The organism is Candidatus Eremiobacterota bacterium (genome assembly GCA_031082125.1).
Lineage (GTDB): Bacteria > Vulcanimicrobiota > CADAWZ01 > CADAWZ01 > Ess09-12 > Ess09-12.
Window position 1 is genome coordinate 115,343 of record JAVHLM010000017.1, and the last position, 43,317, is coordinate 158,659.

40 protein-coding genes (1 of these 40 running past the window's edge) are annotated in these 43,317 nt (G+C 55.5%); 8 read left to right on the top strand and 32 right to left on the bottom strand.

Going from position 1 to position 43,317, the window contains the following annotated elements; genetic code table 11:
* Window positions 1-3,441, bottom strand: the 5' portion of a protein-coding gene (locus RDV48_18515; protein MDQ7824798.1) for a translocation/assembly module TamB domain-containing protein. The gene continues 1,839 nt to the left of window position 1, outside the view; the window shows 3,441 of its 5,280 coding nt (coding positions 1-3,441); the start codon lies at window positions 3,439-3,441; its stop codon lies beyond the left edge, outside the window.
* A gap of 169 nt (window positions 3,442-3,610) precedes the next feature.
* On the opposite strand from RDV48_18515, the gene RDV48_18520 reads away from it, so the two are divergent.
* Window positions 3,611-5,209, top strand: coding sequence for a hypothetical protein (locus tag RDV48_18520; protein MDQ7824799.1), 1,599 nt, complete (start codon window positions 3,611-3,613; stop codon window positions 5,207-5,209).
* On the opposite strand, the gene RDV48_18525 is transcribed toward RDV48_18520, so the two are convergent.
* The 27 genes from RDV48_18525 to RDV48_18655 all read right to left on the bottom strand — a co-directional run bounded on the left by RDV48_18525 (window position 5,194) and on the right by RDV48_18655 (window position 33,713).
* Complete coding sequence (locus RDV48_18525) at window positions 5,194-6,120, bottom strand: CPBP family intramembrane glutamic endopeptidase (protein MDQ7824800.1); 927 nt, start codon at window positions 6,118-6,120, stop codon at window positions 5,194-5,196. The two genes, RDV48_18520 and RDV48_18525, sit on opposite strands and share 16 nt — an antisense overlap.
* Window positions 6,117-6,854, bottom strand: coding sequence for a class I SAM-dependent methyltransferase (locus RDV48_18530; GenBank protein ID MDQ7824801.1), 738 nt, complete (start codon window positions 6,852-6,854; stop codon window positions 6,117-6,119). The genes RDV48_18525 and RDV48_18530 overlap by 4 nt, the downstream gene beginning before the upstream one ends.
* Before the next feature lie 10 nt (window positions 6,855-6,864).
* Window positions 6,865-7,896 (bottom strand): radical SAM protein, encoded by a 1,032-nt coding sequence (locus RDV48_18535; GenBank protein MDQ7824802.1) that lies wholly within the window; start codon window positions 7,894-7,896, stop codon window positions 6,865-6,867.
* A 30-nt stretch (window positions 7,897-7,926) separates the two neighbouring features.
* On the bottom strand, window positions 7,927-8,901 hold the full coding sequence (locus RDV48_18540) for a radical SAM protein (protein MDQ7824803.1): 975 nt from the start codon (window positions 8,899-8,901) through the stop codon (window positions 7,927-7,929).
* 60 nt (window positions 8,902-8,961) lie between these two features.
* Window positions 8,962-9,945, bottom strand: coding sequence for a radical SAM protein (locus RDV48_18545; protein ID MDQ7824804.1), 984 nt, complete (start codon window positions 9,943-9,945; stop codon window positions 8,962-8,964).
* Window positions 9,946-10,338: 393 nt separating this feature from the next.
* Window positions 10,339-12,069 carry a hypothetical protein gene (locus tag RDV48_18550; protein ID MDQ7824805.1) on the bottom strand — a complete coding sequence of 577 codons (1,731 nt, stop codon included), beginning with the start codon at window positions 12,067-12,069 and terminating at the stop codon, window positions 10,339-10,341.
* A 468-nt stretch (window positions 12,070-12,537) separates the two neighbouring features.
* Window positions 12,538-13,509: a rod shape-determining protein gene (locus RDV48_18555; GenBank protein ID MDQ7824806.1), complete on the bottom strand. Its 972-nt coding sequence runs from the start codon at window positions 13,507-13,509 to the stop codon at window positions 12,538-12,540.
* Window positions 13,510-14,763 (bottom strand): UDP-N-acetylglucosamine 1-carboxyvinyltransferase, encoded by a 1,254-nt coding sequence (murA, locus tag RDV48_18560; GenBank protein MDQ7824807.1) that lies wholly within the window; start codon window positions 14,761-14,763, stop codon window positions 13,510-13,512.
* Window positions 14,764-14,843: 80 nt separating this feature from the next.
* The gene (gene atpC / locus RDV48_18565; protein ID MDQ7824808.1) at window positions 14,844-15,263 is read right to left on the bottom strand and encodes an ATP synthase F1 subunit epsilon; all 420 of its coding nucleotides are present in this window, start codon (window positions 15,261-15,263) and stop codon (window positions 14,844-14,846) included.
* 13 nt (window positions 15,264-15,276) lie between these two features.
* Window positions 15,277-16,701, bottom strand: a complete 1,425-nt coding sequence (gene atpD / locus RDV48_18570; GenBank protein ID MDQ7824809.1) for a F0F1 ATP synthase subunit beta — start codon at window positions 16,699-16,701, stop codon at window positions 15,277-15,279.
* 56 nt (window positions 16,702-16,757) lie between these two features.
* Window positions 16,758-17,615, bottom strand: a complete 858-nt coding sequence (gene atpG / locus RDV48_18575) for an ATP synthase F1 subunit gamma (GenBank protein MDQ7824810.1) — start codon at window positions 17,613-17,615, stop codon at window positions 16,758-16,760.
* Window positions 17,616-17,648: 33 nt separating this feature from the next.
* Entirely contained in the window at window positions 17,649-19,175 is a 1,527-nt protein-coding gene (gene atpA, locus RDV48_18580; protein MDQ7824811.1) for a F0F1 ATP synthase subunit alpha, read from the bottom strand.
* Window positions 19,176-19,225: 50 nt separating this feature from the next.
* Entirely contained in the window at window positions 19,226-19,774 is a 549-nt protein-coding gene (gene atpH / locus RDV48_18585) for an ATP synthase F1 subunit delta (GenBank protein ID MDQ7824812.1), read from the bottom strand.
* Window positions 19,764-20,255, bottom strand: a complete 492-nt coding sequence (atpF, locus tag RDV48_18590; protein MDQ7824813.1) for a F0F1 ATP synthase subunit B — start codon at window positions 20,253-20,255, stop codon at window positions 19,764-19,766. Before atpF ends, atpH begins: the two co-directional genes overlap by 11 nt.
* Window positions 20,256-20,371: 116 nt before the next feature.
* Window positions 20,372-20,611: an ATP synthase F0 subunit C gene (gene atpE, locus RDV48_18595; protein ID MDQ7824814.1), complete on the bottom strand. Its 240-nt coding sequence runs from the start codon at window positions 20,609-20,611 to the stop codon at window positions 20,372-20,374.
* A gap of 328 nt (window positions 20,612-20,939) precedes the next feature.
* Window positions 20,940-21,731, bottom strand: a complete 792-nt coding sequence (gene atpB, locus RDV48_18600; protein MDQ7824815.1) for a F0F1 ATP synthase subunit A — start codon at window positions 21,729-21,731, stop codon at window positions 20,940-20,942.
* A 14-nt stretch (window positions 21,732-21,745) separates the two neighbouring features.
* The gene (locus RDV48_18605; GenBank protein ID MDQ7824816.1) at window positions 21,746-22,117 is read right to left on the bottom strand and encodes a hypothetical protein; all 372 of its coding nucleotides are present in this window, start codon (window positions 22,115-22,117) and stop codon (window positions 21,746-21,748) included.
* Window positions 22,117-22,344: an AtpZ/AtpI family protein gene (locus RDV48_18610; protein MDQ7824817.1), complete on the bottom strand. Its 228-nt coding sequence runs from the start codon at window positions 22,342-22,344 to the stop codon at window positions 22,117-22,119. Before RDV48_18610 ends, RDV48_18605 begins: the two co-directional genes overlap by 1 nt.
* On the bottom strand, window positions 22,341-23,507 hold the full coding sequence (wecB, locus tag RDV48_18615; protein ID MDQ7824818.1) for a UDP-N-acetylglucosamine 2-epimerase (non-hydrolyzing): 1,167 nt from the start codon (window positions 23,505-23,507) through the stop codon (window positions 22,341-22,343). The genes RDV48_18610 and wecB overlap by 4 nt, the downstream gene beginning before the upstream one ends.
* A gap of 46 nt (window positions 23,508-23,553) precedes the next feature.
* Entirely contained in the window at window positions 23,554-24,534 is a 981-nt protein-coding gene (locus RDV48_18620; GenBank protein MDQ7824819.1) for an MraY family glycosyltransferase, read from the bottom strand.
* Between the two features lie 30 nt (window positions 24,535-24,564).
* Complete coding sequence (locus tag RDV48_18625; protein ID MDQ7824820.1) at window positions 24,565-25,107, bottom strand: GGDEF domain-containing protein; 543 nt, start codon at window positions 25,105-25,107, stop codon at window positions 24,565-24,567.
* A gap of 44 nt (window positions 25,108-25,151) precedes the next feature.
* On the bottom strand, window positions 25,152-26,336 hold the full coding sequence (locus tag RDV48_18630) for a serine/threonine-protein kinase (protein MDQ7824821.1): 1,185 nt from the start codon (window positions 26,334-26,336) through the stop codon (window positions 25,152-25,154).
* A 105-nt stretch (window positions 26,337-26,441) separates the two neighbouring features.
* Entirely contained in the window at window positions 26,442-27,911 is a 1,470-nt protein-coding gene (locus tag RDV48_18635) for an MlaD family protein (protein ID MDQ7824822.1), read from the bottom strand.
* Window positions 27,912-27,934: 23 nt separating this feature from the next.
* Window positions 27,935-28,708 (bottom strand): ABC transporter ATP-binding protein, encoded by a 774-nt coding sequence (locus tag RDV48_18640; GenBank protein ID MDQ7824823.1) that lies wholly within the window; start codon window positions 28,706-28,708, stop codon window positions 27,935-27,937.
* A gap of 19 nt (window positions 28,709-28,727) precedes the next feature.
* Complete coding sequence (locus tag RDV48_18645; GenBank protein MDQ7824824.1) at window positions 28,728-29,453, bottom strand: ABC transporter permease; 726 nt, start codon at window positions 29,451-29,453, stop codon at window positions 28,728-28,730.
* 105 nt (window positions 29,454-29,558) lie between these two features.
* Complete coding sequence (locus RDV48_18650; GenBank protein ID MDQ7824825.1) at window positions 29,559-32,288, bottom strand: CHAT domain-containing protein; 2,730 nt, start codon at window positions 32,286-32,288, stop codon at window positions 29,559-29,561.
* Between the two features lie 147 nt (window positions 32,289-32,435).
* Window positions 32,436-33,713 (bottom strand): extracellular solute-binding protein, encoded by a 1,278-nt coding sequence (locus tag RDV48_18655; protein ID MDQ7824826.1) that lies wholly within the window; start codon window positions 33,711-33,713, stop codon window positions 32,436-32,438.
* 401 nt (window positions 33,714-34,114) lie between these two features.
* Here RDV48_18655 and RDV48_18660 point away from each other — a divergent pair, with 401 nt between their 5' ends.
* Window positions 34,115-34,456 (top strand): histidine triad nucleotide-binding protein, encoded by a 342-nt coding sequence (locus RDV48_18660; protein MDQ7824827.1) that lies wholly within the window; start codon window positions 34,115-34,117, stop codon window positions 34,454-34,456.
* Window positions 34,457-34,542: 86 nt separating this feature from the next.
* On the opposite strand, the gene RDV48_18665 is transcribed toward RDV48_18660, so the two are convergent.
* The gene (locus RDV48_18665; protein ID MDQ7824828.1) at window positions 34,543-36,366 is read right to left on the bottom strand and encodes a hypothetical protein; all 1,824 of its coding nucleotides are present in this window, start codon (window positions 36,364-36,366) and stop codon (window positions 34,543-34,545) included.
* A gap of 172 nt (window positions 36,367-36,538) precedes the next feature.
* Between RDV48_18665 and RDV48_18670 the strand changes: the two genes are divergently transcribed.
* Entirely contained in the window at window positions 36,539-37,696 is a 1,158-nt protein-coding gene (locus RDV48_18670; protein ID MDQ7824829.1) for an acyl-CoA dehydrogenase family protein, read from the top strand.
* A 2-nt stretch (window positions 37,697-37,698) separates the two neighbouring features.
* Here the strand turns inward: RDV48_18670 and RDV48_18675 are convergent, their stop codons facing one another.
* Window positions 37,699-38,271, bottom strand: a complete 573-nt coding sequence (locus RDV48_18675) for a BsuPI-related putative proteinase inhibitor (protein ID MDQ7824830.1) — start codon at window positions 38,269-38,271, stop codon at window positions 37,699-37,701.
* A gap of 94 nt (window positions 38,272-38,365) precedes the next feature.
* On the opposite strand from RDV48_18675, the gene RDV48_18680 reads away from it, so the two are divergent.
* The 4 genes from RDV48_18680 to RDV48_18695 all read left to right on the top strand — a co-directional run bounded on the left by RDV48_18680 (window position 38,366) and on the right by RDV48_18695 (window position 42,015).
* The gene (locus RDV48_18680; protein ID MDQ7824831.1) at window positions 38,366-39,400 is read left to right on the top strand and encodes a hypothetical protein; all 1,035 of its coding nucleotides are present in this window, start codon (window positions 38,366-38,368) and stop codon (window positions 39,398-39,400) included.
* Window positions 39,401-39,512: 112 nt separating this feature from the next.
* Window positions 39,513-40,121 (top strand): hypothetical protein, encoded by a 609-nt coding sequence (locus RDV48_18685; GenBank protein MDQ7824832.1) that lies wholly within the window; start codon window positions 39,513-39,515, stop codon window positions 40,119-40,121.
* Window positions 40,122-40,155: 34 nt separating this feature from the next.
* On the top strand, window positions 40,156-40,779 hold the full coding sequence (locus tag RDV48_18690; protein MDQ7824833.1) for a hypothetical protein: 624 nt from the start codon (window positions 40,156-40,158) through the stop codon (window positions 40,777-40,779).
* Window positions 40,780-42,015, top strand: a complete 1,236-nt coding sequence (locus RDV48_18695; protein ID MDQ7824834.1) for a radical SAM protein — start codon at window positions 40,780-40,782, stop codon at window positions 42,013-42,015. It begins immediately after the preceding gene.
* A 10-nt stretch (window positions 42,016-42,025) separates the two neighbouring features.
* Here RDV48_18695 and RDV48_18700 read toward each other — a convergent pair whose 3' ends face one another.
* Together RDV48_18700 and RDV48_18705 are read right to left on the bottom strand one after the other, a co-directional pair.
* Window positions 42,026-42,520: a hypothetical protein gene (locus RDV48_18700; protein MDQ7824835.1), complete on the bottom strand. Its 495-nt coding sequence runs from the start codon at window positions 42,518-42,520 to the stop codon at window positions 42,026-42,028.
* Window positions 42,521-42,558: 38 nt separating this feature from the next.
* Window positions 42,559-43,041, bottom strand: coding sequence for a hypothetical protein (locus RDV48_18705; GenBank protein MDQ7824836.1), 483 nt, complete (start codon window positions 43,039-43,041; stop codon window positions 42,559-42,561).
* A 65-nt stretch (window positions 43,042-43,106) separates the two neighbouring features.
* On the opposite strand from RDV48_18705, the gene RDV48_18710 reads away from it, so the two are divergent.
* The coding region (locus tag RDV48_18710; protein ID MDQ7824837.1) for a hypothetical protein at window positions 43,107-43,317 on the top strand (211 nt) is incomplete at its 3' end.

A 43,317-nucleotide genomic window follows, 5' to 3' on the forward strand; every position in this document is an offset into this window, starting at 1 on the left:
GAGCTTCCCCTTGAGATCAGGAAAGGCCTTGCCTGAGGCAAGGGGGAGGAGAAAATCAAGGCGGGCATTCTGGAACTGCGTCTCCACGTCAAAACGGGGCGTATGGAGAGAGGCACCGTACCATGCCTCTCTTTTCATGGGGACCACTCCCGAGGGAAATGTAAGGGTCCCTTTCAGGTCATAACGCTCATCGCCCTGAGAAAGTGAGATGTCTGCGAGGCCCAGGACTCCGTGATTCCAGGAAAGGGTGCCCTGGGCTTTTTCAAAGCTCTCGCGGCCCAGCACCAGATCGTTCATCGAGAAGGAGGCCTTCACCGAGGGCTCATTCCGTGTGCCGCCCACCTCCATGGTCATATCCACGGTGCCCCGGGGTGCTTCGGAAAGCCTGCTCAATGCCGTTATCTGGGAGAGGGGGAAACGGGAGGCGCTGAAGGTCATGGCGAGCCTTCCATCCTGCGAGATGGTGCCTTTTCCCGTAATCTCGCCCTCGCTGAAGAGAGCCCTCAGGTTCTCCACATTGAGGCTCTTTCCCTCGGTGCGGACATCGGCCGTCACCTCCTCGACGGGCTGTCCGTTGAAAGCTGCCCTGGAAATGGTCACCTTCCCTGTCACGAGAAGGTTCTTCAGGGGCCCCTTCACCTTGAGGTCGCCGTTCATCTCGCCCTTCACCGCCATGTTCTTCCATGGCGAGAAGGCTATCATCTTTGCAAGATCACCATGGCTAGAGACAAGGGCAAGATCAAGCACGGGCTCCCTGCCATGGGTAACGGTGCCCTTGCCCTCGAGAGAGCTTTTCCCCACGTGAAGGGCCATCGAGTGGATGGCCGTCAGCGAGGGCACCATCGTGAACCGGGAAGCGAAATCCAGCACCTCGTTATTCCATACCCCCTCGCTCACTTTCACCTCTCCCGTGAAGGAGGGAGAGTTCCCGCTGCCTGTGAGCTCTCCCTTTACCCCCGCAATGCCCTGCAGGGAAGACCATTGGGGGCTCGCCGCATGGGCCGCCATGGCGATTCCCCAGGGAGCGAGGTTCAGATTCCTTGCAAGGTAAGCGATATCAAGCCCCGTGCCTTCCATCTGAAGCTTCCAGGAGCGCTTCCCAAGGTTCACTGTCCCTTCCGCCGAGAGGCTTCCCGCGGCGCCACGGGCATAGGTGCTCCCCAGGGAAAGAAGAGGCCCGGAGAAGAAAGCATCTGAATAAAGCGATGAGAGGGGAAACCCGAGGACCTGGGCACCCAGAAAAGAGAAATGGCTTCCCAGAGAGAGCCTCCTGCGGTCCCCCACGACAAGTACATGGCCCTTTTCCACAAAGCCCTCAAAAGCCTTTCCTTTCCCCGAAGGAAGCATGACAGCGGGAAGGTCTATATTTTTGAAGGAGAGCAGGGAAATAAGGCCTCCCGCCTCCCGGGGCGCGACCCACCCTGAGGCACTGGCCCTCCCTTTCTCAATCAGAGCATCGCCCTTGATAAGGTAGCCCACCTCGGTGCTTCCCACCAGGGACGCGGTAAGGGAACCCTCACCTTTCAGGGGAACCTTCAGGGCGGCAAGAGAGGCAAACTTTATGCGGGGTGCAAGGAATTTCAGCTGTATGAAGGGAGAAGGCGCCAGCATCACGCCGCCGCTGAAGGAGAGGGGCACTCCTTCCAGGGAGGCCGAGCCCGCCATGAGGCGCACAAAGGCGCCATCGCTCTCAAAAGGCACATAAAAATTGGAAAGGCGAAGGCCCCCCGCCTGAAGCTGCCCCCCGGCGACAGTGCCGTAAACGGCGGGTCTCCCCATGGGCCCGCGGATCTTCATAAGGCCAGAGAGCCGGCCTCCCTGCAGGGCGGGCAGGAGGGGACCCAGAGCGGCAAGAGGATAGTCCGAGACTCCCACGGTGAGATCGAGTTCCTTCTTTCCCATGTCCACAAGGCCCGAGGCCTTGACAAGGCCCGTGCCCGTCCTCAGGTACCCCTGGCTCAGGAAAAGGCTGTCACCGCTCATGATAAAATCGGCAGTGCTCTCCCCCAGGGACCTTGGTCCCCATGAGAGATTGCGCAGCGTCGCGCTTCCCATTATCATGGGCCTGATAAAGCTTCCCAGCAGGCTCACATGGTAATCGGCTTCGCCCCACAGCGGGCCGCCCTTGTTCACTTCATAGCGGAAAGGTGAGCGGATTCCCTTCAAATCAACAAGGAGTGTCCTGCTCCCCGGAAAAATCCAGCCCTGCCCTGAGATCGGGCTCCCGTTCACGAGGGACTCAAACTTCTTTATCCTGATCCCGGGCCTCGTATAGAGAGCCTCGACAAGAAGGTTCTTTACCTTCATGGTGCCCAGGCTGCCCTCCTTCATCTCTATGCGCCCTTCCACGCGGGGATCGGAAGGTGCTCCCTCAATATGGGCGTCACAGGCAATCCTGCCTGAGATGCTGTCAATACTGCTCCCCTTTGCCGCCTTCCCCAGAAGCTTCCCCTCGAATCCTTTCACCGAAACAGTGAGGTCAAGCACAGGATTATGGAGATTCATCACTTCGCCCTTGAGAGAAAAAGGCGCACCTTCAAGCCTGCCGCTCATTTCATCTACCGCGATGAAGTCATCGGAAAACCTCGCCCGTCCTTTTACGCCCTGGAAGGAAAACCCCCGGGGCGCCACCTTCCCCTCAAGACCCTCTGCACTGAGAGCCCCTTCTATATAGAGAGCCTTGGGAAGACCGTCAAGAGTGCGGGCTCTTCCCCTCATCATGCAGGTGGCGTCGGCACTGCCCCTGGTGATGACAGGGCCCTCTTTCCCTGCAAGGTAGGAAATCCAGGGAGCCGCCTCGATGCTCCGGGCCTCACCGTCAAAAGAAAGAGAAGGGGCGGCCAGGCTCAGCTTCCCCTTCCCCCCGAGCCTCCCTTGTCCCTCCCTTGCGTCAACCTTGAGGGTGAAATAGGAGGCCCGCTCCGGCTGAACCGATAGAGCGATTTCAGTAAATGTCCTTTCAAAAAGGGCGCCCTTCCCCTCATCACTGAAAAGCACCTTCCCGCCGCTGAGGGCAATACTGCCATGGAAGGCCGAGAGGGCTTTCTCAAAGGCGCCGGGTGAGACTTTCCCCAGTTTATGGAAATTCCAGGCTCCCTTTTTATCGCGGGAGACAAAACAAAGGGGATCGCTGAGGGTAACCGAGGTGAGGGCTCCCGCTTTTTCCCTCAGAAAGATGAGCTTCAGGGGATTGAAGCGCAGGATGAGCTCCCCGGCACGGCATATCGGTGTGCCGTCCTTTGCCCTGAACTCCACATCGGTGAGCCGAACGCACCCCCAGGCAAGGGTTGCCCTGCCCCATGTGATATCAAGGGAAGCCTTGCGGCACTCTGCCTTGAGAGATGAGCTAATGAGCACATCCCTGAAGGCAAGAATCATGATGGCCGATCCCGCCACGATAAGCAGGAGAATGAACAGAAGAGCCCTTACGCGTACTGTCATGGAATACTATAGTCTTCCCTTGAAGAGAATATTCCCTTCACTCATGAAAAGTGAGTGTTATCCACCGGGCAGGAAGAATCCTCCCTGAGAGCCCTGAAAGGCGCCGGGGGCTCCATCGACCCTCCCCGCGGCAAAAGGAAGTACCTCCTCTCCGGGGAATGTACCTCCCATGAAAAGCTTCTTCAGAAACCCTGCCGTCACGGTGGTCCTTGGCGCCCTTGCCCTTCTTCTTGTATCGGCAGCCATCCTCGCGGGACACTCTTACTCCCGCCTGGTGACAATGGAGAATATCTCTCTTCCCTCGGGGAAAGGGGAGACCCTGAGGGTGCGCAGGCTTAAGCCTGCCTCCTTCTCTCCCCGAAGAGGGGTAGTGGTAGCTCATGGGATGAGCTCATGCAAGGAATTCATGGACCCCCTCTCGCTGGAGCTCGCAAGGGCGGGGTATTTGGTGGTGGTGCCTGATTTTCCCGGCGACGATATCAAGAAGAATATCGCCATTATCGTGGTCTGCATCGATTACCTCTCGTCCATTACCGGGAAGAACAACGTGGCACTCGCGGGGCACTCCCTCGGCGCCGTCGAGGGAGTAGATACGGCCCTCTTTGAGCGGCAGGTGAAAGGCGTTGTGGCCATAGGCCTCTATATCGGCGGAGACCTGGCCCTGAACCCGGGAAACCTCCTCCTCATCACGGGCCTTTACGACTCGTTTCAGACGCCCGGGGAGATGTGCCAGGCCATCAGTGCCTTCACCGACGGAGCCGTCGGGGAGCCGGGGATCACCTGGGGTGATTTTTCCCGCAGGACGGCGAAAAAGCTCGAGATATCCCCCTTTTCCCAGCACTCTTCCGAGATTCTCGACCCTCACCTTGTCAGGGAGACTTTGAGCTGGCTGGACTCAAGCTTCCTGGGTGCGCCACGGGCCCTGAGCCCTTTCTATTTCACCTGGCACTTCACCGCTTCGGCCCTGGCCTTCCTGAGCCTCTTTCTCCTCCTCCTCTTCATTCCTCTCGCCCTTGAAGGGGACGCTCCGTGGGACTGCCGCCGCCGCAGGGCAAGAATGGTGATATACTTCCTGGCAGGCGCCGGTGTATGGGTCCTGTCCTTCAAGGGGGTTCTGGGAGGAGCATGGGCCCTCGGGGGGTGCCTCTTGGCAGGCAGCGCCTTTGCCGTCCTGGAGGTGCTTTATAAAGCCACGGCCTCACCCCACGAGGGTGCAGCGGCCCTCTGGCGGTGGCTTTGCAGGAAAGGGCTGGGGATTGCCATCCTGTGCCTCTCCCTCTTTCTCTCCGTGGCGCTCTTTGAATACCGTCGGGTCTTTTTGAGCGCAGGCACCCTCGCCGCCTTTCCTTTTTTTTTCTATTTCTCCTTTATCGAGTATCCCCTTGTCACGATCCAGGCGGCGGCACACCGTGCCGCCGCAGAGTGCCCGCCCCTCCTTTACGGGCTTGGAGCCTTCAATATCCTTGTCATGGTCCTCTTTGCCACAAGAGCTTCATCGGTATATGACATAGTGACAATATGGCTCCCCCGGGTGCTCCGCATAAGGAGGCATGACGGGAACTCACGGGTAAAGGCATTGATCCTTGCCGCCCTCCTCGTGGCACTCTTCATCATAGCGGGCAGGACATTGAATGAGCCCTTCGCGAGCTTCTCTATCATAAAGATTTTTCTCGTTGACATAGTGAAATATGTCGCCCTCCCCATTGCTCTTTCCGTGGGCATTCTCTCCCTCATCATGAAGAACCGGGGGGCTCAGGTGATGAAGTAGAGCTTGCACTGAATGGCGAAAATTATGGCGCCATGCATGACAAGGCCCGCGCCGATTCCTCCCGTTTCGACGGTGGCCTTGCCCCATATCCACCCTAAAAACGTGAAGAGGACAAGCTTTCCAATGGAGCCCAGGGGCTGACTTATGTCAAAATGAATGGCGCCGAAGAGGAAAGCCTGGAATATGATCCCGTCGGCACCGAGACTCCTGGTGAAGACCGGGAGGAAAATGCCCCGGAAAAAGCTCTCCTCCATGAAGGCGCCGATAAGAGAGAAAAGCACAAGGGAAATGAAGAGCGGGGCCAGGCCGGTCATGCCATAGAAGGGAGCCTTCAATACAGGGAGAGGGGGAGGAAAGAGAAAGGCAATGACGGCAAAGCCGGCAAGGGCATAGAAAAGCACTGCCACGAAATAGGCCGTGATCTTTTTCCACGTGGCCATGTGAGCCCCCACGAGGTCCGTCTCTCGGGACCAGTCGCCGGCCTTCAGGTACGAGGCGAAATACCCCGGCGGGTAGGTGAAAAAGAGGAGGGCCATGCATGCCAGGGGAATCACCTGGTAAAGGCGGTGAAGGGTAAAATAATCCATGTGAAGGAGGGCTATAGGGAAGGGGGAGCCGGGATAGAGGAGAGAGAGCTTGGGATGGAATGAGCGGTAAAGAAGCTCGGCGCCCAGGAAGCCCAGCAGAAATGCCATGATGAAAAGGAAGATCTCGCGGTAAGGCCGAAGGCGCGCCACAGAGGTGAAAAGCCAGAGGAAACAGAGGGTAAGGAAGAGGCCCCTCACGTAGCCGCGAAAGGTGACGAAGTAAAAGACTCCCCCCTCAAGGGGCTTCAGGGCTCCTGACAGAAGCAAGATGAGGGCGATGAGTGCCGCGGCCGTCACTGCGAGCTCGCGGCCGTAAGCCTTCACGGCTTTTCTGCGAGGATTGTCATCCTCCGGCACCCGAGGACGTACGGCGTTTTATCATAGGAGCCATAGACCTCAAGGATCCTGAATCCCGCATCGAGGAGGATTCTTTTCAATTCGGGATAGGAATAATACCGTATCGAGGCTATATAATCGCGCTTTTCTATTGCATCGCCCACCACATGGAGATAGGTATCAAACCTGTCGGTGAGGACATCAAACTCCCTGCGCAGAAGATAGTAACGGTCCTTTTTCTTGAACCATTTCCTGAGCTGCCTGTCAAATCCCATGAGCAGGCTTTCCTTGCTTGCAAGGTCAATCAGGAAGCGCCCGCCGCTTTTCAGAGCCTTGAAGACTCCCTTGATGACCTCGATGTTCTCGGCATCATCAAAGTAGCCGAAGGAATGATTGAAATTCAGCACAAAATCAAATTTTTGCTCAAAGGGGATCTTTCTCATGTCGCCCTTGACAAATTCCGCGTCAAGCTGCTCCTTTTTCGCTTTCGTTTTGCAGTAATAGAAGAGGCCGTCATTATACTCGAGGCCCGTGACCTTGTAGCCGAGCCTTGTCATTGCATAGGACAGTCTTCCTGCGCCGCAGGCCAGGTCAAGCACCTCCGCCCCGGGAGGACAGGAGAGAAAAGACTTTACAAAAAGGATATGCTGCACTGTCTCTGCATCATCGGGCTCTTCCAGCTCGAAATAATTGTCATCGAAATACTCGTCATACCACGCCATGCGTTCCTCCCTATTCTGTCGCCATGAGTCGGTAAATGCAGTAGGGATTGCTGTATCTGTTCCCTGTCACATAGTAGGCAAAGGCTGAGCAGCCGCACTTGCACTGCTCAAGATACTTGCAGCTTCTGCAGAATCCCTCCACCTTGGAATAATCAAACTGCCTGTTGTAGCAGAAGCTGTTCCTATTGTACCAGATTTCTTTCAGGGAGGTCTCATTGATGTTCCCTTCGACAAAGGCCTTTCCTTCGATATATTCAGGCAGCTGGCACAGGCATCCTTTCACCGTTCCGTCGGCCTCAATCGCCACCAGGGTGATGCCGGCCTTGCAGCCTTTCCATCTATTCCCGCGCATTGTCTCTTCCATGGCCGTGTAATATCCTATGTTATCAGAGACGTGAAGATCGATAATTTTATCTTTTCTCACCTCAATGAGAAACTTCACAAGATAACGGAGATCGCGGGGGCTCAGCACCTGCTCGGCCTGCTCCTTCATTCTCCCCGAGGCAAAGGTGAGCTGCACCTGCCAGGAGGGAATTTCATGGTCTATCACGAGTCTGTAGAGATCTTCCAGCTGATGAAAATTGAATTTCGAGAGCGAGGTGATCGCACATCCATGCACGTCATGCTTTTCAAGCTCTTTGAAGGCTTCCATGACATCGCGGTACGCATTTCTGCTCTGCCGTATATGGTTATGGACCTCCTCGAGCCCGTCAAGGCTTATGGAAAAGCTCTCAAAATACTGGGCGATATCCTTTATCTGATCCTTGACAAAGGTCCCGTTTGAGACAATACCGCTTCTTATCCCATAGTCCTTTATCCGGGCCGCAAGCTGTGGCCAGTCCTTCCTGAGAAGCGGCTCACCGCCGGAAAAGGTGATTTCTTTCATCCCTATATCTCTGCATTCATCAATAATGGAGAGCATCTTCTCCGTTCCCATTTCAGCCGGCCGGCCGGTTGCCGCAGAGGAGGCACAATGAAGGCACCGCATGTTGCACTTCATCGTGATCTCGAGGATACACTTGACGGGAGGCTTCACTTCCATTTCAGCTCTGCTCTTTTCTGATGGTGATTCTTACACTTCCATGCACTCGTACTTATTGAAATGACTTACACAGTAGAGGCATGGATCATGTTCGGAAGAGGTGAGATTCCCCTCCATCACCCAGTCTATCTTGCTGCGACAGAATTTGTTAATCTTGTTTGAAAGCTCCTTCAGCGCGAACTGCAGCGGCGTCGTATTCAGATCGTCAACGATGTCGGAGTCTGCTCCCGCTGCCCCGCGGTAATTCGAGAGATCAGGGCAGAATCTTAAATGTCCGTGACAGTCGATGCCTATCATCGACATCGCCTGGGGGCGGCATACGGATAACGGATAGCGTGTTTTGGTCCCCGCCAATGTCACTGCCATCCGTTTATGTGCTTCCCTTATCGAGTCTATCTGCTTTTCAACCTCATCTATCTGCGCCGGCGAGAGCATGTACTGCGCATTCTCCAGTGTCGGCTTCATTATCGTGTAATTCAACTCGAGAGCACCGGCCTCATCGGCAAGCTTCGCAATCTGCTCCAGCTCATTGATATTGAACGTGCCGACCACTACCTGCACGCTGAAAGGGATGCCATGCATCCGCGCAAGCCTGAAGGCCTCTTTTACCTTTGCGAAGGAGCCCTCGCCCCGTATCGCATCATTGGTCTCAGCAGTGGCGCCATCTATGCTGAATGCAAAGCCCCTGAATCTTTGCGAAGCGCCCTGTACAATGAGCTTATAAGCTTCCTTGAAATTCTGTCCGTTTGAGGTAATGGTATAATCAATATCATGCCGCTCCATCACGGCAATCAGGCCTTCCCAGTCGCTGTGAAGCGTCGGTTCACCGCCCGTGATGGCCACAATTCTTGTCTTGTACGGCTCTGTCTGCTCAAGAATATGGTCCAGCAGGCGGAGGTCAATATCGACAGGGCCTGTCCCCCCCATATCGTTGATATTTTTATTGCAGTGCCTGCAGTTCAGGTTGCATCTATTGGTCGCCTCAACAACGATTATCTCGGGCATTTTTCTCTCTCCTTCATAATGTATTTATGCTCAGAGGGCATCACCATAATGGAGGTGATTTTACATCTCCATGCAGTCGTTTTTATTGAAATGCCTGACACAGTACAGGCATGGATTGGCATCGGTTGACGAGATTGTGCCCTCTGTCACCCAGTCAATCTTGTTATGGCGGAATCTGTTGATCCTGTTCGAAAGATCCTTCAGCGCCGCCGAGAGCGGCTTCATATTCAGATTGGCGATGATGTCCGTGTCATCATGAATCGCGCCGCGGTAATTCGTGAGATCGACGCATAACCTCAAGAGCCCGTTGTAGTCAATGCTTATCATCGACATCGACAGGGGGCGGCACACGAAAAATGGATCGGGCGATTTATACCCCGTCGTCATGCCGATTTTCACGCGGGCATTCTTGTGGGCTTCCTTTATGGCGACCACCTGCTCTTCCACCTCATCGGACTCCACGAGAGAGAGCAGGAGCTCCACATTATCCGGTGACGGCCTCATCAATATGTAATTCAGCTCGTCAGCACCAAGCTCTTCTGCAAGCGCTGCAAGCTGAGCCAGTTCATGCTTGTTGTGCCTGCCGACCACTGCCTGCATCCCGAAGGGTATGCCCTTCTCTTTGGCAATCCTCATTGCCCCTACGACATAGTTAAAAGCTCCCTCGCCCCTTACCGCGTCATTTACTTGAGCGGTAGCGCCCTCTATGCTGAACGTGATTCCCTTGAATTTTTTTGAGGCATTTTTTACCAGTACCTTGTGAGCCTCCTCGAAGTTTATGCCATTTGTGGTAAAGACATAATCAACATCATGTTTTTCCAGCACGGCAATCAGGCCTTCCCAGTCGCTGTGAAGCGTCGGCTCTCCGCCGGTGAGGGACACGATCCTTGTTCTGAACGGCTCAGCCTGCGTGAGTATCTTGTCCAGCAGGTGGAGATCTATATCGACAATATCAGCGCCCCCCATGGTGTTAATCTTTTTCATGCAGTGCACACAATCCAGATTGCATTTATTGGTCGCCTCAATGACAATTATCTCGGGCATTTTAGATAATCTCCTTCATAATGTATTTTATACAGAAGAGCATGCCATGAAAGGTGCTGCTCGCCGGCGAAGCCTCACTGTGTTCAGAACCAGCCGGGCCGGCTGATCTCACCTTCTGACGATCATCGCTCCCCTCCGAACAGGATTCCACCATGATGACCGTATCCCCCATGTAATTTCTGCATTCCACGACATGGTTCCTGTAAATTCATGAGATACTGACACCTAAAATAATAATTTTGATAACAGAGCCATATATGCATGATGTCAGTAATAATCTTGAGCAAATAGAGAGAGAAAAATGATCCGCGCAGTATCCCGGTGAAATGAAAGAGCCTGGGGCTCCCCGCCTCCAGGCTCACTTCTTTTGTTTCGGATTCCTTGGATCCTGCCCTACACGGCCTTCTGTACGTCCGCGGCCTGCTTTGCTGTTTCTTCTTTGTTCTCTGTCTTCGTGCCGGGGAGCGCCACGTCTCCCTGGACCGTGTTCACTGCTGCTGGCAGGTTCATTACCGGCGCGCCTTCCTTGATCTTCGCCGAGAAGATGCCGCTCTTTCCTCCATCGGTGGCTCTGATGTCGCCAATCCTGTGGATTTCGCCGTTCTGGTCGATTGCGGCGAGCGGCGGAGGCTTCACCTTCATCGTCGCATCGCCCATGTTCTTGCCCACCTTCACAGGGCTCGGATCGCCGTCTCTCTGGAGCTTCACATCCATACCGGGCTCATAGACCTGCGCCTTGACATTGAATTTCTTGCCCGTATCAAGCCCGGCCCTCTTCATCTTGGCTTCGATGCCCGAGGTATTGACCGCGGCCTTGCCGCCACCGACGCCACCGGCTCCGCCGACACTGGACACTCCGCCGGGCGCTGCGCCCGCGAGTCCCTGAGTCGCGGCCTGCTGCTGAGCAACGGGAGCTGCGCCGAACACCGAGGCTCCACCGGTATCTCCACCTGCCGGTTTGCCAACATTGCCAAGCTCCTGAGCAAGGGGGCTGCCCTCTCTTGTCGCGCCGAGGTTAATCGGCTGCTGTTCCTGCCCCACTGCCGCTCCATCCTGAGTCTCGCCCTTCTGGTCCATCTGGGCAATCGTCTCATCGAGGGAGGATTCAAGAGCCGCCGCGAGCTGCGGGTTATTCTTCACATCTTCGAGTGACAGCTCTTTATCGACTTCCTTCGGCTCCGTCATGATCTTGAAGGGCTTCGGCTGCTCTTCCTCGCCTCCGCCGGCCTGATCAGCCTGCTGGGCAGTCGCCGCACCGGGCTTTTCTCCGGTCTGACCTGTCTGGGCTGCCTGCTGGGTCTGCTGGGTCTGAGCTCCCTTGGCCGCTCCGCCCTTGTCCGCAGCTCCTGCCGCCGGTGCTCCCTGTGCTCCCTGCTGGTCGCCGCCAATTCCGAGCTGCTGGCCTCTCTTCTCGCTCACTTCAATCTGTATGCCGTTATTCCCGGCAATCTCCACCGCCTTTTTAATCTTGTCATCGCATTCTTTCTGGCAGGCCTGGGGATCCTCGGGATTCGAGAAGGAGCCGTCAGCGGCTTTCTTGCCCTTCTTCAGCTTCGAGGAGAAGTCTTTAATGATATTGTCTACTTCGTTGATGTCTCCGCCGATGGTCGGATTATCCTGATCGGCCTTCGCGACGGTCTCGAGCACCTTCTTGATTGCCTTCGCCTCGCCGAGGCACTGCTGCGTGTAGGGCTTGCACTTGTCGGCGCCGCTCACGTCGCTCATTCCGCACATCTGGCCTGATGCCATGGCCTCATCTTTTGGTATCTCGTCGTTCTCATCATAGCAGTCGCTGCAGTCATCCGACATCTCTGTCTGGTCTGAAGCCGCTGCCGCCGAGCCTGTCGCCTGGGCATTGCCCATCTGATCGGCGGTGCTTGTTGAGTTCACCCCGTCCGTGGTGCCTGTGCCGATTGCGGCGTCATCCCAGGGCGTGCCCCCGGTCTTTCCCTGGAGCTCCGCGGGGTTCTCCATGACGTACTTCAGAAGCTGTTCATCGCTTGCACCATCCTGCGCCATCTTCTTCAGGGTCTCCGACCCGCTAGAATCTATCATCGTGCGCAGCATGCTGGCCTGCATCTGAGGGCTCTGATTATAACCTTGACCTATCCCGCCAATATTCATTGTGTCATCCTCCCGTTCATTTTGATTTCCTTACTCACTATATCCCTTCGTTTTAAGGGCTGGTAAATACCCATGATGTTAAAATTTTGTTAACTTTTTTTTAATCATATTGTGACTTTTTTTACGAAATTGTCATAAGTATGACGGGGGGGCAGGCGATCTGATCGTTGACACGGGCCATTCCTCCACTTCCTGGGAAGTTTTCCTCTGATGGCAACAGTCATCCATCACTATTATAGCTTAGAACGCTCTCCATGGCAAGGGGAAACGTCATGGTATCCATGGGCCTGCAGGCCATGCCTTTGACAAAAACCTGGCCATGGAACAGGGCATGGACAGAAAGGATTTTTTGCTATGAATTTTCCCGGCCATGGCATGCTTCCATGATAAAGAGATGCATGAAACAGTCCGAAAGATACAGCGGGCGGGAAAAAACTTCTCCGAAAGAGCAGGGGCTGCCGGGTGCGGTCACATCCGGTAGGAGACGGCTTTCCCCGTGCCTATGGCAACACAGGAAACGGGGTCATCAGCGATACGGACAGGCATGCCTGTCGCCCGCGAGATGAGCCTGTCGATTCCCCTGAGAAGGGCACCGCCTCCCGTGAGGAGGATTCCCCCGTCTATGATATCGGCGGCAAGCTCAGGCGGTGTTCGTTCCAGGACCCTTTTGACGGCCTCAACGATACCGCTCACAGGCTCCTCGATGGCCTCCATGAGCTCGTCAGAGGTGATGGTGATGGTCTTGGGGAGGCCGTTGATGAGGTCGCGGCCCCGCATCTCCATTGAAAGGGGCTCGTCGAGAGGACAGGCGGCGCCTATCTGGATCTTGATATCCTCGGCGGTGCGCTCACCTATCATGAGATTATAGTTTTTCCTTATATAGCGCATGATGGCTTCATCCATTTTGTTGCCTGCCAACCTGATGGATTCGCTCACCACGATGCCGCCCAGGGAGATAATGGCCACGTCGGTGGTTCCTCCGCCTATGTCAACGACCATGTTTCCTCCCGGCTCATCGACATTGAGGCCCGCGCCGATGGCGGCAGCCATGGGTTCCTCGATGAGGCTCGCTCTCTTCGCCCCTGCCGAAAGGGCCGCTTCAATGACGGCTCTTTTTTCGACGCTTGTCACTTCCGCCGGGACACAGATCATGACATGGGGCCTGAAAAGGCGCCACCCCTTCCCGCAGACCCTGTTGATGAAATACTTGAGCATGGCCTCAGTCACTTCGTAATCGGCGATGACGCCGTCACGGAGGGGCCTTATGGCCACTATGTTGGAAGGGGTTTTGCCCAGCATCTGGCGGGCCTGCTCCCCCACGGCAAGGATCTTGTCGGTCGACTTGTCTATGGCAACGACAGAGGGCTCAGAGAGCACTATTCCCCGCCCCTTGACAAAGACCAGCACGCTTGCCGTACCGAGATCTATCCCGAGATACATTCAGCCTATCCTCCTGATATCGGCTCCGAGGCTTACAAGGGCCTCTTCAATGCGCTCATAGCCCCTGTCTATGAATTCAAGGCCAGACACCTGCGATTCTCCCTCTGAGATGAGGGCCGCCACGACAAGTGCCCCTCCCGCGCGGATGTCAGGGGCTTTCACCGGAGCGCCCGAGAGCTTTTCAACGCCCCTTATGACACAGGTCCTGTCAGAGACCCACATATCGGCGCCGAGCCTTCTCATCTCGTCAACATACATATAGCGCCTGTCAAAGATGGTCTCGACGATGATGCTCGTCCCCCTTGCCAGGGTAAGCATGGCAGCCATGATCGGCTGGAGATCAGTGGGAAAGCCCGGATGGGGTGACGAGCTTACCTCAAGGGCGAATGCGGGCCTGCGCCCCTTGACCCGTACCCAGTCCCTGCCGGTAGCGACCTCCTGGTTCGCCATGGTGAGCTTGGCCGTAAGAGCCTCGATAAAATCGGGGTTTGTTTTCCTTATGGTGACATCGCCGCCGGTAAGGGCGCCGGCGATGAGATAGGTCCCCGTGAGGATCCTGTCGGGAATGATCTCATAGTCAATGCCATGGAGCTCCGAGACTCCCTCGATTTCAATGTTGGGGCTCCCCATGCCTGAGATGCGGGCGCCCATCCTGTTGAGAAAACTGGCAAGATCGACCACTTCCGGCTCACGGGCAGCATTCTCAAGGATCGTCCTTCCTTCGGCGAGGGTTGCTGCCATCATGCAGTTCTTTGTAGCACCGACGCTGGTTTTCGGGAAAAAGATCCTGTTTCCTCTGAGGGAATGGGCCTTTACCCTGATATAGCCGTGATCCGACGAAACCTCGGCGCCAAGGCTCCTGAAGCCGTCGAGATGGAGGTTCACCGGCCGGGAGCCCAGGTTGCAGCCGCCGGGGAGGGGCACCTCGGCCTCCTGGTAACGGGCAAGGAGGGGGCCCGCGATATCGAAAGAGGCGTTCATCATGCCCACGAGCTCATAGGGAGCCCGAACTGTGGTGATATTATCGCCGTTGATAACCATCTTCCCGCTCCCGTTGAACTCCACGCGCGCCCCTATAGAGCGGAGGATCTCGCTCATGACGCCCACGTCGGTGATATTGGGAACACGGGAAAGGCACACGTCACCCTTTGCAAGGAGAGCTGCTGCCATGATGGGCAGGGCCGCGTTCTTTGCCCCTGCAGCGACTAACTCGCCTTCAAGGCTTCTTCCCCCGGTAATATGCAGATGAGCCACCTTGAACCTCCATAAAAGGAAAACCTACGCTTCACCGCCTGCGCCCCGGCACTCTCGCGGGTGTCTCAGGTCACTTCTCTCTATTCCTTGATTTCGACACCTGCCACCTTGAGGCAGGCCATGGCCCTCATTTTTCTGAGTCTGTGCTCATCAAACTCCGAGAGCTCCGTGGTGCAGCCCTTAAGAAAGGCTCTCTCCTCGCTGAGCTGTTGTTCCGCCTCGTCTACCTCAATCTCTTCACGGCTCAGGGCAAAGCTTGTCACTACCAGGACCTTGTTCTTCTTCACCGTCACGAAGCCTTCGCCGGTGGCAAGAGAGGTGTCGCTCCCGTCAATGCGCAGGCGTGTCTCTCCCGGCCGGAGCATCGCCACGAGAGGGGCATGATTCTTCAGGATGCCCATTTCCCCCTCCCATCCGGGGAGAAGAAGGTACTCCACGTCGCCCTTGAACTTCACTTTTTCCCTTGAGACTATCTCGCAGTAAAACAGGTTTTGAGGCACACCGCCACTCCTCTCAGTGAGTCCCCGTGGGAACTCCCATCTTTTCTGCCGCGGAAAGCGCATCTGTAAGAGGCCCCACCATATAGAAGGCCTGCTCGGGGAGGTGATCGAGGTTTCCTGACACAAGCTCCTTGAAGCCTTTGACAGTGTCCTTGACAGGCACGTATTTTCCCGCCTTGGAGGTAAAGGCCTCGGCAACGAACATGGGCTGCGAGAGGAACTTCTGGATGCGCCTCGCGCGGGCCACGATAATCTTGTCCTCCTCGGAAAGCTCATCGACACCGAGTATGGCGATGATGTCCTGAAGGTCCTTGTAGCGCTGGAGTATCTCCTGAACCTTCCGGGCCACCTGGTAATGCTCGTCACCGATAAAGCGGGGCTCCAGGACCCGCGAAGTTGACGCGAGGGGATCGACGGCAGGGAAAATGCCCTGCTCGACTATCTGCCTCGACAGCACCGTGCTCGCGTCAAGATGGGAAAAGGTTGTCGCCACGGCGGGATCGGTGATATCATCGGCCGGGACGTAGATGGCCTGTGCCGAGGTGATGGAGCCTTTTTTCGTCGAGGTGATGCGCTCTTCAAGCAACCCCACCTCGGTGGAGAGCGTGGGCTGGTAGCCCACGGCAGAGGGCATCCTCCCAAGGAGGGCAGAGACCTCCGAGCCGGCGAGCACGAACCTGAAGATATTGTCGATGAAGAGGAGCACATCCTGGCCCTCCTCGTCCCTGAAATATTCCGCCATCGTGACGCCTACGAGGCCGATACGGAAGCGCACGCCGGGAGGCTCATCCATCTGTCCGAACACAAGGGCCGTCTTGTCGATAACACCCGAGTGCTTCATCTCAAGCCAGAGATCGTTTCCCTCCCGGGTGCGCTCGCCGACGCCGGCGAAGACGGAATAGCCTCCATGCTCAGTGGCAATATTCCTGATCATCTCCTGGATAAGGACCGTCTTTCCCACGCCGGCCCCGCCGAAGAGCCCCGTTTTCCCCCCCTTGGCATAAGGCTCAAGGAGATCAATGACCTTGAGGCCTGTCTCGAGCATCTCATGGGTAGGCACCTGCTCCTCCAGGGAGGGAGCAGGGCGGTGAATGGGATAGCGCTTGTCGCTTTTCACGGGCCCCCGCTTATCGATGGGCTTTCCCAGCACGTTGAAGATTCTCCCCAGCGTGGCGGGGCCTACGGGGATTGTAATGGGCCCGCCGGTGCCCTTGACCTTCATGCCCCGGTAAAGGCCGTCGGTGCTCCCCAGGGCAAGGCAGCGCACCTGGCTGTTGCCGAGCTCACTCTCCACCTCGAGGCAGAGCTCCCTCTCACGGCCGAAAAGCTCACCCTCTCTTTCCACGATAAGAGCGTCAAAAAGCTGGGGAAGGCTTTCGGGCTCAAACTCGACGTCAACGACAGACCCGATTACCTGTACTATAGTTCCTTCTTTCATGGTTCCTCCCTCGTTCTCTTCACATCCTGCGCACCGCGTCCCTGCCGATGAGACCCCTACTCCTTCCCCATGAGGGCAGCTCCCGTGGCCACCTCCAGGATCTCCGTGGTGATGGACTCCTGGCGGGCCCTGAAGTAGTTGAGCCTGAGCTCTTCCACGAGCTTCTCTGCATTGTCCGTCGCGTTGGACATGGCGTTGATGCGCGCCGCAAGCTCAGAGGTCCTCGCGTCAAGCAGGATCCTCATGATATTCTCCTTGATGTACATGGGTATCAGGAGCTGCAGGGCCTTCGCCGGCTCCGGCTCGAAAAGGGCCCCTCCCTTCGGGCCGCCCCCGGCGGAAATCTCGAAGGGGAAGAGCTTCTCCTGGACCAGGTGCTGCGTGAGCATTGACACAGCCTTGGTATAAACGCAGTAGAGCTCGTCAAAGGCCCCTTTCCGGTATTCTTGAGCGAAGAAGACGGCAAGCTCATCGGCGAACTTCACCTCGGGCTCCCAGGCCAGATAATGCTTGCGTATCACGCAGAACCTCCGGGAAAAATAGCGGTATCCCTTGGTGCCCACTATGTAGAAAAAAGCCTCCCTGTCCCTGGAAAAGGCCCTCAGAAGCCTCTCCGCCTTGCGCATCACATTGAGATTATAGGCACCACAGAGGCCCTTGTCGCCTGTCACCAGAAGAATGGCAGACTTTTTAGCGGGCGTTCTTATCTCCATGAGGGGATAAGAAAAGTCTCCGGCCTGGGAGAGGGCCTCCTGCAGGACTTCAGCGAGCCTCTCCGTGTATGGCCTCCTCGAGCGCAGGAGCCTGTCCACCTTTTTGATTCGTGCCGAAGCCACCATTTTCATGGCCCTCGTGATCTGCTGGATGTTCTGAACACCCTTGATCCTGTCCTGAATGTCCCTTACGTTGGCCATTATGCCTCTCCTTGCCTCCGCCGGGCGGCCGCCTCAGCAGGCGGCTTTTTCCTCTTTCCCGAATATGGTCTTGAATTCCGCAATGCTCTTGTCAAGAGGGTCTGACACATCCTTGTCCAGCTTCTTCTTCTCGTTGAGCATGACTTCTATCTGGGGATAGCTGCTCTTGATGAAACGGATGAACTGATCTTCAAAGTCCGCGAGCCTCGAAAGCTCGATATCGTCAAGGTGCCCGTTCACGGCCGTGTAGAGCATCACCACCTGGTATGCCACCGGCATGGGAACATACTGCTTCTGCTTGAGGACCTCCATGATCCGGGCGCCTCTCTCAAGCTGGGCGCGACTTGCCTTGTCCAGCTCGTCGGCGCTGAACTTGGCGAATACGGCGAGCTCCCTGTACTGGGCAAGATCGAGGCGCAGCGGCCCCGCCACCTGCTTCATTGCTTTTATCTGGGCCGCGCCGCCCACCCTCGAGACCGAGAGGCCCACATCCACTGCGGGGCGGGTCCCCTGGTAAAACAGGTTGGTCTCAAGGTAAATCTGCCCGTCGGTGATGGAAATGACATTGGTGGGAATATAGGCCGACATGTCGCCAAGCTGCGTCTCGATTATGGGGATGGCGGTCAGTGAGCCGCCTCCAAGCTCGTCGGAAAGCTTTGCCGCCCGCTCAAGGAGCCGCGAGTGAAGATAGAAGACATCGCCGGGATAGGCTTCCCTGCCCGGCGGGCGGCGCAGCAGAAGGGAAAGCTCCCTGTACGCCTTGGCGTGCTTGGTGAGGTCGTCATAGACGATAAAGACATCCTTGCCCTCGTACATGAACTCCTCGCCCATGGCGCACCCGGCATAGGGGGCGATATAAAGGAGCGAGGGCGCCTGGTTTGCCATGGCCGCGACGATAATGGTATTTTTCAGCGCGTTATATTTTTCCAGCATCTCCACCACCGCGGCAACGCTGTTGGTTTTCTGCCCGATGGCCACATAGATGCATATCACGTCCTGGTCGCGCTGGTTGATTATCGCATCGATGGCAATGGCGGTCTTTCCCGTCTGCCTGTCGCCCACGCAGAGCTCTCGCTGCCCTCTCCCGATGGGCACAAGGGCGTCGATGGCCTTGATGCCTGTCTGAAGAGGGGTATCAACGGGCTTGCGCTCCACCACGTTGGGAGCCACCGCTTCGGTAGGCCTCGTTTTGGTGTATGGTATGGGGCCCTTGCCGTCTATGGGGTTCCCCAGGGGATCGACCACCCTGCCGAGAAGGCCCCTGCCCACGGGGACCTCGATGATCTTCCCCGTGCGCTTCACCATGTCTCCTTCCTTGATTTCCTCGTCACCGCCAAGCACCACGCAGCCGATGGTATCCTTCTCAAGGTTGAACACAATCCCTCTCGTGCCGCTCTTGAACTCCAGGAGCTCCCCGGCCTTGGCGCCCGGGAGGCCGTAAATGGTCGCGATATTGTCACCCACCTGGATGACGGTACCGTAATCAATCTGCTCAAGCTGTGGCTCGTACGTCTCTATCTCCCGCTTGAGCACACTGGTTATCTCTTCAGGTCGAAGCACGCCTTTCGCCTCCCTTATCTCGTACTTTGTTGCATGCCGGGCAGGTTCCCTCAGGTGAACTGCACGTGCAGCATTCTCTCGTGAAGAGCCTCAAGCTGCCCTGCCAGGCTCCAGTCTATAATGGTGCCCTCAAGCCTCACCACCACTCCCCCTATGAGCCCGGGCTCGACCCTGGTTTCAAGAAGGACCTTTCTCCTGGTATACTTTGAAAGAGCTGCGGTGAGGGACTTTTTAAGCGAAGCGGTGAGGGGGACTGCGACCGTGACCTGCACCGCAACGGAGCCCTCGTAATTCTGCACCATTTCATCATATTTTTTTTCAATGCTCTCAAGGTATCCCTCTCTCCTCTTGTCAATGAGCAGATACAGAAAGTTGAGCACCTGGGGAGGTAAGGACTCTGAAAATACCTTTTTCAGCATGTCCTTTTTCACCTCGCAGGGAATCTGGGGATGCTCCAGGGCTCTGGAGAGAAAGGAGCTTGCCAGGATGGTGTTCATGACACTTTTAAGGTGCGTTCCCCATACCTTCACCGCACCTTTTTCAAGAGCCGTCTGGAAAAGCGCCTGGGCATAGCGTTCTGCGATTGAATCACTTAACATCTCCGGTCTCCACCTTCTTGACAAAATCCTCCATGAGGCGCTGATGAGTTGCCTTATCAAGGGAGCTTGCAAGGACCTTGCCCGCCATGGTCACGGCGAGATCGGCCACATAGGTGCTGATGCTCTGGAGCGCCCTCTCGCGCTCGAGCTTTATCTCCTCCTCGCCGCGTTCCTTTTCGTGCTGCGCCTCCTTTTTGGCCTCGTTCACGATGTCGTTCTTAATTGACTCGCCCGATTCGGTGGCCTTCCTGATAATATCCTGGGCCGTCTTCTGGGCATCCCGCAGCTTTGCCTCATAGTCCTGCCTGAGGCCTGCGGCTTGAGCCTTGAGGGCCTCTGCATCCTTGATCTCCTTCTCAATCTGTGTCTTCCTGGCGTTAAGCATTTTTATCACGGGCCTGTAAAGAAAGTGCGTGATCACTGCCAGGAAAATGAGAAAGTTGACTATCTGAATGACTATTGTCGGTATGCTGAGCTCCATTGGTATTCTCAACTCCCTCTCTGTTTTCACTGGCGCCGCCGACCGGCGCCTTCACTTCCGGAAAATCTCCGCTTCAGGCCCTCCCGGCTGCAACAGCCACGGGGGGCCAAAATCCCCTATACTATCTTGATGAAGGGGTTAATAAAGAGGAGCACGAGGGAGACGAGAAGCGCATAGAGCACAAGCGATTCCATAAAGGCAAGACCTATCAGAAGCGTGGGGAGAATCTTGCTCTGCGCCTCGGGGTTTCTCCCGATGGCCTCCATTGCGCGTGCCACGGCGTTACCCTGGCCAAGGCCCGGGCCAATGGTGGCTATCCCTATTCCCAGGGCAGCGGCAAGCGCAGAGAAAACCACAAGCCATCCCTTTGCACCAACCTCATCCTTTTCCTTGTCAGCGGCCAGCGGGCTGCCTGGCTCAACCTTGCCGGCATCGGCGGGCGGTGGGCTTCCCGACTCAACCTTGCCGGTGTCAGCGGGCGACGGGCTGCCTGGCTCATTCCTGCCGGTGTCTGTGGGCGGCGGGGTTCCCGACTCTTCATGCTGGGCCATAAGAGCCGGCATGCCCTCGCCGCTTCCCGGTGACGCAAAGGCCACAGAAGAGGTGATGACCGCACACCATACCATTGTCATCAGAATCAGTGTCGCAAGACTCCTTTTTTTCACAATGCATCCTCCTTTATGTTTAATGTTCTTCTTCTACGGCGCTCGAAATATATGAGAGCGTAAGGACTGAAAAGATAAAAGCCTGTATGAGGCCGGTGAGCATTCCCAGAAAGAGCACGAAAAGGGGTAGAATGTCGGCAACAGGGGCCACCAGGGCGGAGAGGCCCATGATAATAACGACAAAACCCAGCAGTGACGAAGCCACCGTATGCTCGCCAAGTATATTACCCATGAGGCGCACAGAGAGGGAGAGGACCCTCGCGAGCTCCTCCACGATGTTCAGAAGCACGAAAAGCACGAAGAGGGGCGGGATCATGAAGAGCAGGTAGCGCGGCAGGGATTTTATCAGGATGGGAATGGGATGAATCCAGTGCAGCACATACTTCCACCCATGCTCCCTGAAGCCGAAGTACTGGAAGGCGAAAAAGGAAATGAGAGCCAGGGCCGCCGTGGTGCTGATATCCCTCGTGGGAGGCATGGTGAGGGGGAAACCCTTCGGGGTGATGAGGGAGGGGAGGAGCCCCAGCCAGTTGCAGGAGAGCACAAAGAGAAAAATGCTCAGTATGTAGGGAAGGTACTTCTTCCCCTTGCTCCCCATCATTGAGGTGCAGAGATCCTCAAAGTAGGCCACCATGAGCTCAATGAGGCTCTGGAGGCGTGTGGGCACGATCCTGAAGCGCCTTCCCGCGATGAGGCCCATGGCGAGATAGAAGATTATAATGAGGCCCGTCACTATGACGGTGTCACCGTGCACTCTGCAGCCGAAGAGGGTGATTCCATAATAGTGAAAAGCTTCCGATGCAGCTTCCATTGCTTCTTCCTTTTTTAGACTGGCTTGAGTGCCTTCATTTTACTCAAGACGAGCTCACCGTAAACCTGGATGGCAAGGGCACAGGTGATGCCGCAGAAAATGCCGAAAGGATTCGCCCCTGCCCACAGTCCCCCGCCAATAAGCACCATGGCGGAGAGTGACCGGAGCACAAGGGCTCCCGTCGCAGCAAAAGTGCCCTTGCCCGAAAGAACCTGCGCCAAGATGGCTTTTTTCAGCAGGCAGAAAGAGATCGTCGCGGTGCCAAGGCCAAGGATAAAGCCAAATCCTGCACCCCTGTGCAGGAAGAGCAGCACGATGGCTGCAAGGGCACAGGCAATGAAAGGACGAAGCACCGCCGGTCCTGCCTTCCATGATCCTTTCATCATCAGGTATCATCCTTTATAGACTTCATCAATCCCTTGTAGAGGCTCCACCCCCCTGCAGCCATTCCCAGCACGAGGAACAGGAGCGCTCCCCATGGAGCGGTATGAAATATGCGATCACACCAAAGGCCGAAGAAAAGCCCCGCAAGAATACTGCAGATCATGGTGAATCCGAGGCCGGTAACCCATCCCAGATATTGGTAGGGTGATCGCTCCTTCTTTTCGCTCATACGGGCATTGGTGCCTCTGCGAAATCATCGGGCCTGTTCGCCGCGATTCCGGTATAATGCAGGAGCGCGTCAACTGTCCGGCGGGCTGCTTTTCCATCACCGTATGGATTGGCAGCCCTGCTCATTCTGCGGTATTCGCTGCTGTCGGTGAGCAACCGCTCTGTCTCTTTAAAAACCGATTCCATACTCGTCCCTACAAGTTTCGCTGTCCCTGCCCTTATTCCTTCTGGTCGCTCCGTATTCTCCCTCAGCACCAGCACAGGCTTTCCCACGGAAGGTGCCTCTTCCTGGAGCCCCCCCGAATCGGTGAGCACCATGGAGCTTTCCTTCATGAGGCGCACCATGACAGGATAGTCAAGGGGTTCCATCAAAAAAACCCTGGGGACCCCTGCGAGTTCCTTGAACACCACCTCTCTCACCAGGGGGTTCTTGTGGACAGAGAAAGCGATTTCCACGTCCTCAAACTGCCCGACAATCTTTCTGAGCGCCCTGCAGGTCTCGGCCATGGGCTCGCCGAGGTTTTCCCTCCTGTGGGTCTCGACGAAGAGGATCCTGTTCCCCTCTCGGTGCAGGTCTTTCACCATGGGGGGAAGCTCAATGCCGGGAAGCGAGAGGATATGGAAAAGAGCATCGACGACGGTGTTTCCCGTCAGATAGATCCTTTCATCGGCGATGCCGTTCCGGTGCAGGTTCTGCCGGGCCTCGGCGGTAGGCGCGAAATGGATGTCACCCAGGCAGGAGATAAGGCGCCTGTTCATCTCTTCTGGATAAGGGCTGTATTTATTCTCGGTTCTCAGTCCCGCCTCCACGTGGCCGACGGGTATCTTATGGTAAAAGGCTGCCAGTGCTGCCACAAAGGCTGTCGTGGTGTCGCCCTGGACGAGGACTGCGTCAGGCCTGTGCTTTTCCATCACCTTCTCAAGCCCCGTGAGGGCCCTTATGGTAATCCCTGAAAGGGTCTGCTTCTCCTGCATGATGTTGAGATCCTCATCGGTCCTGAGACTGAAAAGCGTGAGGACCTGGTCAAGCATCTCCCTGTGCTGTGCCGTGACCACCACAATGGAATGAACCTCCTCTCTCCCGATGAGCTCAAGTACGACGGGCGCCATCTTGATTGCCTCTGGACGGGTGCCAAAAATACTCATTACTTTAATCTTTTTCATCTGTCTCTCCCCGGCATGATTTTTCCTGCCCGGGCCTCCTCTTCGGTTATTTCACGTAATGGAAAAGAGCGAGCCCGAGTATGCCCAGAAGGGCATTGATTGCATAGATGATAAGCACTACCTGGCGCTGCGAGAGCCCCAGGTTCATAAGACGGTGGTGGATGTGCCCCTTGTCAGCCTTGAATATGGGCTGCCTGTTCTTCGCCCTCCGAAGAATTGCCCAGAGCGTATCCATGATGGGAAGGCCCATGATGAGCACCGGTACAAAGAGGGCAAGGGTCGCAGTGCTCTTGAGAGCGCCGATTACCGAGCAGCTCGCAAAAAGAATCCCTATGAGAAGGCTCCCGGCGTCTCCCATGAAAAGCTGGGCGGGATTGAAATTATAACGAAGGAATCCGAGCGCCGCCCCTGCAAGGCTCGCCATCACCATGGCGATGAGGAACTGCCCCTTTATCAGTGATACGGCGAGGAAAATGAGGGCCGAGATGGTGGTCACCCCCGCAAGAAGGCCGTCAAGACCGTCAAGGAGGTTGAGGGCATTCATGATGCCCACGATCCAGACAAGGGTTACCACGATGCTGAGCCACTTGGGCAGGTAATAGATGCCGGCGCCGAAAGGGTTGCTGATGAAGGTCACGGCCACTCCGAATTGCACGATAATAAGGACGATGACGATCTGGCAGAGAAGCTTCACCTTGGGAGGCATGTTCACTATATCGTCTATAAGGCCCACGAGCATGGTGAGGGTCCCTCCGAGAAAAAGAGAGAAGAATACGGACATCTCCCTGCCGGTGAGCGTATGGCCCGAGAAGGGATAGATTACCGCGGCGATAAGGAGGCTTGCAAAGACGCTCAGGTAAATTGCCACGCCTCCGCAGTAAGGGATTGGGGTCCTGTGCATCTTCCGCTCGCTGGGCTTATCGACTATTTCCAGATCCTGGGCAATGACTTTCACGACAGGCGTGAGAATAAGCGCCAAAAGCAGCGATATGAAAAAGAGCACAAGCAGAAAGACGATTACCGACACAGGAACGCTCCTTGCTCCGACGATCGATCCCTATTTCCCACCGGAAGGCTCCTCCTCGTAGAGTGCCTCCGGATAGATCTTTACCATGTTGCCTCCCTCTTCCCGTGCCATCAGAAGCGCCCTCTGCACCACGCTGAGAAGCTCTTCGGGACTTTTCCCATGGCGGGGAAAGGCTACAATGCCCACGTTCACCGCAACCTTGAGCTCGGGAGCCTCGGGGCTGCCCTTGAAGACGAAAGCCTCAACGAGCTTCCTCATCCTCTCGGCGAGGACAAGGGCGCCTTCTTCGGGCGTCTCGGGGAGAATGACGGCAAAGCAGTCGCCGCCAAGACGGCCCGCAATGTCAATCCTTCTTATCGAGTCCCTCACGAACTTGCCTATCTGCCTCAATATGGAATAGCTGAATCCCGAGCGCAGATCGATATCCTTCACAAAATAGTTGAAATCGACCTCCAGAAAAATCAGTGTCATGTCACGCTTGTAGCGGAGGTTTCTTATCACTTCCTCCTCGAGGCGGAACTTGAAATAATCTTCCTGATAGAGCCCCGTGAGCTTGTCTCTGTTGAAGTACATCTCAATTCCTCGTTCCTTTGAAAAATCCCCACGAGCCCGCTCGTCTACATAATCTGCCAGTTGGCATTCTTGAATTCCTCGTAATCGCTCACGAACCTCTCCACAAGGGCCCTCGCTTTCCCCTCTTCTCCCCTCTTGGGGTCAAGGCTCCCCAGGAGCTGCGGGTCAAGAATCCCTTGTTTCTCGTAGAATTCCAGGGTGCGCTCGAGGTCATTCTTCTTGATGATAAGCTCAAAACAGGTGGGGCATGCGAGGGTGATGACCAGATAGTCAAGGTGCTTGGGGAGAAACCTCGTATGGCATTCATTTCCATAGCGGGTGATAATGTCATAAAGAAGGCTGTCAAGCACCTCGGACTTGAATTTCTGCACGGCCGTCACAAAGGCGAATTCCCCATTTTCCTCGTGATCGACGGGATTATAGCCGAGAATCTCTATAAGGGACTGCTGGAACTGCAAGGCGCTCTGGAGGCGCTCTTCGGGGTTCCACATGAGCGCATGGGTGATAAGTTCTTCAAGGCGCTCCGAGACCGTGACGCCGAAGTCGGCAAAGGCGGCAAAGACAAAGTCATCGGGACGCTTCCCGGAGAGAAGCTCATGCATGGCAGCGCCCAGCGCGTAAATATCGGAACGGAGTTCGGGCTTCCCTGCCTGCTGCTCGGGAGGCGCATACCCCGGCGTGCCGATCCAGTACCCCTCCTGGGGATTGGTGACACGGGCAATGCCGAAATCAATGAGGAGAATCCTTGAGTCCCTGGTGCGCTGAAGGAGGTTTGACGGCTTTATGTCGCGGTGGGCAAAGGGGGTGTCAAGACCGTGAATATATTTCAATGCCTCGCAGACCTCGATGGCGATCCTGAGCACCCGATCCTCGGGGAGGCCCGGCGTTCCCTCGGCGTGAAGAATAGTCGAGAGATCCTTCCCTTCTATATACTCCATCACGAAATAGAAGGAATTCCTCTCCAGAAAGTGGTCTGTCACCTGGGGTATGTTGGGGTGCCGCAGGTGGCCCAGAACCTGGATCTCCGAAAGGAACCTGTCGATGGCCGATGAGCGCTCGCCCGAATCGGTGAAGCTGTCAAGCATCTGCTTCACCGCGCATATCCTGTTGCCCATCTTGGCATCTTCCGCCTGGTACACGGCCCCCATGCCGCCAGACTTGATGAGCTTCACTATCTTGTAACGGCTGTCGAGAACCTCCCCCGGAGAAAGCCATTTATCCTCAAGCACCGAATTCCTCCAACACTAGTCCTCTTCAAGAGAAGGCCCCTCGGGGCTTTTCTCCCTTTCCGGGTTCTCCAGATTGAGAATTCTCCCCCCGGCAGAAAACCCCTTTTAAAATCTTTTTCCCACACCGATCACACCGTATTTGGCGTCAAAGGCATCGCGGACACCGCCAGTGATGTAAAAGCCTTCGTCGATGAGCACCTTGCCAAGGACGTCCACTTTCACCTTGTTGGGGTCATAGGCATCCAGGTTGAGCTCGAAATTCCTGCCCAGGAAGGCATCGGTGCCAAGCCCCGCCGCCGAGCGGACTATGCCTATGCGGGGGCGGAAGCTTTTATAGGTCTGGCCATACTGGAGGTTGAAATAATTCGCGTTCCCGATGTCCTCGACGCCGACCTTCATAGTGTGGCGGGCCTTGGGGAGAAGGAAGAGGTTCGCGTTCCCGCAGGAGCGCCCCGTGGTGGTGTTCCACTGCATATCGGTGTCGAGCTGGAGCAGCTTCAGCTTTTCACCCTCTCCTATTCCAAGGGTGGCCCGGACGCGCTTTATGAGGTCCTTGGCGCCCTCGACGGTCTGCCGCGCTTCCCTGATAGTGGCCTTCACATCCTCCTTCAACTTGGGATCATTGGTGATGGACCGCACATCTTCGGCAATGCCTTCTATCTCCTCGGAGGCATTCGCGATATTATCGAGGGTCTTGAGGATATTCCCGCCGAACTTCTCGTTGGTCACAAGATCCTTGACCGCTTTCATGGAGACGTTCAGGTTGTGTGAGGTCTCGTTGAGGTTCTTCACTATCTGGTTGATGCTCCCCTCGTTGGTGACGGCCATCCTTTTGAGCGTTGCGGTGAAGCCTCTCACGTCACCGCCGACGCTCCTTATCTCAGTGTCCACGTTTTTCAGAACCACGCCGGCCTGATCGACAATGCCGACAGTCCGCGAGGCGAGCTGATCGATGACCGTGTCGATGCGGGCACTTGCTTTCTTGATGTTGCCGGTGATAGCCTTGAAATTTGAGACCGTATCCTTGATGTCACGCTGCACCTTTGAGTCACCCACAATGCCGTTGAAGTTGTCAACAGCCTTCTGAAGCTCAGTGAGGGTGGACTGCCCCTGGACAATTAGATCGTCAAGCGTGACAGGCGACTGGCCCACCACATAGGGCTCATCCCAGGGCTTGGGGCTCTTGTCATTGCAGGGCTTGAACTTGTCACCCTGGCGGGGGAGAATCTCAAGCCACTTGTCACCCATGAAGGTGCTGGAGATCGTAAAGAGCGAAGTCGTGGAAAGGATTTCATTCCTGTCCCTTATATAGATTTTCACGCGGACCTTGTCAAGAAACTCCTTCTTTTCACCCTCGCCTGCAATGATGCTGATGCTCGTGACCCTCCCGATGTCCACACCGGCTTTTCTTACCGGGGCGCCCACCTGGAGTCCCGATACGTTGTTGAAGACCACGTAGTAGGGGACACCGACCTCCCTGTTCTTCCAGTAGCTCAATTGCGACATCACGAGCCCGAACATCACCAGGGCAAGCACTACAATCATGCCGACTTTCGCAGCTGGACTTACTTCCATGATAAAACCCCCTTTACAAATCCTTACATCTTGATGGGACCGTCGGGACTTCCCTCGATAAACTGCCTCGTGACGGGATTGGCGGAGTTCCTGAAGGTCTCGACCGTTCCCATCTCGACGAATTCCCCCTCGTGGAGGAGCACTATCTTGTCGCCTATTGAATAGGCACTTGTGAGATCGTGGGTCACCACGATGGATGTCACGTTGAGGCTCCGCTTCAGACTGTTCACCAGCTCGTTGATGACGCTTGACATGATGGGATCAAGACCCGAAGTGGGCTCATCATAAAGCACAAGTTCGGGGTTGGTGACGACTGCCCTCGCGATGCTGGCCCTTTTCTGCATGCCGCCTGAGAGCTGCGAGGGAAACATGTTCTCCGTCCCGGCAAGATCGACTATGGCAAGCTTCTCAGCCACCTCGCGCCTTATCTCCTCCTCGGCGAGCTTGGTATGCTCCCGGAGGCCGAAGGCCACGTTCTCCAGGATGGTGAGGGAGTCAAAAAGAGCTGGAGACTGGAAGACCATGCCCAGCTTTTTTCTGATCTTGTTGAGATTGCGGATGGGAAGGTTCAGAATCTCCTCTCCATTGATGTAAATCTCGCCATCCTGAGGCTTGAGAAGCCCTATGATGCACTTGATAAGAGTGCTCTTGCCCATGCCTGAGATACCCATCACCACGAGCGTCTCTCCCTTGTTGAGCGTCACGTTCACGTAGTTGAGGATAGTCCTTGTTCCCCGCTTCACGAGCAGATCCTTGATGACAAGAAAGGGAAGCTGCTCCTTCACATCCTGCGCCATATTCCACCTGTTTTTTCGGCTATATCGGCGGGAAAAGCCAAGCCGAGAGAAAATAATTTGTAATAAAAATCACTATCATGGAAAAGACCACCGATCCCGTCGTCGCTATGCCCACTCCCGCGGCTCCCCCCTTCGTGGTGAGGCCCTGGTAGCAGCTTATCATAGCCACCTCGGCGGCAAAAAAGAGGGACTTGTGAATCCCCCCCCAGAAATCGTTCATGTTCACCATCATGCGGATACTGTCATAGAACATCGTGGGCGTGATGCCTGCAAGAAGGCTTGCCACGACTGATCCCCCCAGCACCCCGGCAATATTCGCAAAAAGGGTGAGGATGGGTAACATGGTGAGGCAGGCTATGAAGCGGGGAACCACAAGGTACTTTACGGGGCTTGTAGCCATCGCCTCAAGAGCGTCTATCTGCTCGGTAACCTTCATCGAACCTATCTCTGCCGTAATTGCTGACCCCGCTCTTCCTGCAACGACTATCGCCGTGAGCATGGGGGCAAACTCCCTCGCCATCGATATCCCCACGCCGCCGCCCACGAACTTGGCAAGGCCGTAGCGGACGGCTAAATTGGCAAGCTGAAGCGATATGACGGCGCCGGCAAAGCAGGTGGTAATGGCCACGATAAAAATGGAGTTCACCCCGAGAATCGCCATCTGCTGTACCGTGAGCCTGAGGCGGATATCGAGTCTCAGGATCCAGAACAGAGTCTCGATGAAGAGGGTCATCACACCCCCCACGTACTCCAAAAACCTTATAATACCAATGCCTATGTCTTCTAGAAAGCTCATCATAAGAGAGTAACAGTTCTACACTCCATGGGCATTTCCTCCTCCCCGGAAAAGTCAGTACCCGTAAAGCACAAAGGATTCACTGAAGAAGGGGAGCGGGAGAGATTTCCTGGTCTCCTGCCGCGCTCTCCTGAGGGCCTCATGAGGATTGCGCAAAGCCGCGAGCTCACGGTAAAAAGCGAGCATGAAGTCCCGCCTCGCACGGTCCGGAAGCTCCCAGAAGGAGAAGAGGAGAAGAGGCGTTCCCCCCGAGAGGAAACTTCCATAAAGGGCGCCCATTTCACTTCCCCCATAGGCTCCCCCCGTGACCACCTTCCCCCTGTCCAGGACCGCCAGGGTGGAGAGCAAGGGGCACGCGGCCAGCTCTTCCAGGGTGGCAAGATAAGAAGGGAAGCAGAGCGAAGAGTCAAGGGGCGAGAGGGAGGAGACCCGGGCAGGCACCGAAAGGTGTACTATGGAGGAGCGGGACGCCACGTCAGCAAGCTCCCGGAAGCTTTTTCCCCCCCGGGGAGACTCCTTCACGGCAAAAAGTCCTCTTAAGCCATCCCGGAAGGCATCCGTCGGGTCGCAGAGAAAAAGGCTGTCGTACGAGCCATAGATCCTCCTGAGCGACAGGGGGGCAAGGAGCGTCGCCGAGGGAAGGGATGAGATGGTGAATCTGTCGCCAAGCCTGGTGCCCCTTCTGTCGCAGAGAAGCGAAAAGGGGAGGGCGGAAAGGGCACCGTGGGCGATGATGAGGAGATGCCTTTTCCCTTCCAGGTGCTGCCTTGCAGGATCGATGAGGCGGGAATAGAGATCTGTCGCCACGCCGCTCCAGAGATGGGAATGGCCGGCGACTCTGCTGCTGAGCACCGCCACCTTCGCCGCCACGTCGCCTCCCTTTGTCTCAAGCTCATAGGAGCAGAAAAGATCCCTCGCCACGACAAACAGGACCAGGGAGCCTTCGCTCCCCCCGGGCCCCGTCACCGCCATATAAGAGAGAATCACTGTCTCTTCGTCTATGAGGCCTTCAAGCTCAGGAATAGTGACAGGTTTGCCGCTCACGAAATAGTGATAGGCGCCCGCCATGCCTGCGCTAAGGGCGGCAAGCCTTCCCTCCTCGCTTTTCTTCGCCGCGGCAAGGGCTTCAATGTCGCCGGCGCTCGCGGGAAGGGGCCACTCCCAGTGGCGCTCCAGAGCCTTCTCTATCCCGTAAAGACGGCAGAGGGACCTGTTCAGCTCCGGGGATGACTGAAACGATGACTCGGGGAACAGGGAAAAACTGCGCCACCATTCCATAAGGTGGCCATTCTTGACACGCTCAGAGGCAATAAAGGCTCCCTGGGAGTCATTGTCTCTCAGTGCCGCCCCAGCAAGCCCCTGTCCCGCCCTCTCCAGAAGTAATGATCGCTCCTTGAGAGACACCGTGCCCTGGAATGCAGGGAAGGAGATCCTCTCAAGTGATGCGTCATAATTCCCGCCTGCTTCCTTCCATTTCCTCAAGCCCATGGATGTTTCGCCAAGAACCAGGGCGGCCCGCGCCAGCAGGAAATCATAGGGCCCGCCCCTCTCACAGACTTCCATGGAGAGCTCCCGGGCTTTCCTTGCATCCTTGAGAAGAAGGCATCTCTCGCTTTGCGCCACCCTGAGGGAGTCAATATAAAGCTCCGGGCAGAGGGGAAGGGTTTTGCAGAGCTTCTCCGACTCCTCAATGAGGGTGCCTGCCTCGGCAGCATGGTCCGGGGAGAGGAGGGCGTCGATCCTTGCAAGCCTCACGGCGAGAATTCTCCGCGCTTTGAGGTTGCCGCGGGACAAGGCATGCCTTATGTCCCTCTCGGGGGCCTCGGTGACCGTCACCTCAAGGGGGAGCGCTTCAGGGGCAAGCTCGCCGCTCACCGTGGAAAGCCACTGGCGGAGACGATCCAGAGGGGAGAGCTCAACGGCGCTCTCGGCGCCGAGGTAAAAGGGCCTGGCATCGCTGCCGAGGCCCGCAGCAATCCTCCCCTGAAGGAGAAGGATAAGATAGTCATATTCATCGTTCAGCTCCAGGAGCCACCACGTGAAATAGAGGGCTTTTCTCCTGTCGAAGGCTCCCATGCCACAGATAAGCTCCGCGGCAGCCGATGGCTCTATCCCTGAGAGCTTCATGAGCTCCTTATGAAAGAAACGATAACAGGGAAGGGAGGCAATGCGGCAGGCCTCGTCAAAACGGCCCTCTCTTATGAGGATTTTCAGCCTCATGAGATGCGCCTTTCTCATTACATTGGCAATATAAAATGAAGTTCCACCTTTAAGCTCACCTTGTTCCAGTGCCCGCGCTATTTCAGGAGAGGACAGGCTTTTTTCTTCGATGGCGACAAGATTTTGAAGGGCTTTTCTCACGTCACCGCAAGCCAGGGAGAGCTCAGAAAGCCCAAGGAGCGCATCAAGGTTCACTTCAATTGCTCCCTTTCCGTCAATCACCTGGCGGTACAAGCGGAGAGCCTCATCGGGCCGGGAATCGAGGCGGTAACAGGTGGCAGACCAGAAAGAAAGGAGGACCTTCATCTCCATCATTTCAGCAGCGCTTAAAGCCCCCGCGGCCTCAAGATCGCTTATGGTGGCAAGGCTCTTTTCAAAGACTGCGGCAGCCTCCTGGAAACGCTCCTGCGATCTGAAGGCAAGACCGTAGTCATTGTTCGCCTCTATCCTCTCTATCAGGGCGGCGGGAGAGGGATGAGAAGCCGCCTCTGCCATGGCGGGGACGACAGGGAAAAGATATGCCGCGAAGAGCAGTGCCAGAAGAACCATTATTTTTTTCCTCATGGTGACGGCTTTGTCTCCTTGTATCCTGAAGTGACGGGGACAGGTTCTTTTTCCCTGACGGCGAGCGTTCCTGAATGAAAAGATGCTATAAAAAAGGGAGAACTGTCCGGGACAATTCTCCCTTTTATACCCTCTTTCAGTGAATCCCTACCTCATCGAGGAAACATTCCCTTTGCCTGCCTCCTGGCGGATCATGATATTTGCCCTTCCGGCGGCCTTGTTGAGGGCGTCCTGAACGGTGACCCTGCCGGAAAGCGCTTCCAGGATCTTCTCGCCCAGATCACCCATAATCACTTCGTAATTGCGCATGCCGGGCTTGGCGCTTCCCTTTTCCAGCAGGGCGATGAAGGTGCGGATCCCCTTGTTCTTTTCAAGATAGCTGAAATATTCCGGCGAGAGGGTGACCTGCTTGTTCGCCGGGAGATAATGGGTGGCAAGGGACCACTTGGAGGCCTGGGGAAACTCCGTGAGCCAGTAAGTGAAATTCCACATTTTTTCGACGCGCTCGGGGCTCCCCTTGAAAATGGCGATGCTGGTCACCACGATGTCGCCCACGTTCTGGTTTTTGATAGGCCACTTCACCACGCCGAAATTGACGCCTTTCTTTTTGGCCTCTAGATATTCTCTCGTCGAGCCCACCAGCATGGCGACCTTGCTCAGGTCGTCGGGGCGGGAAGGGGCGATGCGGTGCTTGTGAATGATATCCACCCAGAACTGCAGGGCCTTCTGTCCGAACTCACTGTTGTAAGCCACTTTGAGCTCCTCGGGCTTGCAGATATCCCCTCCGGCCTGCCAGAGAAAGATCTGGTAAAGATAGGCGAGCTCCTTCGGCGAGGCCGCCATGGGAAGGTAAAAGCCCCACACTCCCTTGGCGGGATCAGTGAGCTTCTGCCCCATTGCCACAAGGTCGCCCCACGTGACGGGAGGCCTTGTAATCTGCTTGTCCTTGAACATCTCGGGGTTGTACATCAGAGCGTGGTTCACGGCAAAGTAAGGCATTGTCCAGAGCTTCTCACCGACATTACAGCTTTTCCAGAGCGGCTTGAAGGTGTCCATCTTGGCTACAACCCTTATTGATGCAGCTATTTTGAGCATCTGATCTTCTACAGAGACTATCCTGTCGCTCTTTACAAGGTCTTCCTGCCACGATGCATCGACAAGAGCGATATCGGGAGTCTCCTTCCCCTCGAGAAGAGCGGTGTACAGGTCATTAGGTGATTTAAAATTTTTCACTACCACGGTGTACTGAGGTTTTTCCTTGTTGTGCTCCGCGACAAGCTCTGTCATCAGCGTGTGATGCTCCGGCGGGAGGGAGTACCAGAAGGTGAACTTATTGTCCTCTCCCCCCTTTGCCACAGCGGGCCCGGCAGAGAAAAAGATACCCAGAAAGCCTATTATCATCATAATGGCGATTAATTTTTTCATGGTGACCTCTCCCCTTCGCTTATTGGAATTCATACATTGTGCTCCATGCCGCTCTGGCGGCTTTCCGCATGTTCAGAACCCACGGGAGCAGAGAACAAAATTTCGTTAATTATACCAGAAAAACAGGAAAATAGCAAGCAGAGGATAAAAATCCCGGGGCAGAAAGATTCCTTCCCTTTATTTCGCCGCCACTTTATTTTTCCCTCCCCTTGGAGCATCCCAGATCCTCCCTCTCTCCCAGTATCCCCTGAAAAAGCATGCACCTTAAGAAATAGCTGAATAATTAATTTTTTATTCCCCCGGGGGCAACAGCTCTCAAGCCACCCTCCTGGAGGATATTCACGCCCTCGGAAGAACCAGCATAAAAAGATCGGCTCTTACCGGCAAAGGAGGCCTTTACTATGAAATGTATATTCTGCAGCATCATCAAGGGGGAGATCCCCTCGAAGCGCCTTTATGAAGATGACAAGATCGTGTGCTTCCACGATATAAGCCCCCAGGCTCCCGTCCATATCCTCATCGTGCCCAGGAAGCACTTCCCCGACCTGCTGGCAATGTCGGCTGAGGAAGGGGAATACGCGGCCCACCTGATAAAAGCAATCCCCCTTCTTGCGAAAAAGGCCGGCCTGGAGAGCGAGGGATTCCGCCTGGTGAGCAACTGCAAGGAAAAGGCGGGCCAGAGCGTCTTCCACCTGCATTTCCATCTCATGGGGGGGCGATCATTTACCTGGCCGCCCGGGTAGCATAAAAAAGGGATTCCGCCTGGTGGGCAACTGCAGGCATATGGCGGGCCAGAGCGTCTTCCGCCTGCACTTCCATAACATGGCGGTCATTTAACTGGCCGCCCGGGTAGCAGGAAAAGCGTTTCCCCGGGAGTCGAGGCGAGAGGGGGGCCAAGCACCTCCTCAAGAAGGGCGATTGCCTCGTCATAATCAAGCTTCCCCCCGGGGTTTTCCATGGCCTGGAAGAACCTCCTGTGCGCTATCACATACTTGAATCCCTTCAGAGAGAGCTTCCCGGCATCGCACCTGAGTTCCTCAACAGGCACATAGTGCTCTTTTTCCAGGGTAAAGAAGCGGCAGAGAAGGGCATTCTCCTCTATAAAACGCTTGTAGCGACCTGGGTACCTCATCACATCAAACTCGCCAGGGCCGCCGAGCATGGCCTTCCCATGATAAATCTGGTATAAAACCGCGTCATGACAGTAGCCTATCGGCACATTGACAAGGGCAATGGCTCCTTCGCGGGAAATCATGGAATAAAAGGCGGGAGCACAAGGTCTTGACACCTGCACAGGAAGGTACCCTTTCAGAGTGAGTTCTCCTCCGTAGAGCAGCAGAATCAGCGACACAATGCCCCATTTTGCCCCCAGGGGGAGACCTTCCCTTTTCATGAAGCGCGAGAGAGCATAGCCCGTCATGATCACCATTGACAGCACCATGACGCTTTCCATGCGGTAGGGGTAATAGAGCCTTGAAAAGAAAGGGAGATACTTGTAGAAAAGAAGGTAGGGAAGCGGCACAGGACTCCCCAGGGCGGTGACATAGAAGGTGTCTCCCACCTTCATATAGGGACCGAGGGAGATGAGGAAAAAGAAGAGAAAGACCGCTCCCCAGAAACGAGGAGCGCCCTTCATGAACAGAAGGGCCGCAAAGGGGAGGAAAAAAATCGCAAGGACCATGGTGGGAGGCGAGGAAAAGTGCGTCATTGAGAAGGGATTCCTCAGGGATTCCGAGAGAGCCAGGATATATTTGATATTCCCCTCGAAGGCTCCGTTCATCACCGAGTCCCCGGGAGGAAAATCAGTGAAAAAGCGGATACCCGTATCGCTGTCTGAGTGCTTATAGGCGCTCCAGTAAGGGAGAATCACAGGGACAAGCATGAGAGCGGAAAGACACGCCAGGGCGGCGGCTTTTTTCAGAACTCCCCTCTCCTTTGAGGCAAGGAGCCAGCATAAATAAAGGAAAGTGACCATGACAAGGAAAAAGCCGTAAAACCAGTAGAAAAGACAGGAAATGACAAAGGAGAGGGCGGCCAGGAAGAGATCCCTGCGGGTGGCGGTGCCCCTGAAAAAGCGCAGGGCGCACAGCAGGTAAAGCATCATGGGAAATATCATTGACTGGGCGACTCTTCCATGGGAGATCTCGAAGAGCACATAAGGGTTGAGGGCTCCCACAAGCCCGCATATGAAAGAAACGGCGGGGCTGAAGAGAAGAGTGCGGCCCAGGGCATACCCTGAGAGCGCATTGGCAATGATGACCGCCATGCACATGACGTTGAAATAAGCCCACCGGTGAAAAAGAAGCTGGAAAGGGAGAGAGAGAAAAGCATCGGCCATGTTCCCGAGAAGAAGAAGAAGATTGCAGCCATAGGGGTAATAATCAAGGGCGGTGTAAAAAGGGGAGATTCCGGAAGATAAGGCCTTGTGCACGTACCACTGGACCCAGAGGTTTCCCTCGAGATCCTGCATGAGACCAAGCTCACCCACCACATGGGTCCTTATCACAGGGAGAACCGGAGCAATCACTCCCAGCGCACAGACAAGGTAACCTGAGAGGACAAGGAGCAGAATGCCCTTTCCCTCAAGGAAAAAGGCCGATTTCCCCCGGGGACGTGAAAGAGGGCTTTTCTCCACTCTCCCATAGTTTTTCACGGGAGGGCACCTTTCCTTCTTCGCCATGAATCCCCGGACCTCTCGTCACATAAACCCTGCATCATTCCATTCAATGCTCCCCTCCATTTTTTCCCGCTGACAGGATTTTCAGCAGTTTTAGGGAAACAAAGAAAAAAAAATAACCACCCAGAGAGAAAAAGGAGGACTCCACTTGAATTACCATCTTACGGAAGAACAACAGAGAATCCAGCAGGCATTCAGGAAAGTTGCCCAGGAAGTGGCTGCGCCTCTCGCATTGGAGCTCGATGAAAAGGAGGAGTTTCCCTGGAAGGTCATAGAGGCGATGCGCAAAGAGAACCTCATGGGCCTGTTCCTCCCCAGGGAATATGACGGCCTGGGAGGAAGCGTCATGGAGCTCTGCCTCGCCGTCGAGGAGCTCTCGCGGGTCTCGTCGGGAATCGCCATCAGCTTCGCTGCCAACGCCCTGGGAAGCTTCCCCATACTTCTCCATGGAAACGAGGAACAGAAGAAAAAATATCTCACCCCCGTGGCACGGGGTGAAAAAATGGCTGCCTTCGGCCTCACTGAGCCAGAAGCAGGTTCTGATGCCACAGGAATACAGACCACTGCAACAAAAAAGGGGGATTTTTATCTGCTGAGGGGGAACAAGCAGTGGATCACCAATGGCAAGGAAGCGGAGACCTACACCATCTTTGCCTCAACGGACCGATCCAGGGGAGGCCGCGGAATATCGGCCTTCATAGTGGAAAAGGGCTGGGAGGGCTTCACCTTCGGGAGAAAAGAGGAAAAGCTGGGAATACGGTGCTCAACAACCATGAACCTCATCTTCGATGACTGCCCCGTGCCGAAAGAGAACCTCCTCGGCAGGGAGGGACTGGGATTCGTCGTCGCCATGAAGACCCTCGACAAGGCAAGGCCCGGTGTTGCCGCCCAGGGTCTTGGCATTGCCCAGGGTGGGCTTGACGTGCTCCTTGACTATCTTGCGGGCCTGCAGAAGGAACGGGGAGCCCTCCCTGACATCCCCGAGCTCCACAACGAGCTTGGCACCATTGCCACTCTTGTCGAAGCGACAAGGGCCCTCATATATGCCGTAGCCCGATCGGTGGACTCCGGGGACAGGCATGCCTCACGGGACGCCGCCATGGCGAAGCTCTTCGCCTCTGATGTCTCAGTGGAAGTGGCAAACAGGGTGGTGAGCCTCATGGGACTCCTTTCGATCCGCTATGGCCATCCCGCCGAAAGGCTCTTCAGGGATGCGAAGATCACCCAGATATATGAAGGAACCAACGAGATACAGAAAGGGGTTATCGCCCTCGAGATGATCAAGGGCCTCAGAAAGAGGGAGTAACGCTACTTGGTGGCAGTCTCCCCTCTCAGGAAAAGCTTGATCTTGAAATTTTTGGTATCAATGGAGCCCGTGATCCGATATTTTCCTGGGACCACGGGCTTTCCTTCAAAATCGCTCTGATCCCAGATACCGGTGAAGACCTTTTCCCTGCCCCCCTCAATCTTTACGGTGTGGGGCGTATTGACCTGCCCCACCTTTGCCGAGTATTTCCACACATCAAAGGGAATTTTCACAAAGAAAAGATCCTGCTCCCTCTGCACCAGGAAGTCCGCCTCAAGGTTCGTGGGAAACTCAAGATAGACCGGCTTGTCGCTCAGGTTCTTGACGCCGAGCCTGAGCTTTACGTCGTCACCGGCATAATAGACCTCTTTTTCCATCTTCAGCGAAAAGGAGAGATTCCTGACCTTCCTGTCCACCCTCGTGGTGAGCACCGAGCTCTTCACGACAAAATAGCGCAGAGCTCCCATGAATGCGAGGAGAATCACCACGATGAGGATGACAAAGAGGGCTATCTCCTTCCTGGGATCTCTCTCGACCTTTTTGCGGAAACGGAAACGGAAAAAAATCGTTATCACCCTCCCGGGCGGAATTTGCCCCTTGACTATTCAACGAAAATGGATTATATCCTTTACAGGGAGAAGTTTTACCGCTCTCTTCAAGGAGTGATGCATGATGGACATTCACCGCATGGTCAGGGCGGCGCTCATGGCAGCTCTGATGCTCTTGATTACTGCAGGGGGGGCTCAGGCCCTGACCGCAATGGTGATAAGAATAGAAGGCACCAGGATCATACTGAACAAGGGCTCCAATGATTCCCTTGCTCCCGGGCAGGAGTTCTACGTGCACCGCATAGGGAATCCCGTGGGAAAGATAAAGACCGTGCTTGTTGACTCTTTCTCCTCAGAGGCCTCCGTGGTCACCCTTGAGCGTGACCAGACCGTCAGGGTGGGAGATGTGGTCACCACGGAGCCTTTCTCCGTGCCCTATACCCCCCCTCCTCCCGCTCTGAAAAACAATGATACCTGGAAATCGGGAGCCCCCTCGACAGGCGGCGGAGAGTCGCAGGCTTACCTGGACAGGCTGCAGTCCCAGATAAAGGTGGTATCCTTCAAAAGCGGCCCCAAGGGGCAGATGAGAGTGGGCATCGGCGAGGTATCGCTTGCCGTGAACGCGCTGGGCTATCTTTCATATGCCTCCTATGCCGATCCCTGGATGCTTGTCACGGTAGGGTCGGGCCTTTTGAATCAGTACAACACTTCCAAGAAGCTGGGAACGGAATCGGTGGTGACGGTGGCCGTTACTTATTACGATGAAGCTCTCATCGCTTCCCAGGCAAGGTTTTTTGCCTCCAAGGAGGGAATTACCGATGAAGGGCAGATCGCTGAGATAAAAAACGGCCTTGTCCAGCAGATGGGAACCGATACGTCGGCAGTCTTCCACGTCAAGATAATGAACAAGGGGAAGACGGTGCTGCAGCTTGCCCCCTTCAAATGGCACATGTATCTCGTCAATTCCGCCGGGCAGAAAGTCACGGCCTCACGGTACGAGGATTCCCTCGACAAGGGCGTGGGGCCCAACAGCGAAACCCAGGGCTATGTGTACTTTCCCAGGACCGACGAGACAGGATCACAGAACTTTTCGGGAGGATCGGTGAAGATCAAGCTCGAATCGATCCTTGGAGGTCACAAGGAACTTGCCTGGTAGGAGAATTTTCTCCCCATGGCAGTGAGCGGTACTCTTGAAAAAGAGCGGGCTATCATATATAATAGGAGTACCCCCTGAAAAGGGCTTACTTTTGTTTGCACTGAGGTACATTATGGCACACCGTATTCCAGGCAGTCCTCTCACGGTAAAGGCGCGCCTTCACAGACCCGGAGAAGGGAAGAGGAATATACTCCAGGAGATGAGGGACTTCGTCATGCACGGCCTTGTCATGCGGCAGCTTTCCCTGTGGGAGCCCTCGAAAGGCCATGATAGCGCTCCCCTTGTGAAGCTGATGCCCAGCGCTCTTTCAAGCAGGGAGCCCTCACCTGGCGAGAAAATCATCTCCCTTTTCAGCGATCCCCTGGAATATTCATTTACGCAGAGGAGGATGACGGGCTTCATGGCGAAAACCGTGGCATGCCTCCTCCTCTTCGGAAGCATCCTGACCCCGGGCTCCCCCGGGGAAAAAGCGCAGCAAGGCAAAGAAAGCCAGGCCGCCATGAAGCACCAGGCAGAGATCTCTGACTGCCCCCTCAGCTTCCGCTTTGCAGAAAAAGCCTATGCGGCCGTTGACTGCGTTTCAACGAGCGATTCTCATACCTTTGAGCTTGTGAAGAGTCTGAACCATACCAACAGCAGCTATACCCATCAGAATTCGACTCCTCACACAAACTCCCATACGAACAGCAATCCCGGTCCAATGCCCGGTCCCCCCCCCTAATCGGGCACCGACCCATCAGGAAAGGAGCTTTCTCATGAGCTACAAATTTAAGGTCACCCTTCAGAAAAAGGACAGATCCTTCAAGGGCTGCAAAGATTCCCCGGCTCTTGCCTGCATTGAGCGCTTTAAGGCACTCCTCGGCCGGCAGGAGCTGAGAGCCTACTTCATTGAAGAGCGCCAGGAGCAGCCCGTCTTCATAAAGCTCCATTCCACAGTGAGGGAGCCCGGCATTCTTGAGAGGCTTCTTACAAGACTCATGCCGGGATACGAGTTCAGCTTTTTTGAGCGCCCGCTCTGCGGCACACTCCGCCGGGCTTTTGCCACGTCCATGGTGGGCCTTTTTGCCATTGCGAGCTTTATGGGCCTCTCGGCAAAACAGGTGCAGGCCTCGGTGGAAAAAAGCGAGAATCTCCCCGACGTCCAGAAACTCCCCAGGACGCTCCAGAAGACCATGGAGTTTCTCCCTACGGACTGCCCGCCCATAGTGCGCCTTACCAATTGCATTACCACCTCCCAGACCTTTCCCGCCCCTCAGTCGCTTCAGCATGAGTTTGCCCAGTATTCGACTCATACCAACAGTCACTCCAATACCACCTTTTCTCACACCAATACTCCTGCATACCATGTAAACCTTACGCCTGGAGACTCAATCTTCTAAATGGTACTTGAGCTGAGAGGGCCTGTCGTCATATCACTTGAGGTCACTACGCTCTGCAACAGCAACTGCCCCGGGTGCAGCAATGTATTTCCTCATGAGCACTCCGAGAAGCTCCTCACTGCCCCGCAGTGGGATTCGCTCATCAGGAAGCTCTCACCTTATGTGCAGGAGTTCAGGATCACCGGCGGCGAGCCTATTCTCCGGAGCGACCTCTTTGATATCCTGTCCTCCCTCGAGGAAGAAAAAAAGTATTATCATATTTTCACCAACGGCCTCTGGAAAGACGCCGACGCCATGGCCGACAGGTTCCAGAGCTTTGCGCACCTCTCCTCCTTTCTTGTCTCGCTCCATGGCCACACAGGTGAATCGCACCTCAGCTTCGCAGGGAAGGACTCATTCCAGCAAGTTACCGGCACCATAAGGACCCTTGTACAGGCCGGCTTTGAAGTAAATACCAATGCCGTCCTCACTAAGGATAACGCAAAGCATATAGAGGACCTTGTGAACCTCTCCTGCGAGCTGGGGGCAAAAGGAACGGTATTCAACAGGTATATCGGCATCCCACGGGAGGGGGTCAGCGTTTCCGAGGAGGAGCTTCAAGGTGCCCTCGAAAAAATCGATGAGCTCCAGAAGCAGGGTTATAACTGCCTCATCGGGAACTGTGTGCCCTACTGCTTTTTCCCCTCTTCCTCATCAGGGTGCCTCGCCGGCATCACCTTCGGAACGGTAGATCCCTTCGGGAACCTGAGGCCGTGCAACCACTCGCCGAGGATAATCGGGAGCCTTCTCAAGGAGGAAGTCTCGCACCTCTGGAAATCGAAAGCACTGAGAAAATGGAGGGAGCAGCTCCCAAGAGAGTGCAGCCGGTGCATAAAGCTCTCTTACTGTCCCTCGGGCTGCAGGGCCATTGCCGACCTTCTTTCAGAGCCCTGCGATCCCCTCATCAGGGGTCACGTCAAAAAGGAGCGCCTCCCCGAAAAAATACTGGAGATAACCCTTGAGGAAGACCTCTGCCCTTCTCCCCGCTTCATTACGCGCCAGGAGGAATTTGGACTGGCCCTTATCCACCATACGCAGGTTATCCCCGTCTCACACAGGGCAAAGGCCATTATCGAAATGGTAGATGGAAAGACCACCCTCAGGGAAATAGAAAAGAGACACGGCAGCGCGTCTCTTTCTTTTCTCTATTCCCTCTATATAAGGAATTTCATAGACTTCTCAGGCAGCAGGCCCTGAGATGACGCTCTCAGTTCGTTTTCTCCGGCCTGTCCTGGAAAAGATCCTTCTCCAGCATGTCGATGATATTCTGGCCCGGTGCCGCCGCCTCATCAGATGAAAGTCCCATCCTGAGGTTGTCCATATTCTGGTGTATATAGGTCTTCTGCCTCTCGGTGAGCACATTGGCCATCTTTTTCACAATTCCATCGACACTCTTGACGAAAGTCTTGAATTCTTCCTGCTTGGGCCTCATATCACCGATGATCTTCTGGATCTCTGTCTTCTGGCTCTCATTGAGGCTCACATCCTTTGAAGAGCCCAGCATCATCACTCCCATGAGCACGTCATCAAGCGAAAGCCGATCTGTAGTTCTCGGGGCCTCGAAGATAACCAGCACATTGGAGCGGGTCTGCTGCGGCTCCGTCATAACCGCCAGATGGGCATTCTTTACCATGATCCCCAAGGCAAGCGCAACGGCAATAATTATCAGCAGCACTATCAGATACGCATCATTTTTCCCCATGAATAAGCCTCCTCATATAATAATCAGCGTCGTGCGCCTTACTTCTTGTTAAGGGTCTTCTCAAACTGGGTGAGCAACTCGGAGCTTTCCGACCCCGCTCTCCCCATGCGTGCCTGGAACTGTATCATTATTTCTTCCTTGTTCTGGGTGATAAACTTCACCTGTTTTTCCGTGAGCACTTTCAGAATCTTATCCTTGGAGTCATCAATTTCATTGGAGAGTTTCTTATAATCTTGCTGCTTCTGCTTAATCTCGCCAAGGCACGCGAGCATATCCTTTTTCTGCCTGTCATTGAGAGCGTATTCCCTGTCTGCATTGAGCACCATCGTGCCGGAGATCAACTGGTTGATGGTGAGATCGGGCTGCTTGAGCTTGGGGTGGATAAAAATATTCACCACATTCGCCTTTTCTCCCTTTCTTGTGACCACTGCCCTTGGAGGGCGCTGGGTCACGATGACAGAGCCTAGAAATGTCGCCAATATGATTAGAATGATAATCACCAGGGCATCTTTTTTTTCCATAGGTACTAACCTCCTCAACACCACGAAACACTAATGAACTTCCGCCGGGGTCACTTATTCAATGAATGCCTCTCCCTGCCTTACGCATACAGGGAGAGGCTTCCACATCAAAGGCCATCGGGCCTTTACCTCATTCCTTACCGGCCGCCACGACCGCCGCCGCCGCCACCACGGTTACCGCCACCCATCTGGCCGCCACCGCCGCCGCCAGGACCCATCATGCCGCCGCCACCGCCGCCGCCGGGGCCCATCATGCCGCCACCGCCGCCGCCGCCG

Bases quoted from the DNA above. Each gene is read 5' to 3' on its own strand.
- RDV48_18520 (MDQ7824799.1), top strand. From the start codon at position 3,611: ATGAAAAGCTTCTTCAGAAACCCTGCCGTCACGGTGGTCCTTGGCGCC.
- RDV48_18530 (MDQ7824801.1), bottom strand. From the start codon at position 6,854: ATGGCGTGGTATGACGAGTATTTCGATGACAATTATTTCGAGCTGGAA.
- RDV48_18535 (MDQ7824802.1), bottom strand. From the start codon at position 7,896: ATGGAAGTGAAGCCTCCCGTCAAGTGTATCCTCGAGATCACGATGAAG.
- RDV48_18540 (MDQ7824803.1), bottom strand. From the start codon at position 8,901: ATGCCCGAGATAATCGTTGTTGAGGCGACCAATAGATGCAACCTGAAC.
- RDV48_18545 (MDQ7824804.1), bottom strand. From the start codon at position 9,945: ATGCCCGAGATAATTGTCATTGAGGCGACCAATAAATGCAATCTGGAT.
- RDV48_18550 (MDQ7824805.1), bottom strand. From the start codon at position 12,069: ATGAATATTGGCGGGATAGGTCAAGGTTATAATCAGAGCCCTCAGATG.
- RDV48_18555 (MDQ7824806.1), bottom strand. From the start codon at position 13,509: ATGTATCTCGGGATAGATCTCGGTACGGCAAGCGTGCTGGTCTTTGTC.
- atpD (MDQ7824809.1), bottom strand. From the start codon at position 16,701: ATGAAAGAAGGAACTATAGTACAGGTAATCGGGTCTGTCGTTGACGTC.
- atpG (MDQ7824810.1), bottom strand. From the start codon at position 17,615: ATGGCCAACGTAAGGGACATTCAGGACAGGATCAAGGGTGTTCAGAAC.
- atpH (MDQ7824812.1), bottom strand. From the start codon at position 19,774: ATGTTAAGTGATTCAATCGCAGAACGCTATGCCCAGGCGCTTTTCCAG.
- atpF (MDQ7824813.1), bottom strand. From the start codon at position 20,255: ATGGAGCTCAGCATACCGACAATAGTCATTCAGATAGTCAACTTTCTC.
- atpB (MDQ7824815.1), bottom strand. From the start codon at position 21,731: ATGGAAGCTGCATCGGAAGCTTTTCACTATTATGGAATCACCCTCTTC.
- RDV48_18605 (MDQ7824816.1), bottom strand. From the start codon at position 22,117: ATGATGAAAGGATCATGGAAGGCAGGACCGGCGGTGCTTCGTCCTTTC.
- RDV48_18610 (MDQ7824817.1), bottom strand. From the start codon at position 22,344: ATGAGCGAAAAGAAGGAGCGATCACCCTACCAATATCTGGGATGGGTT.
- wecB (MDQ7824818.1), bottom strand. From the start codon at position 23,507: ATGAAAAAGATTAAAGTAATGAGTATTTTTGGCACCCGTCCAGAGGCA.
- RDV48_18625 (MDQ7824820.1), bottom strand. From the start codon at position 25,107: ATGTACTTCAACAGAGACAAGCTCACGGGGCTCTATCAGGAAGATTAT.
- RDV48_18635 (MDQ7824822.1), bottom strand. From the start codon at position 27,911: ATGGAAGTAAGTCCAGCTGCGAAAGTCGGCATGATTGTAGTGCTTGCC.
- RDV48_18640 (MDQ7824823.1), bottom strand. From the start codon at position 28,708: ATGGCGCAGGATGTGAAGGAGCAGCTTCCCTTTCTTGTCATCAAGGAT.
- RDV48_18650 (MDQ7824825.1), bottom strand. From the start codon at position 32,288: ATGAGGAAAAAAATAATGGTTCTTCTGGCACTGCTCTTCGCGGCATAT.
- RDV48_18655 (MDQ7824826.1), bottom strand. From the start codon at position 33,713: ATGAAAAAATTAATCGCCATTATGATGATAATAGGCTTTCTGGGTATC.
- RDV48_18660 (MDQ7824827.1), top strand. From the start codon at position 34,115: ATGAAATGTATATTCTGCAGCATCATCAAGGGGGAGATCCCCTCGAAG.
- RDV48_18680 (MDQ7824831.1), top strand. From the start codon at position 38,366: ATGATGGACATTCACCGCATGGTCAGGGCGGCGCTCATGGCAGCTCTG.
- RDV48_18685 (MDQ7824832.1), top strand. From the start codon at position 39,513: ATGGCACACCGTATTCCAGGCAGTCCTCTCACGGTAAAGGCGCGCCTT.
- RDV48_18690 (MDQ7824833.1), top strand. From the start codon at position 40,156: ATGAGCTACAAATTTAAGGTCACCCTTCAGAAAAAGGACAGATCCTTC.
- RDV48_18695 (MDQ7824834.1), top strand. From the start codon at position 40,780: ATGGTACTTGAGCTGAGAGGGCCTGTCGTCATATCACTTGAGGTCACT.
- RDV48_18700 (MDQ7824835.1), bottom strand. From the start codon at position 42,520: ATGGGGAAAAATGATGCGTATCTGATAGTGCTGCTGATAATTATTGCC.
- RDV48_18705 (MDQ7824836.1), bottom strand. From the start codon at position 43,041: ATGGAAAAAAAAGATGCCCTGGTGATTATCATTCTAATCATATTGGCG.